A 55,115-nucleotide genomic window follows, 5' to 3' on the forward strand; every position below is an offset into this window, starting at 1 on the left:
CGATCCCAGGAATCCCGATGTCGATGCCGTCATTGCCCGTCTTGTCGACGATGTGGCGGAGTATCGCGTCGGCTATCAGGCCTATTATGACCGCTGCAAGCACGCGGATTCGCCACCGGTGCGCGATCCGAACGCCGTGGTCTATCTGATGCCCGGTGTCGGCATGTTCACCTTCGCCGGCGACAAGGCGACGGCGCGTATATCGGGCGAATTCTACGTCAACGCCATCAACGTCATGCGCGGCGCCTCGACGGTGTCGACCTATGTCGGGCTGCCCGACCAGGAAGCCTTCGATATCGAATACTGGCTGCTCGAAGAGGCAAAGCTGCAGCGCCTGCCGAAACCGAAAGCTCTTGCCGGCCAAATCGCGCTGGTCACCGGCGGCGCCGGCGGCATTGGCCGCGCCACCGCCAACCGGCTGCTGCGCGAAGGCGCCTGCGTCGTGCTGGCCGATATCGACGAGGCAGCCCTTGCCAGCGCCAATGACGAGCTTGCCAAGGCCTACGGCAAGGATTTCGTGCGGCCCGTCGTCATCAACGTCACGTCCGAGGATCAGGTGATCTCCGGCTTTGCCGAGACAGCGGTCGAGTTCGGCGGCATCGACATCCTGGTGTCCAACGCTGGCCTGGCCTCCTCGGCGCCGATCGAGGACACCACGCTGGCGCTGTGGAACAAGAACATGGACATCTTGTCGACGGGATATTTCCTGGTTTCGCGGGAGGCGTTCCGGCTGTTTCGGACGCAAAAGATCGGCGGCAACGTAGTCTTCGTCGCCTCTAAGAACGGCCTTGCCGCATCGCCAAACGCCGCCGCCTACTGCACGGCCAAGGCTGCCGAGATCCATCTGGCGCGCTGCCTGGCGCTGGAAGGCGCGGAAGCCCAGATCAGGGTCAATGTCGTCAATCCCGACGCCGTGCTGCGCGGCTCGAAGATCTGGACCGGCGAATGGAAGGAACAGCGCGCCGCCGCTTACAAGATGTCGACCGACGATCTCGAAGAGCATTACCGCTCGCGCTCGATGCTGAAGCGGTCGGTATTCCCCGAGGACATCGCCGAAGCGATCTATTTTTTCGCCTCCGACATGTCGGCAAAATCGACCGGCAACATCATCAACGTCGATGCCGGCAACGCGCAGAGTTTTACGCGATAAGCGACCGTCTTTGAGGATTGCGCTGCCCCTCATCCGCCTGCCGGCACCTTCTCCCCGTAATAGTGACGCCGAGAAGGGAAGCGCTCCAACGCCGGTGATACGCAAATTGGGAGGAAACCACCATGTCCGAAACCATCATCTCCGCCGACCTCGTCGACAGGCACAATGCCGCGCGCAATGCCGACCTCAAGCGCGACTACGAGTCCCTCGGCGAGCGCCTCGACCGCCGCGGCATCGCCATCGATGCCATCCGCGACAAGGTCGAGAAATTCGCCGTCGCCATCCCGTCCTGGGGCGTCGGCACCGGCGGCACCCGCTTTGCCCGCTTTCCCGGCGCTGGCGAGCCGCGCGACATTTTCGACAAGATCGAGGACTGCGCCGTCATCCGCCAGCTGACGCAGGCGACGCCGACCGTCTCGCTGCATATTCCGTGGGACAAGGCCGATCCGAACCGGCTGAAGCAGGCGGCATCCCGCTTCGGCCTCGGCTTCGACGCCATCAACTCCAATACCTTCTCCGACGCCAGGGACCAAAAACTTTCGTATAAGTTCGGCTCGTTGTCGCATGCCGATGCCGCAACACGCCGGCAGGCGGTCGAGCATAATCTCGAATGCATCGAGATCGGCAGGACGCTGGGCTCGAAAGCGCTGACGGTGTGGATCGGCGACGGCTCGAATTTTCCCGGCCAGGTTAATTTCGCCAAGGCGTTCGAGCGTTATCTCGACGCGATGAAGGAGATTTATGCCGGACTGCCGGACGACTGGAAGCTGTTCACCGAGCACAAGATGTACGAGCCGGCCTTTTATTCGACCGTCGTGCAGGATTGGGGCACCAACTACATCATCGCCAAAGAGCTTGGCGACAAGGCGTTCTGCCTGGTCGACCTCGGCCATCACGCCCCCAACGTCAACATCGAGATGATCGTGTCGCGGCTGATCCAGTTCAAGAAGCTCGGCGGCTTCCATTTCAACGATTCGAAATATGGCGACGACGACCTCGACGCCGGCTCGATCGATCCCTACCGGCTGTTCCTGGTCTTCAACGAACTGGTCGATGCCGAGCTTTCCGGTGCCGAAGGGTTCGATCCGGCCCACATGCTCGACCAGAGCCATAACGTCACCGATCCGATCGAAAGCCTGATGCTGTCGGCGGTCGAGGTGCAGCGCGCCTATGCCCAGGCGCTGCTGGTCGACCGCAAGGCGCTCGAAGCTTTCCAGCATGCCAATGACGCGCTGATGGCAACGCAGACGCTGAAGATAGCCTATCGCACCGATGTCGAGCCGATCCTCGCCATGGCACGACTGAAGACCGGCGGCGCCATCGATCCGGTCGCCGCCTACCGCGCAGCCGGGTATCGGGCGAAAGTCGCAGCGGAACGGCCGGCGGTGGCGAGCGTCGGCGGCGGGATTGTTTGATGTCGGGGTGAAAAATGAAAAACCCGCCAGAGGCGGGTCGCGGTGCGATTCAGCACTATAGATAGATTAGTAGCATAGCTGCCGGCACAAAGCAAGAACAAAGTTGCTCGCCAGCGTTGAATGTTGGCGAAAACCAAAGGCGAAATCCGATCTCCCCCCTTGCGGGGGAGATGTCCGGCAGGACAGAGGGGGGTGGGAAGGATCTCCAACGTCGAACCGTGCAACCTGCAAAATAGCCAGAGGATGTGCCCGCGCATTGCTGGAGAGGTCGGAGGGACAGCCCCCCTCCGGCCTGCCGGCCATCTCCCCCGCAAGGGGGGAGATCGGCAGCTCAACCGGAGGCGCGAAGCCTCGCCGTATCTTCCCATTATTGTCAGTAGACTCAACCGCTCCAAGCGCGTTTCCTAGGCTCACCCCAAGCCACGGAGAACGGCCATGCACCGCCGAACCCTAATCGCCGTCAGCCTTTCCCTCACCCTGACCTTCGTGCCGTTCCTCGCCTTCGCCGCTTCGCCGCAGCCGGCGAAGGGCGAGCACGGCATGGTGGTGACCGCCCAGCATCTTGCGTCTGAAGTCGGCGTCGAGGTGCTGAAGAAGGGCGGCAATGCCGTCGATGCCGCGGTCGCCGTCGGCTATGCGCTGGCCGTGGTCTATCCGACCGCCGGCAATATCGGCGGTGGCGGCTTCATGACCATCCGCTTCAAGGACGGCCGCTCGACCTTCCTCGATTTCCGCGAGCGCGCGCCGCTCGCCGCAACCAAAACCATGTATCTCGACAAGGACGGCAAGCCGGTAAAGGGCGCCAGTCTCGACGGCTATCTGGCCGTCGGCGTGCCGGGTTCGGTCGCCGGCTTCGAGATGGCGCGGGAGAAATACGGCACGCTGACGCGGCAGGACTTGCTGGCGCCGGCCATCCGCTTTGCCAGGAAAGGCTTCGTACTGGAGCAGGGCGATGCGGCCTCGCTCCAGGGCGGCGCGGAGCGGTTGGCGAGGGACCCGGCGGCGGCGGCCGTTTTCCTCAAGCCGGACGGCAAGCCTTACACCGTCGGCGAGCGCCTCGTTCAGCCCGATCTCGCGGCTTCGCTTGCCGCCATTTCCGAACGCGGTGCGGATGCCTTCTACAAAGGCGCGATCGCCGACGCCATCGTCAAGGCGAGCGGCGAGAAGGGCGGCATTCTGGCCAAGGCGGATTTCGAAAACTACGCGGTGCGCGAGCTCAAGCCGGCGACCTGCAATTATCGCGGCTACGAGATCACGTCCTCGCCGCCGCCGAGCTCCGGCGGCGTCATCATCTGCGAGATCCTCAACGTGCTTGAGTTCTATCCGCTGTCCTATCTCGGCTCTGGTTCGGCCGAGACGGTTCACGTCATGGTCGAGGCGATGCGCCACGCCTATGTCGACCGGAATTCGGCGCTCGGCGATCCCGGCTTCGTCGACAATCCGGTCGCAAAACTGCTCGACAAGAATTACGCCAGGGAAATCCGCGAAAAGATCGATCCGTTCCGGGCCGGCGTGTCGCAGGAATTGATGCCCAAGGGCTTTGGCGAGAGCAACGAGACGACGCATTATTCGATCATCGACAATGACGGCAACGCCGTCGCGGTAACCTACACGCTGAACGGCTCTTTCGGCGCCGGCGTCGTCGCCGACGGCACGGGCATCCTGCTCAACAACGAGATGGACGACTTCACCCAGAAACCCGGCGTGCCCAATCTCTACGGCCTCGTCCAGGGCGAGGCGAATGCGATCGCGCCGAAAAAGACGCCGCTGTCGTCGATGAGCCCGACCATCCTCGCCAAAGACGGCAAGCCGTTCATGGTCATCGGCAGCCCTGGCGGTTCACGCATCATCACCATCACGCTGGAGGCGATCGTCAACGTCATCGATCACGGCATGAACATCCAGGAAGCGATCGACGCGCCGCGCACCCACCACCAATGGTTACCCGACACGGTCTATATCGAACCCTTCGGCCTGTCGCCGGATACCGAAAAGCTGCTTACCGGCATGGGCTACCATCTCGATCTCGCCGAGGCGAATTGGGGCCAGGCGGCCGGCATCCTGGTCGGCGGCAAGAGCCTGGCGGAAATCGAGAAGGGCGGCGGCGCCCGCTACAACGGCGCCATCGACAGCCGCGCCGCATCCGGTGAGGCTATCGGGTATTAGACCATGGTCTCAAAAGGCGGAACCGGTTTTCGGATAAGGTCACGGTCAATAGGAAGATTCGCCTTGCTTCAGGTGACCAGCGCGATGGTCGACGCAATCAGCATCAACGCCGCGACGCCGACGAACAGGGCGTAGATGCGCGGCCGATCGAGCAGGAGCGCGTTGCCGGATATCCATGCCGCGGTGGCGCCGCCAAGCGCGAAAAAGAAGGTGCTGCGGCGCCCGAAGCTCAAGCCGGCGGCCATCAGGCCGCCGATGATCAGGGCGCCGAATACGATGATCACGGCTACCGCGTATTTTTCGAAATCGTTGCTGCCGGCGCTCGGGCCGATCGCGTTCAACCTCGACAGATCGTCCGGATCGAACGGGCTGGTCGACCCATATTCGTCTTGACCGACAGGCTCATGCATCATTCGTTCTCCGCAAACCGACAGCAAATCATCAAGCCTCGCCGAGCGCAACCGCTCGCCGAATGTGATCGGCACGGTGTTCAACACTTTCTGGCGGCGGCTTGCCAGAGATTTTTGGGTGCGTGCTTTGATCGCCCTGCTGCTCGGTCTGATCAAAGTGCTTTGCCCGAGCTTAATCTTCAAGCCGCCCTGGCCAAAGACTGCGTCGCCTGAACGGAAGCTCCAAGCACCGCCTGTGCGGTGTCGGCCTGTCTTTCATCGACATGCGCCAGCACCAGGATCACACCTTGTGCGGCATCCGGCTGGCCCGGCTGCTTGCCGATACGGGACAATGTCGCGCCGGCAACGCCGCCCAAGACTGCACCGACGAGGGCCGATGCCAGCCATCCCGCGCCGAGGGGATCGATGCCGGGCATATCAAAGGCGCCGAGGCCGGCCAACAAACCGGCTGCCGCGCCAAGGACGGCACCCGTACCTGGATCGCGCAAGACGGCGCCGATTTCATCATCGTAGGGTCCGATGACGCTGATCTCCTGGCGAGCAATTCCTGCTGCCTGAAGCGTTTCGACGGCACGGGCCGCCTGGTCATGGGAATCGAAAAGTCTGCTGATTGTTCGCATTGAAACTGCCTGTGAGGCCCCCCGGCCCTCGACGGTAAGGCGGGTCCCAGCTGAGCGCCGAGGAACCGCCTGACGCAAACGTCACCCGCCGCTCATTTCCGAGCGACGGGCGACGGCTGCCCGAGTTTTCACGTCACTCGATGACCTTGATGACCTTGCGCGTGCCTGGGTCGACGACAACGGTGCGGTTGTCAATGACGACATAACGATATTTGACGTTCGGGACCTCATGAAGCTCGACGGTGTCGGGGAGCGTCGAGCCGATGTTGAGCTCCACCCCAGGGATTTTCACCGAGGCCAGCGGCTGCTTTTTCACATACTCCCTGATGACGGTTTCCTGCTGCGGTTCGATGACAACGTCTTGCGCCGCAGCGGCGCCGACGCCTGCCAGCAGCAAAAGTCCCGCCGCCGCGGTGGAAAGATGCATTCTCATGGTCGTCTCCTTTGCGAACTCGGTCCGCTCTTCGCGCCAAGGCTCATTCGAACGGAAGCCAGCTGAAAACGTTCCGTCGACGGGGCTTCGGTCCCACCCGGCGGGGACCAATCGACGTGTTGCCGCAGGACCTAAGTCTGATCCTCGCGGGCAAAGGGTAGGTTTGTCGCGAAGCCCGGAACCGCCGCCGCTCAAACTCGTTGCTGGCTGCACGTTCCGGGAGGATTCTTTGGAAAATGTCGACGGTTGCTCGCACCGATCTTGGCTGTTTCCATTCCGATCGAACCCGGCATCTGCGCAGCCCTGTCCCTTCCTGCGCCGATAGGGTTCGCGCGTCACTTTTGTGGCGGGCGAACCCTCAATTGCAGCGTGCTTCTGACCAAAGTTGACCCTGAGGCGAGGAGAAGAGACGAGGAGAAGAGAAATGGCCGATGACAAGAGCAAGCGAGACTTCAGCGACCGCAACCGCGTGTCGGCGGATGAGTATTATGAAGTCGAATATTTCGCGCGGGAAAATGGTGTCTCGCCCAGCCAGGTGAGCAAGCTGATCAAAAGGACCGGTGGCGACCGGATGATCCTCTCGCAAGCGGTGAAAGCATTGCGCGAGCGCAAGTGAGACGGCGGCGGAGCCGGCGGTTGGAAAGGCACTGATCACGATCTGCCGAGAATTCCGGTCAGCTATCGACAACGTGCCCGGATGCCGCTGCTTCGGCCAAGCCAATGCCCCTTTATTTCTTCGATTCCGATGAAGACGGAATCGTCTATTCCGACGATTATGTGACGATTTCCCGCTGGTCAGGAAAGAAGCCCTTCGCACATTGGGCGAGATGGCCAGGGATGGCCTTCCTTACCGTAGGATCACAGTCAAGGTCCGGAACGACCATGACGGTCTGGTGCTTGAAGTGGCTTTGACCTTTGCCGTCGAAACGCGGCATTTCGACGAACGGATTTTCCAGATCAACATGCGCATGAGTTGACGGCCCGATCGTTGTCGTGCCGACCATGAGATTCTGGAGCAGCCGGCATCTTCCCCAAGGGAACATTAGAAGTCTCTAATTGTTATCTTAAGCAGCGGGAACCTCCCGGGTTTCTGCTGCAGATCGGGGTGCAACCCGGTCGGCCCGCGCCCTCCGCCAGAGGCGCGGGCTTCGTTTGTTTAGCCGATGCGCAACGCCATGCGGCGGCAGCATATTGGAAACCTGCGGGAGCATAAGCAGCAGAAGTCGCTACCGCGGCGCCCTGGCGCCCAGGCAACGGAGCCCGTCGTCCGACAGGGCGGCGGGCTTTTTGATGCGGGCCGGGTCATCGCGCAACCGGTGGAAATCCAATGCATGTCGCGCAAAAGTGTGAAGCGGTTTTGCGATAACGACATGCATCAAGACAAGAACCTTAAGCGCGTCGCATGAGGCCGGTCGAACGCGACGCGCTTTAGCTGGGAGAGATGGCCGGCGCTGCTTCGTGAGGCGTGGGGTAAGGTGCCTGATGCAGCGCCGGCCAAGCGGAAATCAGGTCCGCCGCAGCCAGATAGTAGCTGCGTTGGCGCGGCGGGTAATTGCGTGATCGCGGAAGCCACACCATTGCAGACCACTTGCCACGAGCCCGGCCTGTGCAGCGGCTGACCCGAAGCATTCATTCATTCTGACGATGCACCGGACGCCCGGACGGCGGAAATTGGACGCCGCGTTCGCTCTCGATTCAGCGGCCAGCGGTGTTCCCTGCAGATTTCGGACGAAAGGCCATTTCACCCTTGTTGCGCCTGGATTCTTATCAGATCGTGGCAAGGATTGCTTTTCCCGCCGCGTTTGCCGGCGTTCTGCTGTTTGCCCTTTTGCCGGAGCAGCTCCTGCAGGGTCTTGGCCTGGCTTTCACGTTTGGTCACGACAAGCTCAATCACGCCGCCGCCTTCGTCGTGCTGGCGGCTCTCGGAAGTCTCGGCTGGCCGGAACACAAGGCGAAGCTGATCGTCCTCCTCGTGCTCACGGGCGCGGCGATCGAGGGCCTTCAGGCCGTGCAGCTGATAGGGCGCCACCCGGATCTATTCGACTGGGTGGCCGACTGCGCCGGAATGGCCTTCGGGCTGACAATTGCAGGCTGGACAAAGCGGCTCGCCGGCGGATTGCCATAGCTCGAAAGCGCATAACGGAATCGGCGCGCCCGTGCTGCAATATGGGGAAAATGGCCGGCGTCACTTGGGGGGGCGCGTTGGGGTAAGTTGCCTGACGGACGCCGGCCAGGCGAAAAAATCAGGTCCGCCGCAAAGTAATGTAGCAGCAATGGCAAAGCGCGGCAGTAGCGTGATCGCGGAAGGTCCGCCTTCTCGCCTCCGATGCGGTGACCCGTTTTGGGTCAATAATTCTGGCACCTGAATTGCGCTGTAAGCAATGCCGGGGAACACTCCGGCGATCGTCCCCGAATATGGGGCCTCGCCGCTTCGCAAATGGAGCGGCGGGCCTTTTTGCCGGAAGTCGCCAAGCCTTCGCTGGCCCCATGGTTTCACGCCAGATAATTCTTGCAGATCATCGACAATCCGCTCGGCACGAGATCGTCATCCGGCCGACCGAGCAGCCGTAAACGCTGCCGAAGATTCGCCGACGGCCAAGCGGGAGATCTCGGCATGAGCCGTCACGGACCGGGCGCCATTCGAAGCTTGCTCAACGGTAGGAGCCGGGCCGGCCTCGATCATGAATCCCGAGGCTGATCTCGCCAATCATGCTCTTGCTGGAACCCTAGAAGCTCACGCAGCTTGCGATTTGAGATTGGCCCCTCAAATTGCTCTATCGAGCGTGTAATCGGCGTGCCTGGTGCATGCTTCTTGAGAAACTCTTCCGTTGGCGCATCGGCAACGATATTGTCGTTGACGGCATTGAAGATTTGGAACCCCAAACCGTCCTTCTCGATGCAAAGATGCACGATCTGGCCTAGATCGCGCGTGTCCATATAGGTCCAGCCATCGCGCCGCCGTTTTGAAGCGTCCGCCAAAAACTCCGGAAACCGTGCATAGTCTTGCGGCTCGACAACGCCACCTATTCGGAGCGCGTAAATGTCGTATCCGGTGCGGGAAGCGAAGGAGCGTGCGATCTTCTCGCCCAAGACCTTGGAAAGACCGTAGCTGTCGGTCGGATCGGTATCGTAGTCTTCTTCCACCGGAAACGATGTGAAATCGCGTTCGCCTTCGGCAAAACACACGCCATAGACCGTCTCGCTGGACGCGGTGATGATCTTGCGGATGCCGAGCTTGGTGGCGGCCTCGATTACATTGTAGGTCGACAGCACATTGGCGGCGAACATGGCGTTGTCCGGTCGCAGGAATATTCTCGGGATGGCCGCGAAATGGACCATGGCGTCGACTGGGCCACGGCCTTTCCCGCCAAAATATTCGCCGAAACCGAAATGCAGCGTCAGTGCATTGTAGGTCTCGCCGGCATCGGCAAGGTTGGTGATGATGGTGTCGACGCCTGGCACATCAAGTGGCGTCAGGTCGAGGTTCAGGACCTGATGCCCACGCTTGAGCAGGTAAGGTATGACGTGACGGCCGATCTTGCCGCTGCCACCGGTGAAAATGATCCGCTTGCCCATGATTCCTCCAACGGACTTCTATCGGCGAGCGGAAATCTGGCCAAAAGGCATTTCCGCCCGGTCAAGAGCTATTCAGTCGCGCGCTATTCAAAGATGCCGTAGCCGGGCACGGCGTATTTGTGGACGCCATCCATGTCGAGATCGACGCCGATGCCGGGCACGTCGGGCACCACGATGTGGCCGTCTTCAACGATCGACCTGGCGCCGTCTGGCAGGCGCACATAACTGTCCCACACTTCCCGTTCTTCCAGGGCATGCCACTCCAGCACCAGGAAGTTCGGAACGCTCGCGCAGACATGGCACGTCGCCATTGTGCCGAGCGGCGTCGACACGAGATGCGGCGCGAACGGCACATAATACATCTCGGCGAGATTCGCGATCTTGCGGCTTTCCGCGAGGCCGCCGCATTTCGGCACGTCGGGCATGATGACGTCGGCGCCATAATTCTGGAACAACTCACGAAAACCCCAGCGCAGGTAGAGATTCTCGCCGACACAGATCGGGGTCTTGGTCCGCATGCGGATCTGCTTCAGTGCCTCAACATTTTCTGCCGGAATAGGTTCTTCCAGCCACAGAAGGTTGAACCGCTCCATCTCCCCTGCAATGCGGCTGGCGCTGAGCACGTCGTAGCGCGCGTGCAGGTCGATACAGAGATCGATGTCAGGGCCGATCGCCTCGCGCACCGCGGCCACGCGTTCCACCATGAAGCGCAGCTCCGCGCCGTTGATGGTGTGGTTTGCCGCGTCGAACTTTGCCGGATGGCGCAAATTGTCGATGTCGAATTTTAGCGCCGTAAAGCCCTCGTCCACCATGCGGCGCGCGCGCGCCGCGCATCCTTCCGGCGAACCGGTTTCTTCATCGCCGTCGCCGCAATCGGCATAGAGCCTGATCCGGTCGCGGAACTTGCCGCCGAACATGCGATAGAGCGGCTGGCCAGCAGCCTTCGCCGCTACATCCCACAGCGCCATCTCGAGCCCGGTCAGGGCAATGAGAAAGACGCCGGCCTGGGCGCCGGAGAACACATGGTCGCGGCGGATCTTGTCCCAGCAATATTCGACGTTGCGTGGATCCTGACCGATGAGCTCCGACTTGAGCTCCGAAATTAGGCCGACGATCGCGGCCGCGCCCGCATCGGGGTTCGCCTCGCCGTAACCGGAGATGCCGGCGTCCGTGTCGATACGGATCAGAGTCGCCTTGCCATGATAGGCGACGACCGCCGTCTTGATGTCCACGATCTTCATCGAACCCATCCTCCAATGATGGCGCCGCGCTTCAAACGCACCGTACGGGCGAATTGAACTCGTCCGATGAGCATATAAGATGAGAAGATGTGGCGTAAACCCCCTTTGAGCGATTACGCAGAAATGCACTTTGAAAGCACTGGAACCGTAGATCGCCGGGAATTCAGCCAAGCTAAAACTACTTGTTAGACGAGCATATAAGCGTATAAATGAGTGGCAGCAAGGCGACAAGCACAGCCATGCATGCCGCAAACCGGAGGAACAGGATGCAACAGCGACAGCTAGGATCGTCGCCGGTCAAGGTGTCGGAGATCGGCCTGGGGACTTGGGGTATGTCCGGCGCGTTTTGGGGCGCGGCCGATGACGAGGAATCGATCCGGGTGATTCGCCGCGCCCTGGAGCTTGGCATTACGCTGATCGACACAGCCGAAGCCTATGGACATGGCCATGCCGAGGAGGTCGTCGGCAAGGCGCTGGCCGGCCGCCGGGACAAGGCGATCATCGCGACCAAGGTTGCGCCCAACCATCTCGAACCTGCAGCGATAGAGGCGGCGCTTGATGGCTCGCTGAAGCGGATGCAGACGGACTATGTCGACGTCTATTTTGTCCACTGGCCGAATTCGGATTTTCCCATCGGCCCTACCATGACGATGATGGAGAGGCTTCGGTCGTCAGGGCGGATCAAAGCGGTTGGCGTCTCGAATTTCAGCACAGCTGATATGGACAGCGCCCGCCAGCATGGCGTCATCGACGTGCTCCAGCCTCCTTACAACATGCTGTGGCGCGAGGTTGAGGGGCAAACTCTTCCCTATTGCCGCAAGCACAATATCGGCGTCATGCCTTACAGCGGTCTGGCCCAAGGGCTGCTCACGGGCTTGCTCTCGCCGGATACCAAATTCGTCGAGGGAGACGAGCGGCGCACCACCGTGCTGTTCCAACCGGGCACCTACGAGCGCGCCGTCGGAGCCGTCGATGCCCTCAAGCCGATAGCGGCCAAATACGGCAAGACGCTGCCGCAGCTTGCGATCCAATGGCTCACCAGCAGGCCGGGTGTGAGTTCGCCCCTTGTGGGCGCGCGGACGGTCAGGGAGCTTGAGGAAAACGTCGAGAGTGTCGGTTGGAAGATTTCCGACGTGGACGTCGCGGCCATCGACAAACTCACCGCCCCCATCTGGGCGGAAATCAAGGACAAAGGCGACATGTTCGGATATCGCGCGAGGCAGCGTCAGGAACAGGAAGCCAGAAGAGCTTAGTTCGGTCGTGTCCTCCCGACACGCAGGCGGCGCGGTCAGCCTCGACAGCTGGCCGCGCCTGAAGAACGTTGCTTAGCTCGCCATTTCCTTGTCGGGCATGGCGACGGCAGTGGTTGCCTTCAGGTGTCGGCGCATCGCCTCTTCGGCGCGCTTGGCGTCGCGTGCGACCAGCGCCTCGTAGATCGCTCTGTGCATTTCTGTGGCGGAAGGAAGAGCATGCGGCATCTGGTTGCTGATGCGTCTGCTCGCCGCTTGCCACCACCGTGACGAATACATGAAGCGGTCAAGGATTCTGTTCCGGGAAGCGCGGCAAATTTCCATATGGAAATCCAGGTCGAGCTTCAGATACGCGTCCGGATTGTCTTCGGTCGCGGACATCGCCGCGAGCAGCGTGCCAAGACGTTCGAGGTTTTCCTTGGTCATGTGTTTGGCCGCGATGGCGGCGATGGCGGGTTCGATGATTATTCGCGTCGCGTGCGCCTCCGCCAGCAGTTCGCGGACCTGTTCGGGCGGCAGCCAGTCGATCAGCAATGGACTGAGATAATCCCATTCTTCGGCAGGACGCAGCACCACGCGCCTTCCCTGTGCGATCTCGATCATGTCGAGAGAAGCTAGGATCTTGAGCGCTTCCCGCGCGACCGCGCGCGAAACCCCGAACTCCTGAAGGATCTGCTGTTCCGACGGCCCCTGGCTGCCGGCGACGCCGCCGGTGGCGATGCGACGCGCGAGCACGCCCGCCACCTGCTTGGGCAAAGTTTGAAGCTTGACCTCCATGGAATCGGCCATTAACATCCACTTGTCTGATAAGCTTATAGGCTGATGGTTGGATATGCGGTCAACTTATCTCATGAATGCTCACTAACCCATAACTCCGCCCGCGGGAAGGGACGTTGGACTCTCAACTTCAATATCCCAGCCCAAGACGTTCGAGATCAGGACCATTGCGCGTCGGCTGACCGCGCTCATCGCATTGTGTCCGGCCGTCTCGACGGCTCGCGACGCACCGATTGCGTGGTTTGCAGGTCGCAGAGCCCGCCGGAAGGAAGGCAGGATGAAAGCAAAGGCTACCGCCGAAAGTCTCTGAGGCCATCGGCCTCGGCAGGGCAAGGCAGCATGTGGACGGGCGTGATCCGGGCTGTGTCGCGGCGGGAGGAGCAAAGCCACACTGCGGCTCAAGGGAAAACCTGGCCGTCGTCGCTCGACCCCAAAAAAGGGGCCGACCAATTACAAACAAGGAGGAAATTGTGATGTCCGGAAACCTATCGAGACGCAAATTCCTGGCCGCGAGTGCCGCGGTGACGGCCGGCTCGCTTGCTACGCCGTGGATCGCCAGAGCAGAGGCGAACGAGATCACCGCGCTGCTGATCACCGGCGGCCCGCTCTATCCCAAATACTGGGAGAAAATCGTCCAGGATTTCACCGCCAAGACTGGCATCAAGGTTCGCTACGATCTGCTGGAATTCACTCCGCTGACATCGAAAGTCGTCACACTCAGCGCCGCGAAATCGAGCCAGTACGACGTCTACAGCACGCACACCGCCCAGATCGATTCCTATTTCAACCATTTTGCGCCGCTGAACAGCTATTTCAGCGACTCCGAACTGGCTGACTTCTATCCGGTTGCGGTCAAATACCTACGCGATCCCAAGACCGGCAATCTGGCCGCTATCCCGCGCAACATGGATGCGCGCGTTCAATATTACCGCAGCGACATCTACCAGGAGAAAGGCCTGAAGCCGGCCGAAACCTGGAATGATCTGGTGGACGTCGGCCTGAAACTTACCGGCAATGGCCACTATGGGCTGGTCGTGCCGGGGCAGGGCGACCCCGCGCAGCGCACCTTCAGCGATCTCCTGTGGCAAGCCGGCGGGGACTGGGTCGATCAGGCCAACAAGCCAGCTTTCAATTCCGAAGCCGGCATCAAAGCCCTCACCTTCTACCGCGACCTCATCCAGAAGCACAAAATCGTGCCGCCGGACGCGGTCGGCTATCAGTGGAATGAAAATTCGACCGAATTCTCGTCCGGTACGGTCTACGCCAATTTCGACTGGCCAGGTGCCTTCGCAACCTTATCCAATCCGGAAACTTCGCGGGTCGTCAGCAAGTGGTCGACTGCACCCTACATCAGGGACAAGGCAGCGATTTCGTGCGCCATCTCCCATGCCATGGCTCTCAATGGACAATCAGGACGCAAGGAACCTGCCGTCGAATTCATCAGATATACGGTCGGTCCGGAGGCGCAGCGGCTGCAGTTCGATCAGTTCACCAACTTCCCCAGCAGTCAGGCGATCGCCAAGGAAGTGATTGCAGCGGCAAAAGGTCCCCAGGCCGTGTGGCTGCAGCAACTCGAGACGACGATAGCGAACGGCAAGGAATGGCCGAAGCTGGCTGGATTCTCGAAAGTCTGCACCTTGATGTTTTCGGCTATCGAACAGGCCCTGACCGACCAGGTCTCGCCGAGCGACTCGCTCAACCAGGCGGCGACTGAGGCGGAGGAGATCATGCGTCGGGCCGGAGCATACGACTGAGGATGCCGCCCGTCGCGCAGCACCAGGTCCCGGGGCGTCGGCGACGTTCGCCGCTGCCCTACACCTGGCAGAGGGGGTACCTCCTGGCCAGCCCCGCGCTCCTCGTCATGCTCGCCATCCTTATCTATCCGCTCGGATATTCTTTCATAATGAGTTTCTTTCGCTGGGATCTGAGCGGCTCAGCGCCATTCGCCGGAACTGGGAATTACACCGACGAACTCTTCGGCCGCCAGTTCAATCAGGCTCTGCGAAATCAGATCATCTTCAGCGTCGTTTCCATCACGGTGGAAGTGGTGGCTGGAATGGCGATCGCTGTGCTCGTCAACGGCAAATTGCGCGGAATGCGGCTCGCGCGCACCTTGCTGCTGGTGCCGCCGATGATCGCGCCCGCCGTCGTGGGGCTGAATTTCCGTTGGCTTTTCAACACCCAGTACGGGCTCGTGGACGCGCTGCTGCGCATGTTCAACCTGCCCGACATCCCCTGGCTCAATCATCCGACCTGGGCTCTTGTCTCGGTGATTGTCGCCGATGTCTGGCAGAATACGCCGCTGATGGTGCTGCTATTTCTTGCCGGTCTGCAATCCTTGCCGCAGGAGCCGCTCGAGGCCGCCACGGTGGACGGCGCCACGCCATGGCAGCGCTTCTGGCACATCGTGCTGCCACTGATGCGTCCGGTCATCATGATAGCGCTGATGCTTCGCATCATCGACACGTTCCGGACCTTCGACGTCGTATGGCTGATGACGCAGGGCGGGCCGGGAGGCGCCACAAACCTACTCACCGTCTATTCCTATCTGCTGGCGTTTCAGGCGGTGGATTTCGGACACGCGGCGGCGGTTTCCTACATCGCGCTGGGAATGTCGCTGTTCGTGCTCGGCCTCCTCTACGGGGTGCCGTGGCTGATTGCGAAACGGAGAGCGATATGACCGAAGCCGCGATCGTCAGCGCGCGTCCCAAGCCACGGCGCCGTCGCCGCCGGTTCACGGCAGGCGCCGCCGGCCAATATCTAGCGCTGGTTCTGACCATCGCCCTCACCGTCTTTCCGCTGGCATGGCTGTTCCTGACCTCGATCCGCAGTTCAGCCGACATCTTCTCCGTCCCGGTGCACATCATCCCCGAGACCGCGACGATGACGCAGTACGTCTCCGTCTTCACCGAGTACGACACGATGGGTTATGTGTGGAACACCGTCATCGTCTCGGTCGCGACGGTCATCTTGGTCCATCTGCTGGCCATACCCTGCGCATACGCCCTGTCGCGCTTCAGGATGCCGGGCGTCATGCTGATTTTTGGCCTGCTTTTGATCATGCGCATGATTCCGGTCATCGCGCTCGCCATCCCGCTCTTCGCCGTGTTCGCCGCGCTCGGCCTGCTGGATACCATTTGGGCGCTGATCCTGAGCCATACGGCGGCTAAACTGCCCGTCGCCATCTGGCTGCTGCTGGGCTTCATCCAGGATGTGCCCAAAGAGATCGAGGAGGCTGCCCAGTCGGACGGCGCCGGCACGGTGCGCACCCTGGTCCAGATCGTGGCGCCGCTGATTGCGCCTGGCATCGGGGCCAGCGCGGTCATCACCTTCCTTTTCACCTGGAATGACCTGCTGCTCGCATTGACGCTGACTTCCAGCAAGGCCGCACAGACGCTGCCAGTCGGGCTGACCAACTTCGTCTCGCAGTTCGGCATCGACTGGGGAGCGATGTCGGCGGCGGGCGTCCTCATGGTCATCCCGACCTTGGCGTTTGTCTGGTTTGCTCAAGGCCTGTTGGTCAAGGGTCTCACGACCGGTGCAGTTCGCGGCTGAATTGAGATCATGAAAAACTTGATCGAAGGGAGGATGAAACGTGGAAGTAGGCCAGGCAGCGGCAATAAAGGACATTTCTCGGCCACCGAGGCAGCTGGTCGACGCACTTGCAGCGATCGGTTCAGCGACCTTGGCCAGCGAGCTTTATCACAAGATGGGTATTCGCGATCCGCACATCCGAGGGCCGCGGCCGCTAACGCCCGGCCGCACGGCGGTCGGGCCGGCTCTCACCCTCCAGTGCATGCCGAAGCGCGAGGATCTCTACAACGAGACTGAGTATGAGGAGCCCGAACGCCAACTTCACCGTCACGTCCTGTACCCCACGCAGCCGGGCGACATGGTGGTCGTCGATGCGCGCGGCGACCTTGGCAGCGGTATCTTCGGTGAGATGATGTTGACCTATTTCGCCGGGCGTGGCGGGGCCGGCGTGGTTGTCGACGGGTGTATCCGAGATTCTGCCCAGGCGGCTGCCTTGGACATCGGCATCTGGGTGAGGGATGTCACGCCGAATTTCCACGCCCAGACCAACATCGTACCCTTTGCCGTTAACGTCCCCATTGCCTGCTCGAACGTACTCGTCATACCGGGAGACATCATCGTCGCCGACGATGATGGCGTCGTCGTGGTACCGGTAGCCCTTGCCCCAAAACTGGTTGAGCTCGCCGGCGAACATATCGAGTGGGAGGAATTTTCCCGCACGCGCTTGGCCGAGGGAGGCGACCTACGAAAATACTACCCGTTGAGCCCCGAAGGCGAGGCCGAATACCGCGCCTGGCGGCATGCTCAACGAAAATGAGTAGTGCCTGGACGGGAGGAAAATAGGTGTCTGCAATCCAGATAGAACAGCTCGGCAAGAGCTTTGGCGCCGTGGAAGTTCTGCGCGATGTGACGATCGAGATCGCCAGTGGCGAGTTTGTCGTCCTTGTCGGTCCCTCAGGCTGCGGCAAGTCAACCCTTCTGCGCATGATCGCCGGCTTGGAAGAACAGACGACGGGCGAGATCCGTATCGGCGGGCGGGTCGTCGACGAGATGCCGGCCAAATCGCGCGACATTGCGATGGTGTTCCAGAGCTACGCGCTTTATCCGCACATGAGTGTCGCGGACAATATGAGCTTTGCGCTTCGATTGGCGAAGGTCCCCAGAGAAGAGATTGTCGCGAGGGTGAAAGCGGCCGCTGAGATCCTCGGCCTGCAGGATCTGCTTGGCCGCATGCCACGCCAGCTGTCCGGCGGCCAGCGCCAGCGCGTCGCCATGGGCCGCGCGATCGTGCGTGATCCAGCCGCCTTCCTGTTTGACGAGCCGCTGAGCAACCTCGATGCCAAGCTGCGTGTCAAGATGCGCGCCGAAATCAAAAAGCTTCACCAGCGGCTGGGCCGAACGAGCATCTACGTCACTCACGATCAGACCGAAGCGATGACCCTTGCTGACCGTATCGTGGTGCTGAACCGCGGCCGGGTCGAGCAGATCGGCACACCTTCAGAGCTCTATGAGCAACCCGCCAACCTGTTCGTCGCCGGCTTTATCGGATCCCCGGAAATGAACCTGATCCCGGGCCGGATCGACAACGGCGCATTCGTCGCCGAGCAGGGTCTCCGCTTACCCCTGCCGGAGGACGGCCGGATGGGAGACAGGGAAGCGGTAGTATACGGAATTCGTCCGCAGCACATTGCAATCGGCGGGAACCACGTTCGGGCGGGGGTTCAGGTGGTCGAGCCGACCGGCGAGGCCCAGGAACTTACCTTAAATGCAGGTGGCGTCGACCTCATGGCCGAGGTGCGGGATCAGCCTCCGTTCAGACCTGATCAGGAGATTGGCTTGGAGATCATGGTCTCCAAGCTGCATCTGTTCGATGCTCGAAGCGGCATCAGGATTGTTTAGGGCAGGCGCTGCCGGGCTTCCGGCGATTCTCGGCATCGACCTTGGCCGGCATTGTCGAAGAGGCGTCGAAGGCTTCCGACGCCAGGGCATCGAAAAGCGGCCGATCTCCCTTCCAAGTGGTTATTCTCACAACAGAAATTCTAAGCGTTCGATCGGCCTCATGCAACGCGCTTTAAGGCTCTTGTTTTTATGCATGTCGTTATCGCAAAACCGCTGCACACTTTTGCGCGACATGCATTAACGCGCACAAGCTTCGGTGCTTGACACAGGTTTCGACAACTGGATAAGTGGATACACAGATACGCTCTGATCGGACTAAGGACATGGCAGCAGACGCAATCGAGCCGCTAGGCATCACGACCGCCGAGGAGGAGGCTTATCGTCACATTCAGCGGGCCCTGAGGATGGGGCGTTACCGCGCTGGGGACCGGCTTATCCCGGAAGAGATCGCGACGGAAATCGGCATGAGCCGCATGCCGGTTCGCGAAGCGTTCCGCCAGCTGGCCGCGGAAGGTCTTGTGGTCATTCGCCCGAACCGTGGCTGCATCGTCGCCGGGCTTACCCTCGATGAGATTTACGAAACCTTTGAAATGCGCTCGGTGCTCGAAGGGCTGGCGGTGAGGCTTGCCATGCCGCACATCGATGTCGAAGTGCTTGAAGAACTGGAACGCCAGCTCGACCGCATGGAGCGCGCCAGCCAGACCGGCAGCAGCGACTGGGTCGTGCGCCATCAGGCCTTCCATTTGCAGATTTGCCAATTGAGCAACCGACCCAAGCTGGTCCGGCAGATTGCCAGCCTGCACGTCGTGATCGAACCCTACCTGCGCATCTGGTTCGACTATGTCGACAAGCCCGCCAGCGCGCGCGCCGAGCACGAGATCCTGATTGAGGTGTTGCGGTCAGGTGATGCCGGCAAGGCAGAGATCGTCATGCGGGATCATATCGTCGAGACAGCGCCCCTTCTGGCCAACTTCGCAAGTCCCGGCCGCCGCTAGAAAACGCCATCTAACTCGTTGAAGCCGGAAGATAATCCGGCACGACGAAAGGGAACTGCCATACCGGCAAAAAAGAGGAGAATGACATGAAAATTAGCCGCATCGCAGCCATTGCGTCGGTCCTGTTCGGCCTGGTCCAGGCCGCCGTTGCACAAGAAACACCAAAGGCAATTACCATTGCCACCGAAGGAGCCTACGCGCCCTGGAATTTCACAACAGCCGACGGCAAACTGGACGGCTTCGAAGTCGATCTCGCCAATGATCTGTGCGGGCGAATGAAGATCGAGTGCAAGATCGTCGCACAGGACTGGGACGGCATGATCCCCGCGCTGACCGTTGGCAAGTTCGACGTGATCATGGCGAGCATGTTCATCACTGAAAAACGTCTGAAGATCATTGACTTTACCCAGCCATATGCGGTGGATCCCTCAGGTTTCGCGGTCGCAAAGGATAGCGAACTGGGCAAGGTCGGCATTTCCAACGAGCGGTTCAAGCTGGAGAATGAAGCCTCTGCGCAGGCGGCAATCGACAAGCTCAAGCCATTGCTGAAGGGAAAGATCATTGGAGTTCAGGCCGCAACGGCGAACCTGGAATTTGTGAAAAAATACTTCTCGGACGTCGCTGAGATTCGCGAATACAAGACCACCGAGCAACACGATCTCGATCTTGCCGCGGGTCGCATCGACGCGCTCTTCGCACAGCAGACAGCGCTGGCCGCCACGCTGGGCAAACCGGAGTTCAGCGACTATACGCTTGCCGGGCCGGGATTTGTCGGGGGGCTCTTCGGTCTTGGCTCCGGTGCCGGTATCCGCAAAGAGGACATCAAGCTGAAAGATATGCTCAACGGGGCCATCGACGCCGCGATCGCCGATGGCACGATCAAAACCCTGTCGCTTAAATGGCTCAAGAGCGACGTCACTCCAGTCAAGTAGGCGCTTGTCGGCGAACGGCCATTCCTGACCCGTTCCGGAGCTGAGCCGTTCGCCCTGCCGGGGGTATCGATGGTTGACGCATTCCGGCTACTTGGTTTCCAGCACGGAGGTTGGGGGGCTGCTCTTCTCATGGCGGCCTCGGTTACAGTGCTTCTGTCTGTGCTGGGCTTTGCGCTTGGCGCTGTATTCGGTGGGCTGGCAGCGGCCGGCCGTCTCCGCAACTCCAAGGTATTGAGGTTCTTGGCCCTTGGCTATTGCACGGTTTTCCGAGGCGTGCCCGACCTTCTGACCATTTATCTGCTTTACTATGGAGGAAGTGTCGCCCTGACCTCGCTTGGTCATAGCCTGGGCGGGTCCGGATTCGTCGGCGTTCCGGCCTTTGCCACTGGAACCTTGGCCATCGCAATCATCTCGGGCGCCTATCAAGCCGAGGTCTATCGAGGGGCCTACCTCGCCATCGACCAAGGACAGCACGATGCCGCTTGCGCGCTTGGTCTCAACCGGCTGCAGCGGCTGCGACAGGTTATTTTTCCCCAGCTCCTGAGCTACGCGCTGCCAGGTCTCGGCAACGTGTGGCAGTTGGTTCTGAAGGACTCGTCGCTGATATCGGTAATCGGCCTCGTTGAACTGATGCGCCAGGCACAGATCGCTGCAGGTTCGACCCGTGAACCATTCATCTTCTACATTGCTGCAGCCTTGCTCTATCTGGCTATCGCTTCCGTCACGGGCCATGCCTTTTACCGTCTGGAACGAAAGGCGCCGTGGCGCGTCCGGTCGGCATGATAGATTTCAGTTTTTTCCTCGAAATCCTGCCGAAGCTCCTCGCCGGCCTGCCGCTTACGATAGAATTGGCCCTGACTTCCATTGTTGCCGGCTTCGTCCTTGCCGTCACATTGGCGCTTGCCCAGCAATCGGAATCGCCCTTCGTCGTTTTGCCGATCCGTGGCTTCGTTGCCGTGTTCAGGGGCACGCCCCTGCTGGTGCAGATTTTTCTGACATATTATGGCCTTGGTCAGTTCCGGCACCAACTGTCGGCAATTGGATTATGGGCCGTTTTCCGCGAACCCTACTGGTGCGCAATCATCGCGCTGACACTCAACACCACCGCCTATGGCAGTGAAATCCTCCGCGGCGCGATTCAATCGGTGCCGCGCGGCCTTGTCGAGGCGGCCCGGTCTGTCGGCCTGTCCACCTGTCTGACCTATCGGCATGTTATCCTGCCGCTGGCCTTTCGCCAGGCTCTGCCGAGTTACGGCAACGAAATCATCCTGATGATCAAGGGCACGTCTCTGGCCTCCATCGTGACCTTGATGGAGGTGACTGGAATTGCCCAGGGATTGATCTCCCAGACTTACCGCGCCTTTGAAGTCTTCATCTGCGCGGGCGCCATTTATCTCACTTTGAATTTCGCGATCATCCGTGCCTTGGCGGCACTCGAATACTGGATGTCGCGGCATCTGCGGCACCGCCCCTCGACGATGAGGGACGCCGCCTCTTGAGCACGATCAGAAGGGCATAGCATGCGAAATTTTGAGAAACCAACGCGCTCGGTCGTCGTTTCACGCGAGGCCATGGCCGCCACCTCTCATCCGTCGGCGACCCTGACGGCGGTGGAGATCATGGCGACCGGCGGCAACGCCATGGATGCCGCCATCGCAGCCTGCGCGGTGCAATGTGTCGTCGAACCAGCCTCGACAGGCATTGGAGGCGATTGCTTCGCTCTTCTGTCGCGAAACGGATCCGGCGAGGTCATCGCCTACAACGGATCGGGCAGGACACCCGCCGCCCTCACAATTGACTGGTTCCTCGAACGTGGCATGGCGGAGGTAGCTCGCAATTCTCCTGGCTCCGTCACCATCCCGGGAGCGATCGATGCCTGGACCAGATTGCACGCTGATCACGGGCACATGCCCTTCGATCAAATTCTGGCCCCTGCTATACGCTTCGCCGAGGAAGGCTGCGCCATTTCACCGCGGGTCCATCGTGACTGGGCGTTGGAGGAAGAACTTCTGGCCTCCGATGTTACTGCGAAACGGATTTTCCTGCCAAACGGTCGCGCGCCAAGCGTTGGCCAAGTGCATCGCCAGCCTGAGTTGGCTGCAACGCTGCGGCTGATCGCAAGAAAAGGACGAGAGGCTTTCTACGCTGGCCCTGTGGCCGAAGACATGGTCGCCTATCTTCGTGGGCTCGGCGGATTGCACACACTCGAAGATTTCGCCTCGGCAACAGGCGAGTACGTGACCCCGATCAGCACGGCGTTTCGAGGCTGCGATGTGTTCGAATGTCCGCCGAATGGCCAGGGTGTGATCGCGTTGCTGATTCTAAACATCCTCTCGCGCTTCGAAGCCAACGGCGACCCGCAATCCGCGGACCGGCTTCACCTGGAAATCGAAGCGACACGCCTCGCTTACGCCGCGCGTGACCTGCTCGTCGCCGATCCTGATGCGTCCGAGGTCCCGGTGGCCGACATGTTGTCGAATGCTTGGGCCGATCGTCTGGCCGGCATGATTGACCTAAAGCGCGCCCGCGCGGACCTGCCGGCGTTCGATATGCCGCTGCACAGCGACACGGTCTATATTTCCGTTGTCGACAAGGATCGCAATGCGGTCAGTTTCATCAACTCGGTCTTCGACAGCTTTGGCTCGGGCCTGGTCTCGCCACGCTCCGGTGTCGTCTTGCACAATCGCGGGCAAAGCTTTTCCCTTGACCCCAGGCACCCCAATGCAGTGGCGCCGAACAAGCGGCCTCTGCATACCATCATACCCGGGATGCTTGCGAGAGGCGACCGGGCAGAGATGCCTTTCGGCGTTATGGGTGGCTACTACCAGGCAATGGGCCACGCGCACCTGCTGACGAAGGTGCTCGACTTCGGGATGGACCTGCAGGAGGCGATCGATCTGCCGCGGGTCGCCCCCGTCAGCGGCACGATGAAGGTCCAGGCCGAACACGGGCTCGCTCGCGAAACCGTAGCTGAACTTAGCCGGCGCGGTTTCGAAATTATCCCTGCGACGGACCCGATCGGCGGTGCGCAGGCCATCCGCATCGATTGGGCAAACGGGACGCTGCTGGGTGGTTCTGAACCGCGCAAGGACGGCTGCGCCCTCGGTCTTTAGAGCGGTTGTGGCCGGAGCGGAATCCAAGATGCTGAAGGCGTTCTTCATCGCCATTTGGCCGGCGAGCAGGAGCCTCTGGCGCCATGGTCCAGATAATTCTTGCACGCCATCGACAATCCGCTCGGCGCGAGATTGTCACCCATGTCTAGGTATAAACTGTTACCTATGTCTCCGGGCCGTACAGGGAAAAAATGGTGCCCAGAGGCGGATTCGAACCACCGACACGCGGATTTTCAGTCCGCTGTCGGTGATTGATATTGTTCAGATTTTAGGCCGAATGTCGCGTTTGTGTCGCGTCAAGCCAAAACCGCCCGCTCGGCCTGAACTCGTTGCCCTGTTCAGCGCCCAAACGCGCGTGCCGTGGTGCCGACAGTCATTCAGATGGATGATGGTATGGTTCGGCACTCATAGTAAGCACTGATCCCCAGGCAATTTAGAGACTTTCTGAGGTCCATGTTCCCTATGGGCGCAAGCGGCGCGACGACGGAGGTGTTGGCGCAGGCGGCGGGGTCGGCGTCGTCGAGGCTCGCACGCCTGGAAGCCACGACGACCGACGTCGACCAACGGGCAACCGTGGGGCGCTCGATCGATCAGGAGATGGCACGGGCGACGAGCCAGTTCGACAGCGACAGGCGTGTCAACCAGCCGCAAGCGCAGGCGATCGAGAAGCAATTGCAAGTTCTCAAGTCAACCGGCAACGCTGTCGCGGCTCAACAGGCGGGACTGCACGCCATGGAAAGGCAGTCTTCCACCGCATCGCATCTCCTCCAAAGCTTTTTGCGGCGTCAGCAGGATGCCAGCGAGCGGGGTCAACTCGGCCAGGCGGATGCCAGAGTGTTTACGCTCGCCACACCGCCGGAGCGGGCGAGCTCGCTTCATCCGATCTTTCTGCTTCCTGTTCGGGAGATCCCTACATGATTATCGAGTTGTTCGGTCCGCCTGGTGCAGGCAAGACGACCCTTCTCCGCGCCCTTTGCCGTGAGCTGGCGAAACACGACATCCGTGTGAAGACAGTCAATGGCTATCGCCGGATTGATTTTGTGTCTGTCGGCAGCGAAGTCGATTCGGTCGAGGATGAAAGCCCGGAGACACGCCATGGTATCCAGCGTCTGGTGCACAAGCTCGCCACCGCGAGTCCGGTCTTGTTCTCGACCCCGCCGAGCGAGGGGGCCGCTGCGCGGCTTTTGGCATCGATCCCTCCAAAAAGCCGAATATGGGCGTTGCGTCTGAAGATCGACGTCGTTTTGCTCTTCGAAGCCTGGAATACGGCGAAGGCCTCAGAAGGGTACTTCATTTTCGAAGAGGGCATCGTTCAGGCGTTGTGTGCGCTCGTCCTGTTGGGACGAAATCCAAGTATCGACATGGTTCGTAATTGCCTGACGTTCCTGCCGCGACCGGATCTCCTCATTCAAGTCGACGCGCCCGGGGAAACGCTGCGCCACCGCCTCATTGAGCGGTATGCGCGGCAGCCGTACCTCGAGCGCCTTCTCGAAGTCGGAGTGGTCAGGGGCCTGAAGCAAGCGGATATCGCGAGGGAGATCGGCCAATGCCTGCAAGACAAATGGCCGCTGATGCGTGTCGACGGCCTCGACCCACGCAATTTCGAACAGGTCGTCGCGCGCATCGTGGGGCACGGATTGCCCGCGACGGCATGCGTCGGGCCAGACTAGAGGCGCGAGTTGCATGGTGTTCACGGTGAGATCGTTCGTTGGCATTCGCAGATTTCTGCGGGCGCAGCGGCGACCGTTCGGGAGCGTCCATGAGAACCCTGCACCCGCTCGTCGGGATTACCGAGCAAGCCACCAGACGGCTGGGTACGGTGCCCATTACTCCGACACGTACCGGTCCGGCTACTATGCAGCTCTGTGGTCGGGTATCGAAAAGCCTTTGGTCGAACGTATTCTCCTGCCTGTCGGCGGGCCGAACCGGAAATGCCTGGACTTCGCATGCGGCACAGGCCGCATAGCAAATATCGCAGCTCCATTTTTTGGTGAAGTCGTCGGCGTTGACATCTCCCAATCTATGTTGGCTAGCGCACGGGTTCCGAAGAACGTGAAATTGGTCCGCGCTGATCTTACGTTCTCTCCGCTTGCCGAAAGGTTCGACGTGGTCACGGCATTCAGATTCTTCCTCAATGCTGAAGATGAGCTCAGGAAGGATGCACTGTCGGCCATCAGCGCGCATTTGAACGAAGGTGGATTGCTAATCTCGAATATCCACATGAATGCGACCTCCCCAATAGGGCTGGTCTGCCGCATTCTGAACCGTTATGCAGGAGGGACAGTCCGCCACACTTTGAGCATTAAAGGATACGAGCAGACGCTCATTGCAAATGGCTTTATTGTCGAGCGGATAGTTGGGTACGGTTTTTTGCCGCGACCCGGGAAATTGCTGCCAAGACTGTGCGAAATATTGATGGTGCCGTTTGAAAGGATCTGCGCAAGTGCCAGGATTCCGGCGGAGCTTGCGCAGAATTTCCTGGTGGTTGCCAGAAAGCGGTAAAGCCGGCGGGCACATGAAATTTGAAACCGAGCATTTGCCATGAGGCTGGTCTTTGTTGAAGCTCATGTCGCGTTCATGTCGCGTGGAGTTGCCGACAGTCGCAGGAAACCCTTGAAAATCAACGGTAACAGTTCACAACACGGCGCGACATGAAATGCCGTACGTCGCCAAGTTGGCGACACCGCAAGCCATTGATTTTATATGAGGAAGTAGTGGTGCCCAGAGGCGGATTCGAACCACCGACACGCGGATTTTCAGTCCGCTGCTCTACCAACTGAGCTATCTGGGCCTGCTCCGGCGGGCGGCAATCTGCACACCGGGTTCATGAAAGCGCCGTCGGCACCCCTTGAAAGCGCGTGGGTTATAGCACGGGAATCCGGCCTGTCCAGCGCTTAGAGCATGATCCCGAAAAGTGGAATCCGGTTTTCGGAAAAGATCATGCTCAAACAAAAAGCATGATCCCGAAAAGTGGAATCCGGTTTTCGGAAAACATCATGCTCAGGCAAAACGCCAGAACCTGTTCCGTCCGACAGTGCCCGGATGGAACAAGTTCTGGACATTGAGTTCAGGCGGGAAGCGACAGGCAGTCGGCAAGGCCGATCATCGGTCACAATCGCGGCCGCGAAACCGTCCCGAGCTTGTGGAAAACCGCAGGCGGACGGCGCTATTTCTGGTCGTCGTCGTCGTCCTCGTCGTCGCGGCCCGGGATGACGTAGACGCCCTTCAGCCAGCGGTTGAGGTCGATGTCCTTGCAGCGCTTCGAGCAGAACGGGTAGGTTTCGCGCGCCGATGGCTTGCCGCATTCGGGGCAGGGCCGCTTGGGTCGCAGCGGCGTGACCTTGTCGTCCGGGCTCATATCCGCGCACCCGCCAGCCAGTTGACGTGCACCTTGAAGCCTTCGCCGCTCAGCAGCGCCACCGTCTCGTAGAGCGGCAGGCCGACGACGTTGGTGTAGGAGCCGACGAGCTTGACGACGAAGGCGCCGGCAAGCCCCTGGACGGCATAGCCGCCGGCCTTGCCGCGCCATTCTCCCGACGCGATATAGGCGTCGATCTCCTCGCGCGGCAGCCGCTTGAAGCGCACCCTGGTCTCGACCAGCCGCAAGCGCTGCTTGCCGCCCGGCGTGATCAGGCAGATGCCGGAATAGACCCGGTGCGAACGGCCGGACAGCAGCCCGAGGCAGTTGGCGGCATCGTCGAGCGTCTCGGCCTTGGGCAGGATGCGCCGCCCGACGGCAACCACCGTGTCGGCGGCCAGCACGAAGCTCGGCAGGTAGTCCGTCTCGGTTTTCAGCGAGACCAGCGCCTTCTCGGCCTTCTGCGTCGCTAGCCGCTTGGCCAGCGACCGCGGATGCTCCGCGCGCAGCGGTGTCTCGTCGACATCGGCCGGCAGCACGCGGTCCGGCTCGATGCCGGCCTGCTGCAACAGCTCGATCCGGCGCGGCGAACCCGAGGCAAGCACGAGCTTCTGCAAAATGCCCATCGCGATCCCGGCCGGGTCCTTGAACTTACTTGAAGCGGTAGGTGATGCGGCCCTTGGTCAGGTCGTAGGGCGTCATCTCGACCAGGACCTTGTCGCCGGTCAAAACGCGGATGCGGTTCTTGCGCATGCGGCCGGCCGTGTGGGCGATGATTTCATGTTCGTTTTCGAGCTTGACCCTGAACATCGCGTTGGGCAGCAATTCCGTCACGACACCCGGAAACTCGAGGACTTCTTCCTTCGGCATTCGATACCTTTGCTTGGATGGGTACTTCCAGCGCCCCGGCCGGAAAGTTGCGCGGAACCTATATGATAAACGTCCGCTTGTGAACACGCTTAATCCGCGGCGTTTTCAGCCTCGTTGCCGAGAAAACGGCGGCCGATCCGCGCCTTCAGCCGCTCGCGCACGTCGCGATAGGCAGCCATGATCTGTTCGCGCGTGCCGCTGACGCCGGTCGGGTCGGGCATCGGCCAATATTCGACTTCGACGGCCAGCGAGCGGGTGAGTTCGAGCGCGGTATGGTGGGCTTCCGGCGCCAGCGTCACGATCAGGTCGAAATAATCGTCTTCGAGGTCGTCCATCGTTCTCGGGTGCCGTTCGCCGAGCGACAGCCCCTCTTCGGCCAGCACGGCATCGACGAACGGATCGCGTTCGCCGCCGCGCACCCCGGCCGAGGCGACGAAAGTGGTAGGCGGGAGCACCTTGCGCGCCAGCAATTCGGCCATCGGCGAGCGCACGGCGTTCATGCCGCAAACAAACAGGATCGAGCGGGGCAGGATCGAGCGGGGCAGCGGGGCGGCCAGTTTAACCTCGCCAGTGCAGCACGCAAACCAGCGTGAACAGCCGGCGCGCCGTGTCGAAATCGATGTCGATCTTGCCGGCAAGCCGGTCCATCAGCGTCTGCGAGCCTTCATTGTGCAGGCCGCGCCGGCCCATGTCGATCGCCTCGATATGGCTGGGCGTCGCGGTGCGGATGGCGTCGTAATAGCTTTCACAGATCATGTAGTAATCCTTGACGATGCGCCTAAGCGGCGTCAGCGACAGGATATGGGTGACCACGGCTGCGCCGTCCTCGCGCGCCACCGCGAACACCAGCCGGGATTCGGCCAGCGACAGTTTCAGTCGGTATGGCCCGGCGCCGTCGTCATTGACCGGCTGGAAACGGTTCTCCTCGATCAGGTCGAAGATCGCCACCGCCCGCTCATGCTCGACATCGGGCGTCGAGCGGCCGATCGTCTCGTCGAGCTCGACATCGATCAGCCTGGCGCGGGTTTCGTCGTAGTCGGACATTTCTACATGTTCAGCCGGATGGCGACGGAGCGTCCATGCGCATCGAGCCCTTCCGCCTTGGCCAGCGTGATCGCCGCCGGCGCCAGCGCCCGCAACTGTTCCGGCCCGAGCTTCAGGATCGAAGTGCGCTTGACGAAATCGAGCACCGAAAGCCCGGACGAGAAGCGCGCCGAGCGTGCTGTCGGCAGCACGTGGTTGGAGCCGGCGACATAGTCGCCGATGGCCTCCGGCGTATGCCGGCCGAGAAACACCGCACCGGCATTGCGCATCCGCGCCAGGAAAGCCTCTGGGTCGTCGATGGCAAGCTCGACATGTTCGGCCGCGATGCGGTCGACCAGCGGCAGTGCTGCCTCGATCGTCGGCACCAGGACTATGGCGCCGAAATCGCGCCAGCTCGCCGCCGCCGTCGCGGCGCGCGGCAGGTTCTGCAATTGGCGTTCAACCGCCTGTTCGACCGCGTCGCCGAAGGCAGGGTCGTTGGTGATCAGGATCGATTGCGACGATACGTCATGCTCGGCCTGGGCCAGCAGGTCGGCTGCGATCCAGTCGGGGTCGTTGCTGCCGTCGGCGACGACCAGCACTTCCGAAGGCCCGGCGATCATGTCGATGCCGACCGTGCCGAACACCTGGCGTTTGGCCGCCGCGACATAGGCATTGCCGGGGCCGACGATCTTGGCGACGGGCTTTATCGTCTCGGTGCCATAGGCAAGGGCTGCGATCGCCTGGGCGCCGCCGACGCGGTAGATTTCGGAAACGCCGGCAAGGTCGGCCGCGACCAGCACCAGCGGCGGCACGTCGCCGCCGGAGGCTGGCACCACCATGGCAATGCGCTCGACGCCGGCGACCTTGGCCGGCACGGCGTTCATCAGCACCGAGCTCGGATAGCTCGCCGTGCCGCCCGGCACATAGAGCCCGACGGCCTCGATCGCCGTCCAGCGCGAGCCGAGCTCGACGCCGGCGGCGTCGGTATAGCGATCGTCTTTAGGCAGCTGCCGCTGGTGATGGGAGCGGATGCGCTCGCGGGCGAATTTCAGCGCCTCGACCGTCTGCGGATCGGCTGCATCGTAAGCCTTGGCAATGTCATCCTTGGACACCGCAATGCCGAGCCTTGTCAGGTCGCCGCCGCCGAATTTCTGCGTGTAGGCGACGAGCGCCGCGTCGCCGTCGGCGCGCACCTTGGCGATGATCTCGCGCACCACGGCGTCGACGTCGGCCGAGACTTCCCGCTTGGTCAGCAGGAACGCGGCAAAGCGCTGCTCGAAATCGGCGTCGGACTGGCGAAGCGTGATGGCCATCGGCTCAGACTCTGTGGACCGGGCGCGACGTCGCTTCCCAGGCACCGCCGACATCGGCAAGCCGCGCCTCGATGCATTCGACATCGAGCATGATGGCGCCGCCTCCCGCAAAGATCAGCTCGACGATGCCGGCCGGCTTGTCTAGCGCGAGAAAGCTGATCGCCAGCAGCGACAGCACCTCGTCCGGTTTGTCGCGGGCAATGCCGCTGGTCTTGGCGGCGAGCACCCGGTCGAAATGCAGCACCGCTTGCCGCCGCTCATTGTGCTGGCGCAAGAAGCCCGATTTCGCCTCCCAGACGAAGCGGTTCATGGTCAGCACGAATCGCTTGACCGAAGGCAGGTATTCGAGATCGCTGACCTTCATCACGGCATCCTGGACATGCGCCGAGATGATGCTCAGATCCTGATCGTCGAGCGCGACAAGCTTAAGGCCATTCATGCGGAATTCGCACCTGCGAGTTGACTATTCGACCTTCTGTTAGGCGGTCTTTCCGGCTCGTGCAACCGCACCGGAGGTCTTGGCCAGGCAATCGCCCCGGTCAGCGCCGCCCCTCGTCCGCCTGCCGGGACCTTCTCCCCGTATAGGGACGAGGAGAAGAGGCTGGCCGCAACCTCGGCACCCTCTCCGCAACGCTGGAGATTGGCGAAATCCTTCGCCAGGCGGTCCTTCTCCCGTCCCTATACGGGGAGAAGATGCCGGCAGGCAGATGAGGGGCGGCGCTGACCTGAGCCTGCTATCGTTACCCCGAAATGCGCTCGATCTCCGCGCCGCAGCCGGACAGCTTTTCTTCCAGCCGCTCGAAGCCGCGGTCGAGATGATAGACGCGGTTGACCGTGGTCTCGCCTTCTGCCGCAAGGCCGGCGATGACCAGCGACACCGAGGCGCGAAGGTCGGTTGCCATGACAGGCGCGCCCTTCAGCTTCGCCACGCCGTCGACGATCGCCGTCTGGCCGGACAGCGTGATGTGGGCGCCGAGCCGGGCGAGCTCCTGGACGTGCATGAAGCGGTTTTCGAAGATCGTCTCGGTGATGCGCGACTTACCCTTGGCCATCGTCATCAGGCCCATGAACTGCGCCTGCAGATCGGTCGGGAACGCCGGGAACGGCGCCGTCGTCACGTCGACCGGCGAAATGCCGGCGCCGTTGCGCCTGACGCGGATGCCGGAATTGGTCTGCGTGATCTCAGCACCGGTCTGCGAAATGATGTCCAGCGCCGTCTGCAACAAGTCGGGCCGCGCGCCTTCCAGCACGACGTCGCCGCCGGTCATCGCCACCGCCATCGCATAGGTGCCGGTCTCGATACGGTCGGGGATCACCCTGACGCGGGCGCCCGACAGCGCCTCGACGCCGTCGATGGTGATGGTCGCGGTGCCAGCGCCGGAGATCTTCGCACCCATGGCGTTGAGGCAGTCGGCAAGGTTGACGATCTCGGGCTCGCGGGCTGCGTTTTCGAGCACCGTTTCGCCCTTGGCCAGCGAGGCCGCCATCATCAGCACATGGGTGGCGCCGACCGAGACTTTCGGGAACACGTAGCGGTTGCCGACCAGCCGGCCGTTCCTGGTCTTGGCGATGACATAGCCGGTGTCGACGTCGATATCGGCGCCCAGCGCCTGCAGGCCTTCCAGGAAGAGGTCGACCGGCCGCGTGCCGATGGCGCAGCCGCCGGGCAGCGACACCTTGGCCTCGCCCATGCGGGCCAGCAGAGGGCCGATCACCCAGAACGACGCCCGCATCTTCGACACCAGCTCGTAAGGCGCCGTCGTGTCGACGATGTTGCGGGCGGAGAAATTGATGGTGCGCGAATAGCCCTCATGCTGCTTTTCGCGGCGGCCATTGACCGAATAGTCGACGCCGTGATTGCCGAGGATGCGGATCAGCTGCTCGACGTCGGCCAGATGCGGCACGTTTTCCAGCGTCAGCGTGTCGTCGGTCAAAAGCGCGGCGATCATCAGCGGCAGCGCGGCGTTTTTCGCGCCCGAGATCGGGATGCTTCCGGCAAGCTTGTTGCCGCCGACAATTCTGATGCGATCCATGAAGAGCGTCCCCTCGGCCGAAAAGCCGGTTTAAATCGGTTGAGTCAGTTGCGGCCCATCTAGACCATTGGCCGGCTTGGTTCAAGAAACAGGCTATTTCCCCGCGTTGGCCCACGATACCTTGGCCAAAATACCGGCGACCAACATAGCCGATTCGCGTTAATCCTTCTGCTTTGCCGCCTGCAGCCCGTCCGGCCGCTGGTCGGCCCCGCCGGTTCGCCGTGAGCGCAATTGCGCCTTGCGCTTCTGCAGATTGGCACGCAACTGCTCGGCCAGCCGGTCCTTCCGGCCAGCCTTTTTTGGTAGACCATCCTTGTTCGGAGAAATTGTCTTGTCGTTCATCGTCCCGTCCCCGGCCGGCGACCCGCCGGTGCGGATCAAGGGATAGCCAACATTGTGGCATGGCCATGTCCGGAACAATCGCCTGGTGCGGCCTTTCAACCCGTCTTTGTCTTGGCCTTGCGCTTGCCGGTTCGATATGGCAGAAGCCCCGCCATCGGCGGCTGCGGTAGCTCAGTGGTAGAGCACTCCCTTGGTAAGGGAGAGGTCGAGAGTTCAATCCTCTCTCGCAGCACCAGTCTATCCCGTTGAATGGGAACAACTATCTGACTTTGTTGGTCTTTTTGCCGCCTGTCTGGTACACAGAGGTGGTACACATGAGCTTGAGAATGCCCGGGCCTTGGCAGCATAAGAAGACTGGCGTCTATTACCTTCGGCAACGCGCGCCTTCCGATTTGAAGGATATTCCACTCGATGGAAGGGTGACGATTCCCGTTGGCGGCACCATGAGAACGGTGAAAGCGGGCGCAACCGTCAAGGTCAGCCTCGATACCAAAGATCCCGCAGAGGCCAAGAGGCGGCATCGCGAGGCCGACGCTGCACTCCATGAGTTCTGGCAGCGGTTCAGGCAAGGCCCTCAGCCGCTCACCAGCAAGCAAATCCAGGCTCTAGCGGGCATCCTCTACGCTCGCCTGGTCGACATGATGGACGGTGAGCCGGGGGAGGAAGGCATCTGGAAAGCGGTCCTGCGGCTGAACAAGGGCAAAGAGGAGGGCGGTGAGCTTGACCAATGGTTCGGCCCCACGGTCGACGAGTTGTTCGCCGAGCAGGGCGTCAACACCGACCTCTTCAGTCGGACCCGCGTCGTCCGTGCGGCCTCCAAGGCAATCCAGCTTGCGGCTGAAACCAATCTCAGGAAGGCCGGAGGCGACTATTCGCCCGACGAAGCGCGAAAGCGTTTCCCCAATTGGGAGGCCGAGCGCGGCGAGGCCAAGCCAGCGCCACGGACGGCGGGGGACTTGGACCTGTTCGCCTTACTGGACCACAAGTTCGCGACACAGAGCCTCAAGGAGAAGACCAAGAGTGACTACGCGCGGGACCTCGCCAAATTCGTCAAGAGCAGCGGGCACCGGAACGCTCAGGACGTGACGAATGAGGATGTTCGGAAGTGGCGTGACGAATTGATAGCCGAGGGGCTATCGCCGTCGAAGGTCAACGGCAAGGCTCTTGCGGCTTTGAGCGCGGTCCTCACCCATGCAGTCAGGGAGTTCGGCCTACCGACAAACGTTGCCAGTGACATTCGAGACCGGAGAGACGGCCCCGCACCGGGCAAGAAGGGCTACGACATGGAGGAGGCCAAGGCCATCCTCAGCGCCACATTCATCGGAAGCCCCAAGGACATCTCAGCACCCCACAAGCGCGCGCTCTTCTGGGTGCCATGGATTTGCGCTTACACAGGGTTGCGGGTGACGGAGATCGCTCAGCTTCGCGGCGTGGATGTCCAAGCGGATGGCGACACACCCTATTTGCTCATTACGCCTGAGGCCGGTTCCACAAAGAGCGGCAGGGCGTGGATGACTGCCGTTCATCCGCACCTTGTAGAGTTGGGCTTATTGGAGATGTTCAAGGAGGTGGGCGACGGTCCCGCCTTCTATGTCCCTTATCTCGATGGGATCGAACTCACCAAGCTGACAGGTAAGCCCCGGTCGCAAGAGGCGGGCGTTCGGGTTGGGAATTGGATCACCGAGGAATTGGGCATCCCTGCACCGGGCGGCAAACCCAACCACGCTTGGCGGCACCTGTTCACGTCGCTTTCGCGCAAACATGACATGGACAAGCAGCATCGTGACTTCATGCTTGGCAGCGGTCCTGAGGATGCCCGCGAGGGATACGGCGATTTCCCACCCAGCGCCCTCGCGAGGGAGATCACGAAGCTGCCGCGCTTCGATGTCAAGGCGACGACTTGGAGACCGTCGAACGAAGCCGTCCCGGCCCAAGCTCAGCGCACGGTTCGGATGGCAACCAAGAAGGGTCAGCGACAGGCACCCATTGCCTTGTCCTCCGAAGTCTGACCCCGTCGAGGGGGCTTGGGGAGGTCACCGACGTGAGAAAGCGCGCGCAGCGTCGCATCTTGGCGGCTTTGTTGCTGGTTATGGTCCGACGGCCATGGCCGCAATGCCGGCAGTTGACGCTTGATTAGGCAAAGAATGGCCGTCTCGGCGCAGGCCAGCCGCCGACCTCCATCTCGCTAGCCAGATCGCGCTGCGACAATCTCCTCACCGTCGATGCGGCGACGAACTGAACGGCGAGCGCCAGCCGGACGACCTTAAGGCGTGTCAGTCCCGCCGGCCGATAGCGGCTTTTCACATAGGGTGGAGCTCTGTAATGACCGCCTGTACCGACCGATCGTCTCGATGGGCATTTCGACTGACATCCGCTTTGCGAGTGCCACGAGATCGTGTCCTTTGGCGCCCTTGAACTCATCCGGGTCAGCCCCGTTGAAGACCAGCGCCGCCTTCAACGACAACTCGGCCAGCATACAGATTGACTGAATCAGCGAGTCAACGCTGAACGAGGTTGGCAACGCATTGGCGGCGTCTCCAAGGTTGGAACCCGCCATGTGCCAAAGCGTCGGCCCTTCCGGCTTGCTTCCCCTGAGGTCATCGACACCATAGGTGAAGTCGTAGAGATCGGCGAAGGCGAAATGCGACTCCGCCACGACGTTGCGATCCTCACGACACCAGAGCCGCCAGTCTTCCTGGCTTTGAAAGCCTAGCGACTTCCAAACCTCGATCGGTCCACCCGGGTTGCCGAAGATGACAGGCGCCACCATCTTGCGGACCTGATCTACCGAGACAGCTAGGCCTACGCCCATGCCAGGCCAGGTATCGCCGGCCTCAGGAATCATTACCCGGTAAGCATCCATAATCTTCTGGACCTCGGGATTTCCGCCTAGGCTGAAGGCAGAGCCCAGCAGGTCCTTCGCGGTGTGGAAGGGTCGCTGATGCATGTGCACGCCTTCCTTGGCGTACCTCAGATCGAGCATCCGTAGGTCTTCGACAGTCCAGGACACTACCCCTCCGCTACGGCCACGAACTCCTGGCTGCGCAGCAATGCAGCGTGCTGGGTGAGGCGTCAATGTCCTTTAGATCGATTGACATACGCCTAGCCTTTCAGGGTCGGTGTCAGCCTTCCTCAGGACTCGTCATTCCAGATCACGCGACGTACCGTGCGGATTTCGGCGAACCGACCACGCTCTTTGTTGGCGGTGCCGTGCCGGACATGGAATAGATGCCCGGTATCCTCGATGGAACAAGAGGGTTGGAACACGATTGTTCCTGTTTAGCCGCCGCGCTTGGGGCCTCTCAGAAACAGGTCGAGACACATGGATACCAAGGTTTCCTCTTCGTCCGACGGCTCTCTGCAAGGCTTTCGCGGCGATGGTATGTGGCTGATCGTCTGTTTGCTCATGGCGGGCGGTCTTGTCCTAGGCTTCGGCCTTCTGGCGGAAGAAGTTCTTGAGGGCGACACAGGCGGTTTCGATCGGGCCGTGCTTATGGCCTTCCGCAGCGCCGGTAACCCCACCAACCCGATTGGCCCACCTTGGCTGGAGAAGATGGGGCGCGACGTCACGTCTCTCGGCAGCTTCGCCTTCCTGGGCTTCGTGTCGGCGGGCGCAGTGGGCTATCTGTTGATAGCGGGAAAGCGGAGATACGCTGTGCTTGTCGCGGCCGCCGTGGCTGGCGGAGAGGCCATCAGCACTCTTCTGAAGGTCGCCTTCGATCGCCAAAGGCCCGATCTCATACACACCACAAGGGTCTTTACAGCGAGCTTTCCGAGCGGACACGCCATGCTTTCCGCCGTCACTTTCCTGACCCTTGGAGTATTGCTGGCCAAGGCGAACCCTGATCGCCGCGCCAAAGCGTATTTCGTTTCGCTCGCGGTGTTCCTCACGGTCATGGTCGGATTGAGCCGGGTCTATCTCGGCGTCCATTACCCCACCGACGTACTTGCGGGTTGGTGCGTCGGTTCCGCTTGGGCCATTCTGTGCTGGTCTGCGGTCCAGTGGATTGAACAAAGGCGAGGTCGATAACTCGGCCGTTATGCGGGCCTGTGCCGTCGCATTACACCCCATTCGTGCCAGATCAGCACCATGACGACCGCATCGAAGACGGTCAGTATGAGCAGGCCCGGAGAGTGGGTATAGGAATAGCGGTAGACTTGGTAGACCATGAATGCGCCCAGCGCGACGAGGGAGGCCGGGTATGACCAGAGCTTGCCTCGCAAAAGGCCGACGACCAAGAGCAGCTTTATCAGGCCGTGGCTGAGCAGGTAGAAGGCGTAGAACTCCTTGCTGGCGACGGAAAAATGGCCTGCCATCTGCGACAGATAGCCAGCTATGAAATCATTCGGATCTTCGATCAATTCCTCTTGGGTGAAGGCATTGACCCACGAGGCAATGGTGTCTGTGGTGACGAGATAAAGCAGGACACCGCCAAGGCATTCGATCAGGGCGTGCGCACCCTTAAGCCAGACGCTGACTTCAAAAATCTGATGGATGCGGTGTTCATCAAAAGCCTTCACAACCCACCTCGCGGTCAATAACGGAACCAAACAATGGATGCAGCTCTCACTCACTGGATCAACGCGGCAGCCGGGCTCAGCCCTTTCCTAGATAGAGCAATGATTGGCGTCTCACAGATCGGAGTTCCGCTGATGGTGCTGGCCGTGGCCCTACAATGGTGGGCGAAGGTCGACCGCTACCATGTCCGTCACGCGGCCTTGTCGGCCGGTCTGGCGTTCCTGCTCGGCCTTGCGATCAACCAGTTCATTCTTCTGTTCGTGCATCGGATGCGGCCCTACGATGCCGGTGTGACCCACTTGTTGATTGCGCCCAGCGCCGACTGGTCATTCCCGTCCGATCACGCGACAGCCGCCATTGCGATTGTTGCGGCCTTTGGGATGCAAGGCCTCCCGCGCCGGACGATTGCGCTCTTCATCATCGCATTTCTGATTTGCTGGTCGAGAATTTACATCGGCACTCACTACCTTACCGACGTTATCGGCGGTGCCATCACTGGCGTCTTAGGTGCCGGTGTGGTGCGATTGACTTACCGCAAGAACTCCCGGCTGGACAATCTGGTGACCAAAATTCTTTAGATTGATGCGTCTCGAGCCGCATCGATAGTGGCAAAGGTGACGCGGGAACAGGGCACGCTAAGCGCCCAGCATCCCCTCCTCCTCGGCAGCGGCCAGGAATGCCTTACGAGCCTCCTCAGGTTCCATCTCGTCGGCAATGCAGGCGATGCAAACGCGCACCGCTTGGTTCCATTTGGGGCCACGCTTGGTCCACTTCATCAGCTCCTGGCCGGCTGCCTCGACGTTGTTCACGTTCCGGGACAGACCGGCGCTCTCAGTCCTGACGGGGACCGGAGGGGAGAACCAATGGGTTGCCATGACACCTCCTCCTACGGGGAAAGATACATCTTGGCCTCCTTAGGCTTAGCGGCAGCCTCAAAAGCCTTTCGTATCACCTGGGGGTCAATCGGATCGCCCTCCAGAGCTGACAGGCAGAGAGTCACCGACTTGTGCCAGCAAGGTCCTCTCCGGGTCCACCTCTTGAGCTGCTCAAGGGCTGCCCTCGCATTGTTGCAGCCATGCCTGACACCGGTTTCAGTCTTCACGAACACCGGAGGGACGAACCAATGGGTTGCCATGATACCTCCTACTCAGGGGAGAGATACACGTTGGCCTCCTTGGCAGCCGCCTCGAAGGCTTCACGGACCTCTTGGGGGAGGATTTGCCCTCGAATGCATCGACGCAGGATTGGACAGCCTTGGTCCACTTCGGGCCCTTTGTGTCCCACGCCATGAGTTCCTCGGCGGCTCCCTCGACGTGGCTGACCCCATGGCGAATGCCTGGACGTTTCGTCTTCACGTAGACCGGTGGAGAGAACCAGAAGGGACCCATGAGGGGTAATTTAGGGGACGCTCAAATGTTTGGTAGAAAGCTCCAGGGTCTCCCCCATCACGCCAGACCACACTCACTCGGGGCAGCGAAAGCTCGGGGGCTCGCCGCAGGAAGTGCCGCAGGGCCAAAAGGGTACGGCGTGAGGTGGTGCCATAGGGCGAGACCAGAAGTCCGGTCAGCTCGTCGGGCGCTCCAGGTTGACCAGGAAATTGCCCTTAGCCTCCGCGCCGTAGTGCATCGCGGCAACCCCTGTCACCGTGAAGAGGATGCCCAGAGGAAACACTACCCCAAGCAACACGAAGGCGGTGCCGAATAGCAGCCAAGGGTAGCGCACAAGGAACGGCATGAGGCCGACCGCGATGAGCAGCTTCATCTGAAGATTCCAGATCGAGCACAGCGCACGGGCGGCCACTGGGACCATCTCATTTAAGGAGTCTTCCAGCCCCGCAAAATCGCTGCGTGGGGCTGCACTGCTTTCAACGGGGTCTCCTGCCGGTCGGGCCTCGGCCATGGGGGCGGCGGGCGAGACCAGTGGCGATTCCGGGGCGTTCCCTCTCCCAGGCATTATCCACCCGATGACGAAGCCAATGGGGCCGAAGACAAGCGCACCGCTCACAGCGCTGCCCAGAGCCGCAACACCCGTGCTGAGGCCGATGGCGTAGCCGATCCCGCCATAGATGAGGCCACGCGTGAGCCGACCTTGTGTGTAGCGTGGGGCGGGGCCACTCATCCGAACGAGAAGGTGAAGGGCTTGCCGCCAAGTGTACCCGAGCCAGTGCCGCGAGTGCCCGTCGAGACAAACGTGAAAGGGCCGCTCTGGCCGTCGCTGCAAGTAAACGTGCCGCTACCCTCACGCCTGGTTATGTAGACGAAGTCGCCTTTGCAAGTACGGCCCCGGCTGCTCACTATCGATAGCGTTCCGGCTCCGTCGATTTGGCCTGTTGCGGACCCTGTGAAGGTCTCCGAACCATCGCCCGACTGCCCCTTGACTGGAAGCGTCATGGCGCAACCGCTAATCGTCATCACCGCCGCCAGCGCTGCCCAGGCATTCCGCATAGGATTATCCCCCCCAACATGCTGGGTTCAGCTTACACGGAAACCCCACGTTCGCAATCGATCCACCGCCATACTCCTGCACATCTACTCAAGGCTTTAGACGCATCCTTCGAGGTTGCAACTGTTATGGTCCGCTGCTATGGGACTCGAAGGGTTGCCCCTGAAAATCCCTGTGTTTTCAACGCTGGGTGTGACGGTTGAGGGACTTCAATCCTCTCTCGCAGCACCAGATTTTCGGTCACCGAGGATTTGTGTTGCGCCTGAATTTCATCGCCCTTTGACTCGCCGTGTCTTTGCGGCCTTTAGGGCGCCGGCCCGGCATGCTCCTGGACCCGGCTTGCAGCCGTTCCCGCATCTCGCAATTTTTCGGACGCAGCGCGGCTCCCGGGTCACATGGCGTCGGGCGGTGCAAGAAAACAGTTCTCATGCTCTTCGGTCGGATGAAGGCAAATATGATAATTGCCATCCTGCGACGGAATCTCATCACCATACGGAATGAAGTATCGCTGCTGCCGCGTGATCTTCCGATGATCCCCAGGCCTCAAGATGACAACCCAGCCACTGGGACGAACATGAACCGCCCGCGCTGGGATTCGCTGACACTCACCGTGTTCCGCGTCGCCGTGACAGCAGGCCAGCGGATAGCTCCACCCTGACGGGGCATCATGCGCCCTCGAGGGAACCAAAAACGCTAACGACGAAAAGGCCGCAAGGACGACCGCGGCAGTGGCTCGGCGCCGCGCCATTCCCTTTTCCGGTTGCCGCTTCGGCCACATGTTGAAGTGACCATATGCCTGATAATTAGCACTAGCTAATAAAAAGATGCTGGAGCGTCCTCCTATGCAGCCGTTCTTGCGTTCCGCTCCGGCATGCTGACTACCCCGTGTCTCTCCCTCCATTTTGTTGACTTTTGAAATAGTCACAGCTAATATAGAGAAAGCTAATGTTAGGAGAGTAAGCCCCTTTATCTAAACACTTGAGTTCCCTTCAGAATTAATAGAAGTCAGCGATCAACCACCCCCCAAGAGTTTAATAAGCTCATGAGGATAGATGGGAGATGCAAGTCCTATCCTTTAGCGCACTGATCGCAGGATTGCTGAAAATTGTGCTGGTCTCTGTCCAGTATATTCACGCAAATCCTCACACGATCGGTCTTTCTCCTCGTGGAATTCGCGAGAAGGTTGCCCTTGAGAATCCGATCAACGAAGTCGATGTCGCAATCGTTCTCGCGGCCGACATGTCCGGCTCTATCAACCAGATAGAGGCAAACCTACAACGCGAGAGCTATGCGGCTGCTTTGGAATCAGCGACCGTGCTTAAGGTGATCAAAGAGGGTATGCACGGCAAGATCGCCGTCACCTTTGTCGAATGGTCGAGCCGCGGCTCCTCGGAAACCAGGGTGAGCTGGACCATTCTTTCTGACGCAAAGGATGCGGCCGTCATCGCTAAGGCACTCCGGAAGAAGTCTGGAAGGCCGCGTTCTGGTCCGCACGGATCGAATACGTCGATCTCATACGCCATCGACGCCTCCGTGGACGCCTTTGACAAACTGCCTGTCCCAACCTTGCGCAGGATCATCGACATTTCAGGTGACGGAGCGAACAACGACGGAACGTCTGTCGATGACAGCCGTCAGAGAGCACTTCGGAAAGCCATCGTGATCAATGGTCTTCCGATAGGCGCCGACGTTGAAAATGGTGAGACGACGACGGAATATTATTCGAGGCACGTGATCGGAGGACCCGGCTCGTTCGTCATTCCCGCCGACAGTGCCGCTTCCTTTCAATCGGCAATAATCAGGAAGTTAATTCGAGAAGTGAGTTCCGCCTCCGGCAAAGCACGTTCTTAGACGGATCCTGCGGTCTGCCCGACGAAGCTCTGAAAATAGTCCAACAGTTGACGGATTGTCGCTGATTGAACGTTACTTAAGAAAGGTTCGAGCGATTTTGGGGGGATCCAAAAATCGGCCAGGCTGATCTCGAAGCAAAACGGTAGCCGACGGCCCCGTTTAGGGTTCGAAGTAGTCTTGCGTGTGTCTGACGTGAGTCCAACGGTCCAGCCGTCCAAAATCGGCCCGCGCATGGCAGCCAGAGCCGTTCAAGCGGTCGCTCGAAAATCCCTTAGGTGCCAAGCATCTCGCCATGCTAGGAAAATGCCAAGGTCGGCGCACAGCTCCGCTCGCATGCGCCATGATGCGTGCGGGGAAAGGCTTCTGGTCTGCCCCTGCTGCAGGCGGCTTAGCAAAGCTTGCAGCCGGGAACAACCACTCAACGACTCGCGTTTCTTGCCAGGGCCCGCTTCTTTTGCAACAGGGCGGCGGGCGTCGAAGGCTCGCAAATGTCGCGCCGGCGTTTCAATAGCACTCGCCTCAGCCCTCACGATTTGGCTATTTGTGAACGCGTGTTTGATCAGGTTTGCGCAGATGAACACATTGACCTTTTAAGCCTGGATGCCGAAGCCTTAGCGGTGATGATTGTCGCAATCTTCCGAAACTTGACTACCAATGAGCGCGAACTGCTGGAGGAAGTTAGGTCTCTTCGTCGCTCAAAAGGCAGAGAGAAGGCGCACTAGCTTTGCGGCGTTCCGAGGTGAATTGGTCTAATCCCGCTTTGGCACAGCCGTTTGGCATCTGAATTGCCCATTGAGAATCGCCAGAGTGTAGCCACCGAGCTTGCGAAGGGGATGGAAATGGGCTTAGCCAAAGACTTATCGGATGTCGCGCTCACATTCGAATGTCCGGATTGCTCGCATCCGGCGGTAAGAAAGGGCTCTGCACTCAGAACAATCGCGCACTTCAAATGCGACGGGTGCAACGCAAAGGTGCGGATCACCTATCCGCAGAAGCTAGCGATTTTTGAAAAGCACAGGCTATTGGCCGCAGGCGACCGCCGCCAGCGAGGCCAGGAACACTACGGTGCCCGCAACATCGATCGGGCCGATGCGGCCGAAGTGGCTTCGCGACCTCTGCCGCGTGCAGCGACGCGTGCTTAAGCCTTCCTCATCCGCGCGGCCTTCGCCCTTTTTACGCATGTTGACCGTGAGAATGCCGTCCATCGGAATAATTCGGGCCAAGGGCTCGTTTGTTCCTTAGACGATGCTAAAATATAGCAAAGTGTCCGAATGTCACTTCATGAAGCCCGCCAGACAGGCTGCGGCTTGCTCTGGCCTAACCTCGAAGGGAACCAGGGATGAAAACGGCTGTTTCAACCTCTTTGACAAGACGAAGTGTTGTTGCCGCGCTGGCGCTGGCCGCCGCGTCGAAGGCGGTATTGCCCGCCGACAACGCACTCGCCCAGGCCAAGAAAACCACAGCTGAAAAAAGTCTGTATGAGCGGCTGGGGGGCGTGTTCGCCATCGCAGCGGTGATCGATCATTTTAGCGACGCCGTCGTGAAAAACCCGATCGTCGGCAAGAAGTCGAAGAACCCACAATTGCGCAAGTGGCACACCAAGAACCTTGAAAGGTTGCCCGGCCTCAAGTTCATGCGCACGCTGTGGGTCTGCGACGTTTCTGGTGGGCCCTTCAAGTTCGTCGCCACCAAGCCCGGCACGACGCCGCTCGGCCTCGAGGAGGCGCATCGCGACCTGCGGATTTCCCCTGCGGAATTCGATGAGGTCGCAGCGGAACTCGGGCGGACCCTGGATCATTTCAAGATTCCGAAGCCTGAGAAAACCGAAGTCTTGGAAGCTTTCGCCGCCCACAAAGACGAGGTCACCGCCGGCAACGTCAAGCGGGGCTGAAGCGCTTATATCGTGCGGGCGGATGCATTCGCATGCGCCAGCGTCGCCCTGAATGCAGCGCGGCCCTGACCTCGAGATCAGAGGGGCCTCGGGACATCGTCGACCCACCTCTACGAACCTTGCAGCTCAAGGTGAGAACGCGGAATTTTCGACAGACGCCAGGGAAGGTTCGGCCTGGACCTCCTCCGTCACGACTTCGAAGCGGGTAAGCCGCGAAAAACCGAAACTGGTTGAGATGGCGACGTCGGTCGCGTCGCGCCCGGTTGCCATCAATATCCGCCCGATGCGCGGGCGGTTGTGGCGAGGATCGAATGTGAACCAGGTGCCGGCGAGATAGGCCTGGAACCAGGCGCTGAAATCCATCGGATACGGCGCCGGCGGTACCCCGATGTCACCGAGATAGCCGGTGCAGTACCGCGCGGGAATATTCATGCAACGGCATAGCGCGATCGCCAAATGGGTAAAGTCACGACAAACGCCGGCCTGGTCGGTGAAGCTGTCGTGAGCCGTCCGCAGCGGGTCGGCTTTCTGGTAGTCGAAGACGATGTGATTGTGAACGAAATCGCAGATCGCCTGGACACGCGCGCATCCAGGCGCGGTATTGCCGAATTTCGCCCAGGCAAAATCTCCAAGACGATCGGTATCGCAGTAGCGGCTGCCGAGAAGAAAGACGAGCACTTCGTCCGGCAGGTCCTTGATCTTGTGCTGCACAGCCTGCTCGGCGACCGCATCGGGCTCGCCGCTATCGTAGATATCGAAGGTGGTTGAGATCGTCGTCAGGCCCGAGGGCGCCTCGATCCTCGTGCAGGCGTTGCCGAAACCGTCGACGTAGCCGCGTGCTTCGACGGGACGATCGAAATCGATGACCTGTTCCGTCAACAGATCGACCCGGCGCGATGGATGGATTTCGAGCGCCAACAGCATCGGCGTTGGCTGCGGACATTCGTAGGTGAGGGTGTAACCTGCGCGGATCCGCATCGACGCTCCGATTGTTGTCATTCAGCAACCGGGCAAACTCCGCGTCGGCCAAACAGTTCCGGGAAAACATCAGCGGATGCTAATTTTCCTACGCACCGATCTCCTTCGCCACATTCACCTCGACGGTCATTGCAAGAAAGCTCGACGCGCTTCCCGAATAACTCCCGGAAAGCGGAATGGCTTGACGAGGATGCCGGGCCACGGCCACCCTGATCAAATCCCGATTGCCGACAATGCCATTGGTGGGGTCGAACTCGACCCAGCCGGCACCCGGCAGGTAGACCTGGCACCAGGCATGCGTCGACCCGCCGCCAAGAACCGTCGCGCTGTCGCGGCTCGGCACATAGACGTAACCAGTCACAAAACGGGCGGCAAAGCCGAGCGAACGAACCGCCTCCATCATGAACAGCGCAAAGTCCCGGCATGTGCCGCGACGCAGGTGCAACGTCATCAGCGGCGGCTGCGTCCCTGGCTCGCTTCGACGGGAATACACAAAGCTCTCGTGGATGGCATAGCAAAGCGTCATCAACAGATTGCCGGTCCCGGTGTGCCCTGCGGCACTGAGGAACTGTCGTGCCCACTTGCCAACCTCGTCACTGTCATCCTCGTATTGACGTTCCATCGTCTGGGAGAGATCTGCGGCTTCGTCGGGATCGTAGGAAAACGGATAGTGAAGCGCAGCTTCGTCGATACGGAAATCGGGCGCATGCTGCGGCGTGTGGTCCAGCCGAATGTCTGTCGCAAAGCGCAGTTCTTTCGCGGGGTTCTCGAAATCGATCACCGCCACGCAGTTTCCGAAAACGTCATGGATCCAGCGAACCTCTTTCGGCTCGGGATCGACAGACAAGGCGTGGTCCAGGAGTCTTTGATCGAAGCTGTCGCGCGGTCTGAACATCAGCCGATGCTCGCCGAACCTCACCGGCCGGCTATAGCGATAGACCGTCGTATGCTGGACTGAGAAGATCGGCATCAGTTTTGGTCGACAAGTTTACCTGCGATGTTGGCGCAATCATATAATCTTTTCCACGCTCATTCGATGGTTCCTACTCGGAACCTGCGCGAACTGTTTCCGCTCTGAGCGACCCTTCCGGCAGCGGCCGCATGAGTTCAGCCTCGGACTTCGTCAGATGGATCCATGCCGCCCAGTTCGATGGCGGGAGCACAACCACTTGCCGGTTGTGATATGGCGCCACGTCCGGCCCCGGATCGGTCGTCAGCATCGTGAACGTCGGCGGCTTGTTGCCGACACCCTCGCGCCAAAGCCCGGCAATCGCCATGAACGGATGGCCATTCAGCGTGAACCTGTGCTTGGCTTTCGGATATTTCGTTCCCGTGAATTCGAAGAATGCCGACGCCGGGACAAGGCAGCGTTTGCTGTTACCGAACTGTCGACCCTCCGAGCGAAAGTTGAATACAGGTCCGCCTTTTGGTCCGGCCGGCGGAAAGCCGAACGTCATCGACGCCAGTTCGATTGTGTCGCCGGCCGCGCGCATCACAGGCCCGGGGTCGTTGATGTGAATGTCATCCGCCTGCGGCAGATCCAGCTCGGTTTGGTGGCTGGGGATCTTGAGCGCCAGCGAAGCCATCATCCGGCAATACTCGGCCCAGGCGATATGCTGCTCGTAGTCATTGCACATGGAAGGCCCCGCACGCTCGATCGAGATCAGTTCAATGTAGCGTTTATCGGTTCGCGCCGATTGCTGGCGGACTTGCCGTCGCCCTATTTGGGCCGGCGTGCGGCAGCGATGGCCTGCAAGAGATTGATGCTGTTCATGTCGGGTTCACTGGATGCGGCAACAGCAAGTGCTGCAGCTTCGGCTATTTTCGCGACGTCGTCGCTGCTGATCGTTCCACGCTTTTCCAGCAGATTTACAAGTTCGACAACGAGAAGAAAGGCGTTCACGCCATATCGTTCGGCTTTGAGCTCGAACTCGCCCCGAGCCAACCTCTCCGCGTCTCCTTCAGCCCGTTTGTCCATCTCGGCGTCCTCTCCTATGGCGACAAGCTGTGAACGCTTAGCACGAATGGTTTAATCCTTCGAACTGGCCGCACCTTTCGCCAGTTGCCGATTGCCGGAGCTTGGCACCGTGTCGCCGGTGGCAAGGGCACGGGTTCAGCTAAGGATGACACCCGCCAATAGAACCGTAAGGATAAGGGACAGCACGACGGCAAGCAGCCCGCATGCCTCCAAGGTGTTGGTTTGCCAAGGTTTCATCGGGCGCCTCCCGCCTGAATTCCTGTTTCGCGGAACAAACTTCATCTGGCACCAGATCGGACGCGGAGCCGGCTTGAATTTGTGTAAGCGCTCCTCTTCATCTGCCCGGAAGCGCAGATGAGCTGCGGCATCTCCACGGAACTCCGGAACACTGTCTGCGCGGCGCCGGCCTGCTTTTCATCGACGCGGGCCATCACCAGAACGACACCCTCTGCAATCTTCGGCTTGCCCGGCTTTTGGGCAAAATTGGCCAGCGTTCCGAGAAGCCCGCCGGCAAAGCCGCCCCACGCCGTACCGACCAGGGCCATGCCGGTCATCCCCGCAGGATCGATGCCCTGAGCTCCAAAAGCGCCAAAGCCGGCTAGCAGACCGGCCGCCGCGCCAACGACGGCACCGACCCCCGGACCCCGCCAGAGAGCGCTCATCTCATCCTTGTAAGATCCGACAATGCTAATCGGCTCATTGTTGTCATTGTAAGATCCGACGACACTGATCTGCCGGCGACGAATTCCGGCAGCCTGAAGCCTGGCAACGGCACGTGCTGCCTGGGCATGGGAATCGAACAGTCTGCTAATCGTTTGCATTTACACCCAAGCCCGCCGTTCGTTCGGAGCGTCGGGCCTCTCCTCCCTGACTTTGAGCTCTTCCGCCCGGACGCATCTTCATCGCGCCAAGCTCACCACAACGTGGGCCAGCCGGCTACGTTCCTCAGCCGGGGCTTCGGTCCATTCCTGGAGCGTCTTGCTTAGGACCTAAGTCTGATCTGTTGGGCGCAGCGGTCAGTGAGGCCACGCCGACCGGGGAGCGCTGTCGGGTCGAAGAGAATGCCCAGATGCTACCGCAGACCCAAAAAGCTCAAAATGGCTATTACGATCACGATGGCGCCGACCAGCCAGATAATGTTGTTCATGATTACGCTCCTTCGCCTCCGGGTCGGGCACACGCCAAGGCGAAGCCCGCCACGCAAGTAGAACATTAGATATAGCTAAAGGTTCCTCGCGGGCCTCGCTGTCGAAAGAGCCCGCCGCACCATTCGGCACGGCGGGTGACTCAGAGGTTAACCCGGTGGTGGGCAGCAGACAGCGTTACGTCCAAGGCTCAGCCGATGCTTCTGGACCAGTCATCTACCTGGCGCTCCGCCTCTTCCTTGGCGATCCCATATCGCTCCTGGATACGTCCCAAGAGCTGGTCTCGGTTACCCTCGATCCGATCAAGATCATCGTCGGTGAGGTCACCCCACTGTTCTTTCGCCTTGCCTTTGAACTGCTTCCATTTTCCCTTGATTTGATCCCAGTTCATATGTTCCTCCTTGCTTCCTGCGTGTTGTGGGCCCGCACTAAAGCGGAGCGCGGACCGATCGAGCATTTCGATGTCGGTGACGAATGAAGATTAGCGGCCGCTAAAAGTTCCGGAGCCGGCGCAAAAAAGCCCGCCGTGCCCGTGCCGGACTGCGAGCTGATGTTGATGATGTCCAGAGCTTGGTGCTCTCTCGCAGCGCCATCCTATCCCGTTGAAGGCGCTGAGCTTCTCGCTGGGTGGCCTTGGCTGGCAAGCCTCGAAAGGCTGCCCAGCAGCATTGTTCTGTCCTTGCCGATCATCAGCACGCCGCTGTCGGGCGCCAACAGTGCCGAGAACGGCAGCATCGCGGCGCCGATAGGCGAGGCCTCGGGGCCGAATTGTCCCGATACGATTTCCGGCGCCACGATGCCGATGGCGCTGATCGTGTTGAACTGGGTCTGCACCTTTGCCAGCAGCTCGAGATGGATCGGCCGCGGCAGGATGCTGTCGAGGACGATCGCCTCGATGTCGATGACCGAGGTGATGGCGATGATCGCCTCGACCAGCGCATTGGCACAATCGTCGATCCATTCGGACAGCGGCTCGCGCGCCCCCGGCGGCAAGGGATCCAGTTCGCGCACACGATTGATCTCGATGCCGCGCGATTTGAGATGATTGACCAGCACATAGATCGAGGCGCGATGCAGCAGACTTTGGTAACGCGCCGGCTTGGCCGCGACCGAATCGAGGCTTGAAGGCGAAACCGGCAAAGGACCGAGCGCGGCGCTGTTGCCGTGCGGACCGGTATGGACCTTGCCGCCTTGCACCAATCCGCCGCCGACAAAGGTGTCGATCGAAATATGCATGAAGTCGCGGAACCGCGCGCCGGTCCCCTGGATGAGTTCGGCGAGTGCGGCCGATGACGCGTCGTTTTCCACGAAGACCGGGGTCTTCGGTTTTGTGGCGAAGAATGTCGTCAGATCGATTGCTTCCCAGCGGCTACCGAGGTCATCGGGAAAGCCGAGTTCCTCGCTCCAGCCGCCGAGGAAATATGGCGAAGCGATGCCGACACCGACGATGCTGGCATCGCCAAGCCCCTCGACCAGCTTGTCGAAATTGGCCAGCGACATGTTGCCGGCCTTGAGCACCAGATCGGGGTCCGGAAAGCGATATTCGTGCGACTCGCGGGAGCGGACCTCGCCGGCGAAGTCGACGAGCACGGCTTCCAGCGCGCGCCGGCCGATCTTGATGCCGGCGCTGTAGATGCGCTCCGGTGTAAGCCGGTAGAGGGTGGACGGCGATCCGCGTTGCCCGAACCTTTTTCCCACTTGCTTTACGAATCCGGACGACTCCAGCCCGTCGACAATGGTGGCGACCGCGGCCGGCGTCAGATTTGCGGCGCGCGCCAGATCGGACTTGGATGCCTCTTTCAGGCGGCGGATGGCATCGAGCACGAAGCGCTCGTTATAATGCCGAACCTTGACCGAATTGCTGCCTTTTCCGGACAAAACCGGCGCCTCCCCATTTCATTGCCGCGGAGCTACTCTAACCGCCTGCAGCTTTGAGGCTGCCGCGGGGTCGAGCACTTCAACTGCACCCATGCGCGACGCGACAGTGCCCTTCGGGGTCATGGAAGTCAATTTTCCAGTTGCGGCATCCGGCCATTTAATATAGCAAATTGAAAAAACAGGACCAGGGAGGAAGGGTGCTGCACTTGGGCGCATTAGGCGAAGCCGATGCCATGGTGAAGAGTGACGTGGCTGTCCCCGTTGCCCTGGTTCAGGCGACAAAGGCCTTCGGCGGCACGATTGCCCTCAAGGACGCGTCCTTCGAATTGCGCCCAGGCGAGGTGCTGGCTCTGCTTGGCGAAAACGGCGCCGGCAAGAGCACCTGCGTGAAGCTGCTGGCCGGCGTGTATCTCCCGACCGGCGGCCATGTCGAAGTCGATGGCGAGCCTGTGGTCTTCCATTCGCCGCACGACGCCCAGGCTGCCGGCATCTCGGTCATGCACCAGCACCCCGGTCTTTTCCCGGATCTTTCGGTGGCGGAAAACATCTATCTCGGCCATATGCCGCGCGACCGCTTCGGCGGCATCGACAACGCCGCCATGCTTGCCGGTGCGCGTAAGGTCCTGGCGACAGTCGGCCTCGACGTGCCGGCCGAAACCCGGCTCGGGATGTTGCGCACCTCTGAACAGCAACTGGTCGAGATCGCCCGCGCCCTGTCGCTCGACGCGCGGGTGCTGATCATGGACGAGCCGACGGCCGCCCTGTCGCAGCGCGAGGTCGAGCGGCTGTTCACCGTCGTTGCCGACCTGCGGCTGCATGGCGTGGCGATGATGTTCGTCGGCCACCGCATGGACGAGATCTTCCGCATCGCCGACCGCATCGCGGTGTTGCGCGACGGGCGCCTCATTGGCGTCAAGCCGAAGGCCGAGCTTGGCCGCGCCGCCGCCATCGGCATGATGGTCGGCCGCGAGGTGACCGACCTCTATCCGCAACGAAACCACGCAACCGGTGCGCTGGTGCTGGAGACGAGGGGGCTTTCGCACGCCGGCGGCTTTTCCAACATCGACCTCAAGCTCCACGCCGGAGAGGTGCTCGGGCTCGGCGGCCTGGTCGGCAGCGGACGGACCGAGATCGCGCGCGTGCTGTTCGGCATCGACCAGCCCGATGCCGGCGAAATCCTGATCGACGGCGAGGCTGTGCGCTTCGCATCGGCACGCGACGCCATGGATGCGCGTGTCGCGTATGTCTCGGAAGACCGCATGGGCCAGAGCCTGGTGATGGATTTTTCCATCCTCGACAACGCGGTGCTGCCCGTCCTCGACAAGGCAGCCCGCTCCGGCTTCTACGGCACGGACCGCGCGATCGATCTGGTTTCGGACTGGCTGAAGCGGATGAAGCTTCGCTTTTCCGGCTACGCGCAGCCGGTGAAGGAACTATCCGGCGGCAACCAGCAGAAGGTGGTGCTGGCCAAATGGCTGCGCACCGAACCGCGTGTCCTCATCCTCGACGAGCCGACGCAAGGCATCGATGTCGGCACCAAGGCGGAAGTGCATGCGATGATCGCCGACCTTGCCGCGCAAGGCATGGCCATCATCCTGATCTCCTCCGAAATGCCCGAGCTCATCGGCATGTGCGACCGCATCATCGTTCTGCGCGAAGGCCATCGGACGGCCGAATTCAGCAGGGGCGAAGCTACTCAGGAAAAGGTGCTGGAAGCAGCGACCAAGGCCGGCGAAAGCGCCGATGCGGCGGCACAGGCCGCCGGCGAGGAGAAGAGAAAAGGACCGCTCGACATACTGAAACGGCGGGAGTTCGGTCTGCTCGCCGCGATGCTGGCGGTCGCCATCCCGGTCACCATCATCAACCCGCGCATGGTGAGCGCGGCAAACTTGACCGCAGTGTCGATGGATGCCGCCCTGCTCGTGGTTGCAGCGCTCGCTCAGATGCTGGTGCTGATCACCCGCAACATCGACCTTTCGATCGCCGCGGTGATCGGCTTGTCGGCTTACATGGCGGCGAGCATGGTCCAGGCCTATCCAGGGCTCGACATCGGCATCGGCCTGATGACCGCATGCGCGGTCGGTGGTGTCGCTGGCCTGATCAACGGCCTTGTCGTTACCAGGGGAAAGATCCCGGCGATCGTCGTCACGCTGGCCTCGATGTCGATCTTCCGCGGCTTCAACTCGATCTGGGCAGCCGGCGACCAGATCAGCGCCGACGAAGTCACGCAAGCCTGGCTCGACATGACCGGCCTGAAGATCGCCGGCGTGCCGCTGATCGTCATTATCGCGATCGTCATCCTGTGCCTGGGTTATGTGCTGCTCTATCGCACCGCCATCGGGCGCGAACTGTTTGCCGCCGGCTCCAATCCCGACGGCGCACGTCTTATCGGCATCCCCGTCGACCGGCGGATTCTGCTGGCCTTTGGCATGGCCGGCCTGCTCGGCGGCCTGTGCGGTGCGCTGTGGGCATCCCGCTATGCGACCATCGATGCCCGCGTCGCGCTCGGTTTCGAACTCACCGTGATCGCGTCGGCGGTGGTCGGCGGCGTCGCCATCCGCGGTGGTTCGGGCACGCTGCTCGGCATCATCCTCGGCGCGCTCACGCTGCTCGTCATCAAGAACGGGCTGACGCTGGTGCGCGTCGACCCGCTGTGGCTGCAGGGCGTCTACGGCCTGGTGATCCTGGTCGCCATCGGCATCGACACCTTCATCGTGCGGCGTGCCGAGCAGGCAAGACAGGCGAGGGCGCGGTGAGAAAGTTCCTCCGTTCGATCGACTTCTGGGATCTGCTGCTGGCGACCTCCTGCGTGGCCATCTTCCTCTACGCGGCGATCTTCGTGCCGAATTTCGTCTCCGGCTTCAATCTCTCGCAACTGGCCGCCAGCGCCTCGGAAAAGGCGCTGCTGATCCTGCCGATGACGCTGCTCATCATCACCCGCGAAATCGACCTGTCGATCGCCTCGGTGCTGGCGCTGACGTCCGTCGTCTTTGGCTTGCTGGTACAGGCCGGCGTGCCAACGCTTGCCGCAATCCCGCTGACGCTCGTCGCCGGCGGCCTGCTCGGCGCTTTCAACGGCTACCTGGTCTCGGGCCTTGGACTGCAGTCGCTGGTGGTGACGCTCGGCACGATGGCGCTCTATCGAGGTATTGGTTACATCCTGCTCGGCACCGGCTCGGTCAACATCCTGCCGCCCGCGGTCGTGGATTTCGGCATCAACAATCTGCCGGGCACCGAGATACCGTGGACCATCGTCCCCTTCCTGGCGCTGGCGCCGGTGTTTGCGGTCGTGCTGCAGAAGACGCCGACCGGCAAGCGCATCTACGCGCTCGGCGGCAGCCCCGAGGTGGCGCGCTATTCCGGCATAAACACGCGCCGGATGGTGCTGAACCTGTTCGTCGTCTCGGGCGTCGTCGCGGCGATAGCCGGCATCGTCTATACCGCGCGCCTTTCCAATGCCCGCGCCAACAATGCGCTCGGCATGGAGCTCGACGTCATCACCATCGTGCTGCTCGGCGGCGTCAGCGTCTTTGGCGGCAAGGGCCGCCTGACCGGCGTCATGCTGGCGTTGGTCCTGATCGCCATCATCCGTAACGTGCTGGCGCTGAACCAGATCGGCGGCGACGCGCAGGGCATGATCATTGGCCTGCTTCTGATCGGCTCGCTGCTGGTCGGCAATTACTGGCGCTCCACACAGGAGCTGCTCAGCAGATCCCGCGCAATGCGCGAGACAAAGGGGTGATCTCGGGCCCCTTCCTTTAAGCCCGAATTTTGACGGAGGAGTCACAATGAAAGCGTTTAGATTAGCCCTGCTCGCATCCGCGGTTCTGCTCGCGCCAACCTCGCTGGCCTTCAGCCAGGAATGCGCCAAGGAACCCGTAACGGTCGGTTTCCTGCCCAAGCTCGACACAGACCCCTACTTCAAAGTGGCTTTTGGAGGCGCACAAGAGGCAGCCAAGGAAATTGGCGGCACCGCTACCCAGGTCGCCCCATCGCAGGCGACCGCCGAGGCGCAAATCGAATTCATCAACAGCCTCGTGTCGCAGAAGGTCGGGGTCATCGCAATTGCCGGCAACGACGCCAATGCCGTCGCGCCGGCGCTGAAGCGCGCCGTTCAGCAGGGCGTCAGGGTGATTTCGTATGACTCCGATGTGGCCGCCGATGCCCGCGCGGCATTTGTCAATCAGGTCGAGGGCGACAGTCTCGCCGAGATGATGCTGGAAAGTGCATTCGCCCTCAGCGGCGGTGAAGGCGAATTCGCGATCCTGTCGTCGACGCCGACGGCGACCAACCAGAACGCCTGGATCGACTTCATGAAGGCGAAGATGGCTGCCGAGCCGAAGTTCTCCAAAATGAAGCTGGTGCAGGTGGCCTATGGCGAAGAAAGCGAACAAATCAACCAGCAGCAGGCGCTGGCGCTGGTCCAGGCGTTTCCCGATCTCAAGGTGATCATCGTCCCGGCAGGCATCGGCCTTCCGGCGGCCGCGCGTGCGCTCGAGGAGGCGGGCATGATCGGCAAGGTCAAGCTGACCGGCCTCGCGCCGGCTACTCTGATCTCGAAATACATCAAGGACGGGGCGGCCCAGGATATCTGGTGGAACGTCACCGATCTTGGCTATCTTACCTACCAGACGGCCCAGGCGCTTGCGCAGTGCAAGATCACCGGAAAGGAGGGTGAGAAGTTCACGGCAGGCAGGCTCGGCGAATACACGATTGGCGCCGGCGGCGAACTGATCCTTGGTCCAGCCAAGATCGTGACCCCCGAAAATCTGGCCGAGTTCAAGTTCTGATCCTTTGGAGTTCGAACTCCGCGGGGGGGCCGGTCCAACCGGCGCCCTTCCTAAACCTCTCGAATGAAAACAGTGCGGGGGCGGCAATGAAGATATTGCTTGCGGGCGAAACCTTTGCGGCGACGACGTCGGTCGCCGTCGGTAGCGATGTGCTTACAAGTGCGACCTCGACAAATGGCGCGACGGCCTTCAATGCCGCGCTGGCCACTGAGGGCATCGCCGTCACGCAGATCGGCGGTGAGCGTTGCAGCGCGGAGTTTCCCTATGACCTCGATGGGCTCGCCCAATATCAGGCGGTGGTGATCTCCGACGTCGGCGCCCTGACATTGCTGGTGACGCCGGATGCCCGCGCCGGGCGTGTCGGCGTCAACCGCCTCGATCTGCTCAAGGCCTATGTCGAAGGTGGCGGCGGGCTGATGGTAGCCGGCGGCTATATGGGCTTTCAGGGCATGTTCGGGACGGCGCGGTTCCACGACACCCCGGTCGAGGACGTTCTGCCGGTCCGTTGCCTACCCTACTGCGACGGCATGGAGGTGCCGCAAGGCCTGCAGGCCTCCATCCTGCAGCCGTCACATCCGATTTTTTCCGGGGTGGAGGGGCCTTTGCCGCCGATCCTCGGCATGAACAAGCTGGAATTCAGGCGCGACGGTTCATCCCGGCTTCTGGCGACCTGCCACCACCGCGGCACCGACTGGCCGCTCCTTGCCGTCGGCAGCCACGGCCGCGGCCGCACGATTGCCTGGGCAACCGATATCGGCCCGCATTGGCTCTCGCAGGATTTTCTCGCATGGCCGTTCTACGGAAAACTGACGGCGAACATGGTCCGTTGGCTCGCCGGCAATGAATGAGAAAGCCGGACACCAGGTTTGACCACTGCAGTCCGCCTGCCGCTGCCTCCGATGCCGCGCGAGGCGCCGGTGACCAGCACCACCTTGCCGGCCAGGTCGAATTTCGGCGTGAACTCATTTGTCATGCAATTCCACCTTGTTCTTCAAATCGGACCGGCTGCCGTGTCGAACCGAATAGGCTCGCGTGAATTCGGCGCCCAGCAGAAATATCTCGGCCGAATAATAGACCCACAACAGCACGACGAGCAGGGCGCCGGCCGCGCCGTACGACGATGCGAAAGCGCTGGTTCCGATATACCAGCCAATCAGCGACTTGCCGATGGTGAACAGAAACCCGGTGAC

The 55,115-nt window shown here is 61.0% G+C and carries 59 protein-coding genes and 2 tRNA genes (2 of these 61 only partly in view); 31 read left to right on the plus strand and 30 right to left on the minus strand.

The window, feature by feature from the left end; genetic code table 11:
* From NKH01_RS17865 to ggt (NKH01_RS17875), 3 genes are all read left to right on the plus strand, one after another.
* Positions 1-1,150, plus strand: partial view of a bifunctional rhamnulose-1-phosphate aldolase/short-chain dehydrogenase gene (locus tag NKH01_RS17865; RefSeq protein ID WP_023719464.1) — the 3' portion only. 953 nt of this gene lie to the left of the window's left edge; the window shows 1,150 of its 2,103 coding nt (coding positions 954-2,103); its start codon lies off the left edge, out of view; the stop codon is at positions 1,148-1,150.
* 122 nt (positions 1,151-1,272) lie between these two features.
* A complete protein-coding gene (gene rhaI / locus NKH01_RS17870) occupies positions 1,273-2,565 on the plus strand; it encodes an L-rhamnose catabolism isomerase (RefSeq protein ID WP_353021440.1) in 1,293 nt (430 codons plus the stop codon).
* Between the two features lie 435 nt (positions 2,566-3,000).
* Positions 3,001-4,731, plus strand: coding sequence for a gamma-glutamyltransferase (ggt, locus tag NKH01_RS17875; protein WP_353021441.1), 1,731 nt, complete (start codon positions 3,001-3,003; stop codon positions 4,729-4,731).
* A gap of 68 nt (positions 4,732-4,799) precedes the next feature.
* Here ggt (NKH01_RS17875) and NKH01_RS17880 read toward each other — a convergent pair whose 3' ends face one another.
* The 3 genes from NKH01_RS17880 to NKH01_RS17890 all read right to left on the minus strand — a co-directional run bounded on the left by NKH01_RS17880 (position 4,800) and on the right by NKH01_RS17890 (position 6,194).
* Positions 4,800-5,144, minus strand: a complete 345-nt coding sequence (locus NKH01_RS17880; RefSeq protein ID WP_198030499.1) for a hypothetical protein — start codon at positions 5,142-5,144, stop codon at positions 4,800-4,802.
* Positions 5,145-5,320: 176 nt separating this feature from the next.
* Positions 5,321-5,761, minus strand: a complete 441-nt coding sequence (locus tag NKH01_RS17885) for a hypothetical protein (RefSeq protein ID WP_023719461.1) — start codon at positions 5,759-5,761, stop codon at positions 5,321-5,323.
* A 133-nt stretch (positions 5,762-5,894) separates the two neighbouring features.
* Positions 5,895-6,194: a DUF1236 domain-containing protein gene (locus NKH01_RS17890; protein WP_023719460.1), complete on the minus strand. Its 300-nt coding sequence runs from the start codon at positions 6,192-6,194 to the stop codon at positions 5,895-5,897.
* A gap of 424 nt (positions 6,195-6,618) precedes the next feature.
* Between NKH01_RS17890 and NKH01_RS17895 the strand changes: the two genes are divergently transcribed.
* The 4 genes from NKH01_RS17895 (at position 6,619) to NKH01_RS17910 (ending at position 8,319) form a co-directional block, all read left to right on the plus strand.
* Positions 6,619-6,810, plus strand: coding sequence for a DUF3606 domain-containing protein (locus NKH01_RS17895; protein WP_023719459.1), 192 nt, complete (start codon positions 6,619-6,621; stop codon positions 6,808-6,810).
* A 211-nt stretch (positions 6,811-7,021) separates the two neighbouring features.
* Positions 7,022-7,171, plus strand: a complete 150-nt coding sequence (locus NKH01_RS35315; protein WP_502912644.1) for a hypothetical protein — start codon at positions 7,022-7,024, stop codon at positions 7,169-7,171.
* A gap of 186 nt (positions 7,172-7,357) precedes the next feature.
* Complete coding sequence (locus NKH01_RS17905) at positions 7,358-7,600, plus strand: hypothetical protein (RefSeq protein ID WP_353021443.1); 243 nt, start codon at positions 7,358-7,360, stop codon at positions 7,598-7,600.
* A 368-nt stretch (positions 7,601-7,968) separates the two neighbouring features.
* Positions 7,969-8,319, plus strand: a complete 351-nt coding sequence (locus NKH01_RS17910) for a VanZ family protein (RefSeq protein WP_031194161.1) — start codon at positions 7,969-7,971, stop codon at positions 8,317-8,319.
* A 554-nt stretch (positions 8,320-8,873) separates the two neighbouring features.
* Here the strand turns inward: NKH01_RS17910 and NKH01_RS17915 are convergent.
* The gene (locus NKH01_RS17915; protein WP_352493801.1) at positions 8,874-9,770 is read right to left on the minus strand and encodes an NAD-dependent epimerase/dehydratase family protein; all 897 of its coding nucleotides are present in this window, start codon (positions 9,768-9,770) and stop codon (positions 8,874-8,876) included.
* Positions 9,771-9,853: 83 nt separating this feature from the next.
* On the minus strand, positions 9,854-11,011 hold the full coding sequence (locus tag NKH01_RS17920; protein WP_352482446.1) for a mandelate racemase/muconate lactonizing enzyme family protein: 1,158 nt from the start codon (positions 11,009-11,011) through the stop codon (positions 9,854-9,856).
* Positions 11,012-11,277: 266 nt separating this feature from the next.
* Between NKH01_RS17920 and NKH01_RS17925 the strand changes: the two genes are divergently transcribed.
* Positions 11,278-12,264, plus strand: a complete 987-nt coding sequence (locus NKH01_RS17925) for an aldo/keto reductase (RefSeq protein WP_352493802.1) — start codon at positions 11,278-11,280, stop codon at positions 12,262-12,264.
* A 72-nt stretch (positions 12,265-12,336) separates the two neighbouring features.
* On the opposite strand, the gene NKH01_RS17930 is transcribed toward NKH01_RS17925, so the two are convergent.
* Entirely contained in the window at positions 12,337-13,038 is a 702-nt protein-coding gene (locus NKH01_RS17930) for a FadR/GntR family transcriptional regulator (RefSeq protein WP_353021445.1), read from the minus strand.
* A 473-nt stretch (positions 13,039-13,511) separates the two neighbouring features.
* Here NKH01_RS17930 and NKH01_RS17935 point away from each other — a divergent pair, with 473 nt between their 5' ends.
* The 13 genes from NKH01_RS17935 (at position 13,512) to NKH01_RS17995 (ending at position 26,013) form a co-directional block, all read left to right on the plus strand.
* Positions 13,512-14,792: an ABC transporter substrate-binding protein gene (locus NKH01_RS17935; protein WP_352790977.1), complete on the plus strand. Its 1,281-nt coding sequence runs from the start codon at positions 13,512-13,514 to the stop codon at positions 14,790-14,792.
* Between the two features lie 2 nt (positions 14,793-14,794).
* Entirely contained in the window at positions 14,795-15,718 is a 924-nt protein-coding gene (locus NKH01_RS17940; protein ID WP_352482440.1) for a carbohydrate ABC transporter permease, read from the plus strand.
* Entirely contained in the window at positions 15,715-16,593 is an 879-nt protein-coding gene (locus tag NKH01_RS17945) for a carbohydrate ABC transporter permease (protein ID WP_352790979.1), read from the plus strand. The genes NKH01_RS17940 and NKH01_RS17945 overlap by 4 nt, the downstream gene beginning before the upstream one ends.
* A gap of 40 nt (positions 16,594-16,633) precedes the next feature.
* Positions 16,634-17,389 carry an RraA family protein gene (locus tag NKH01_RS17950; RefSeq protein WP_353021447.1) on the plus strand — a complete coding sequence of 252 codons (756 nt, stop codon included), beginning with the start codon at positions 16,634-16,636 and terminating at the stop codon, positions 17,387-17,389.
* Between the two features lie 26 nt (positions 17,390-17,415).
* On the plus strand, positions 17,416-18,471 hold the full coding sequence (locus tag NKH01_RS17955) for an ABC transporter ATP-binding protein (RefSeq protein WP_353021448.1): 1,056 nt from the start codon (positions 17,416-17,418) through the stop codon (positions 18,469-18,471).
* Positions 18,472-18,794: 323 nt separating this feature from the next.
* Complete coding sequence (locus NKH01_RS17960; protein ID WP_023719455.1) at positions 18,795-19,466, plus strand: GntR family transcriptional regulator; 672 nt, start codon at positions 18,795-18,797, stop codon at positions 19,464-19,466.
* 86 nt (positions 19,467-19,552) lie between these two features.
* The gene (locus NKH01_RS17965) at positions 19,553-20,398 is read left to right on the plus strand and encodes a transporter substrate-binding domain-containing protein (RefSeq protein WP_023719454.1); all 846 of its coding nucleotides are present in this window, start codon (positions 19,553-19,555) and stop codon (positions 20,396-20,398) included.
* A 69-nt stretch (positions 20,399-20,467) separates the two neighbouring features.
* A complete protein-coding gene (locus tag NKH01_RS17970; protein ID WP_023719453.1) occupies positions 20,468-21,181 on the plus strand; it encodes an ABC transporter permease in 714 nt (237 codons plus the stop codon).
* Positions 21,178-21,897, plus strand: coding sequence for an ABC transporter permease (locus NKH01_RS17975; protein WP_352716986.1), 720 nt, complete (start codon positions 21,178-21,180; stop codon positions 21,895-21,897). Before NKH01_RS17970 ends, NKH01_RS17975 begins: the two co-directional genes overlap by 4 nt.
* A gap of 21 nt (positions 21,898-21,918) precedes the next feature.
* The gene (ggt, locus tag NKH01_RS17980; RefSeq protein WP_353021452.1) at positions 21,919-23,511 is read left to right on the plus strand and encodes a gamma-glutamyltransferase; all 1,593 of its coding nucleotides are present in this window, start codon (positions 21,919-21,921) and stop codon (positions 23,509-23,511) included.
* A 462-nt stretch (positions 23,512-23,973) separates the two neighbouring features.
* Entirely contained in the window at positions 23,974-24,429 is a 456-nt protein-coding gene (locus NKH01_RS17985) for a hypothetical protein (protein ID WP_352791676.1), read from the plus strand.
* Positions 24,426-25,181 carry an AAA family ATPase gene (locus tag NKH01_RS17990; protein ID WP_023719449.1) on the plus strand — a complete coding sequence of 252 codons (756 nt, stop codon included), beginning with the start codon at positions 24,426-24,428 and terminating at the stop codon, positions 25,179-25,181. The genes NKH01_RS17985 and NKH01_RS17990 overlap by 4 nt, the downstream gene beginning before the upstream one ends.
* Positions 25,182-25,398: 217 nt before the next feature.
* Positions 25,399-26,013 (plus strand): class I SAM-dependent DNA methyltransferase, encoded by a 615-nt coding sequence (locus NKH01_RS17995; RefSeq protein WP_352482429.1) that lies wholly within the window; start codon positions 25,399-25,401, stop codon positions 26,011-26,013.
* A gap of 213 nt (positions 26,014-26,226) precedes the next feature.
* On the opposite strand, the gene NKH01_RS18000 is transcribed toward NKH01_RS17995, so the two are convergent.
* The 10 genes from NKH01_RS18000 to NKH01_RS18045 all read right to left on the minus strand — a co-directional run bounded on the left by NKH01_RS18000 (position 26,227) and on the right by NKH01_RS18045 (position 32,453).
* Positions 26,227-26,302, minus strand: a tRNA-Phe gene (locus NKH01_RS18000).
* A 375-nt stretch (positions 26,303-26,677) separates the two neighbouring features.
* Complete coding sequence (gene yacG, locus NKH01_RS18005) at positions 26,678-26,869, minus strand: DNA gyrase inhibitor YacG (protein WP_352885297.1); 192 nt, start codon at positions 26,867-26,869, stop codon at positions 26,678-26,680.
* Positions 26,866-27,495 carry a Maf-like protein gene (locus NKH01_RS18010; protein ID WP_023719446.1) on the minus strand — a complete coding sequence of 210 codons (630 nt, stop codon included), beginning with the start codon at positions 27,493-27,495 and terminating at the stop codon, positions 26,866-26,868. Before NKH01_RS18010 ends, yacG begins: the two co-directional genes overlap by 4 nt.
* Positions 27,496-27,520: 25 nt before the next feature.
* The gene (infA, locus tag NKH01_RS18015; RefSeq protein WP_006200926.1) at positions 27,521-27,739 is read right to left on the minus strand and encodes a translation initiation factor IF-1; all 219 of its coding nucleotides are present in this window, start codon (positions 27,737-27,739) and stop codon (positions 27,521-27,523) included.
* 89 nt (positions 27,740-27,828) lie between these two features.
* A complete protein-coding gene (locus tag NKH01_RS18020; protein ID WP_023719445.1) occupies positions 27,829-28,239 on the minus strand; it encodes an arsenate-mycothiol transferase ArsC in 411 nt (136 codons plus the stop codon).
* 58 nt (positions 28,240-28,297) lie between these two features.
* Positions 28,298-28,783, minus strand: coding sequence for a UPF0262 family protein (locus NKH01_RS18025; RefSeq protein ID WP_023719444.1), 486 nt, complete (start codon positions 28,781-28,783; stop codon positions 28,298-28,300).
* 2 nt (positions 28,784-28,785) lie between these two features.
* Entirely contained in the window at positions 28,786-30,078 is a 1,293-nt protein-coding gene (gene hisD / locus NKH01_RS18030; protein WP_353021453.1) for a histidinol dehydrogenase, read from the minus strand.
* A gap of 4 nt (positions 30,079-30,082) precedes the next feature.
* Positions 30,083-30,517 carry a DUF2948 family protein gene (locus tag NKH01_RS18035; RefSeq protein WP_352482425.1) on the minus strand — a complete coding sequence of 145 codons (435 nt, stop codon included), beginning with the start codon at positions 30,515-30,517 and terminating at the stop codon, positions 30,083-30,085.
* 301 nt (positions 30,518-30,818) lie between these two features.
* Positions 30,819-32,111: a UDP-N-acetylglucosamine 1-carboxyvinyltransferase gene (gene murA, locus NKH01_RS18040; RefSeq protein WP_023719441.1), complete on the minus strand. Its 1,293-nt coding sequence runs from the start codon at positions 32,109-32,111 to the stop codon at positions 30,819-30,821.
* Positions 32,112-32,270: 159 nt separating this feature from the next.
* On the minus strand, positions 32,271-32,453 hold the full coding sequence (locus tag NKH01_RS18045; protein WP_352493808.1) for a hypothetical protein: 183 nt from the start codon (positions 32,451-32,453) through the stop codon (positions 32,271-32,273).
* Positions 32,454-32,613: 160 nt separating this feature from the next.
* Between NKH01_RS18045 and NKH01_RS18050 the strand changes: the two genes are divergently transcribed.
* Both NKH01_RS18050 and NKH01_RS18055 read left to right on the plus strand, forming a co-directional pair.
* A tRNA-Thr gene (locus NKH01_RS18050) sits at positions 32,614-32,688 on the plus strand.
* Between the two features lie 79 nt (positions 32,689-32,767).
* Positions 32,768-34,462 carry a DUF6538 domain-containing protein gene (locus NKH01_RS18055; protein ID WP_353021455.1) on the plus strand — a complete coding sequence of 565 codons (1,695 nt, stop codon included), beginning with the start codon at positions 32,768-32,770 and terminating at the stop codon, positions 34,460-34,462.
* Between the two features lie 254 nt (positions 34,463-34,716).
* On the opposite strand, the gene NKH01_RS18060 is transcribed toward NKH01_RS18055, so the two are convergent.
* Positions 34,717-35,436: a HEPN domain-containing protein gene (locus NKH01_RS18060; protein WP_353021457.1), complete on the minus strand. Its 720-nt coding sequence runs from the start codon at positions 35,434-35,436 to the stop codon at positions 34,717-34,719.
* Positions 35,437-35,775: 339 nt separating this feature from the next.
* On the opposite strand from NKH01_RS18060, the gene NKH01_RS18065 reads away from it, so the two are divergent.
* Positions 35,776-36,483 (plus strand): phosphatase PAP2 family protein, encoded by a 708-nt coding sequence (locus NKH01_RS18065; RefSeq protein ID WP_353021459.1) that lies wholly within the window; start codon positions 35,776-35,778, stop codon positions 36,481-36,483.
* 8 nt (positions 36,484-36,491) lie between these two features.
* Here NKH01_RS18065 and NKH01_RS18070 read toward each other — a convergent pair whose 3' ends face one another.
* Positions 36,492-36,974, minus strand: a complete 483-nt coding sequence (locus tag NKH01_RS18070) for a DUF2127 domain-containing protein (RefSeq protein WP_353021461.1) — start codon at positions 36,972-36,974, stop codon at positions 36,492-36,494.
* Between the two features lie 33 nt (positions 36,975-37,007).
* Between NKH01_RS18070 and NKH01_RS18075 the strand changes: the two genes are divergently transcribed.
* Positions 37,008-37,550, plus strand: a complete 543-nt coding sequence (locus NKH01_RS18075; protein ID WP_352846003.1) for a phosphatase PAP2 family protein — start codon at positions 37,008-37,010, stop codon at positions 37,548-37,550.
* A gap of 57 nt (positions 37,551-37,607) precedes the next feature.
* On the opposite strand, the gene NKH01_RS18080 is transcribed toward NKH01_RS18075, so the two are convergent.
* The 3 genes from NKH01_RS18080 to NKH01_RS18090 form a co-directional block, all read right to left on the minus strand.
* A complete protein-coding gene (locus NKH01_RS18080) occupies positions 37,608-37,847 on the minus strand; it encodes a DUF982 domain-containing protein (protein ID WP_353021463.1) in 240 nt (79 codons plus the stop codon).
* An 11-nt stretch (positions 37,848-37,858) separates the two neighbouring features.
* Positions 37,859-38,107: a DUF982 domain-containing protein gene (locus NKH01_RS18085; protein ID WP_353021465.1), complete on the minus strand. Its 249-nt coding sequence runs from the start codon at positions 38,105-38,107 to the stop codon at positions 37,859-37,861.
* Positions 38,108-38,535: 428 nt separating this feature from the next.
* Entirely contained in the window at positions 38,536-38,733 is a 198-nt protein-coding gene (locus NKH01_RS18090) for a hypothetical protein (protein WP_353021467.1), read from the minus strand.
* Between the two features lie 1,740 nt (positions 38,734-40,473).
* Between NKH01_RS18090 and NKH01_RS18095 the strand changes: the two genes are divergently transcribed.
* Positions 40,474-41,265, plus strand: coding sequence for a DUF1194 domain-containing protein (locus NKH01_RS18095; RefSeq protein WP_353021469.1), 792 nt, complete (start codon positions 40,474-40,476; stop codon positions 41,263-41,265).
* Between the two features lie 1,019 nt (positions 41,266-42,284).
* Here the strand turns inward: NKH01_RS18095 and NKH01_RS18100 are convergent.
* Complete coding sequence (locus NKH01_RS18100; RefSeq protein WP_352482421.1) at positions 42,285-42,470, minus strand: hypothetical protein; 186 nt, start codon at positions 42,468-42,470, stop codon at positions 42,285-42,287.
* Between the two features lie 134 nt (positions 42,471-42,604).
* Here NKH01_RS18100 and NKH01_RS18105 point away from each other — a divergent pair, with 134 nt between their 5' ends.
* On the plus strand, positions 42,605-43,156 hold the full coding sequence (locus NKH01_RS18105) for a group I truncated hemoglobin (RefSeq protein ID WP_353021471.1): 552 nt from the start codon (positions 42,605-42,607) through the stop codon (positions 43,154-43,156).
* Positions 43,157-43,282: 126 nt separating this feature from the next.
* Here the strand turns inward: NKH01_RS18105 and NKH01_RS18110 are convergent, their stop codons facing one another.
* The 7 genes from NKH01_RS18110 to NKH01_RS18140 form a co-directional block, all read right to left on the minus strand.
* Entirely contained in the window at positions 43,283-44,134 is an 852-nt protein-coding gene (locus NKH01_RS18110) for a transglutaminase-like domain-containing protein (protein ID WP_352547875.1), read from the minus strand.
* 88 nt (positions 44,135-44,222) lie between these two features.
* Positions 44,223-45,104 carry a transglutaminase family protein gene (locus NKH01_RS18115; protein ID WP_352493813.1) on the minus strand — a complete coding sequence of 294 codons (882 nt, stop codon included), beginning with the start codon at positions 45,102-45,104 and terminating at the stop codon, positions 44,223-44,225.
* 73 nt (positions 45,105-45,177) lie between these two features.
* Entirely contained in the window at positions 45,178-45,771 is a 594-nt protein-coding gene (locus tag NKH01_RS18120; protein WP_353021473.1) for an SOS response-associated peptidase, read from the minus strand.
* 83 nt (positions 45,772-45,854) lie between these two features.
* Entirely contained in the window at positions 45,855-46,112 is a 258-nt protein-coding gene (locus NKH01_RS18125; protein WP_352482413.1) for a hypothetical protein, read from the minus strand.
* Between the two features lie 278 nt (positions 46,113-46,390).
* On the minus strand, positions 46,391-46,774 hold the full coding sequence (locus tag NKH01_RS18130; RefSeq protein WP_353021476.1) for a hypothetical protein: 384 nt from the start codon (positions 46,772-46,774) through the stop codon (positions 46,391-46,393).
* A 673-nt stretch (positions 46,775-47,447) separates the two neighbouring features.
* A complete protein-coding gene (locus tag NKH01_RS18135) occupies positions 47,448-47,648 on the minus strand; it encodes a CsbD family protein (protein ID WP_352962436.1) in 201 nt (66 codons plus the stop codon).
* Positions 47,649-47,851: 203 nt separating this feature from the next.
* Positions 47,852-49,135 (minus strand): ROK family transcriptional regulator, encoded by a 1,284-nt coding sequence (locus NKH01_RS18140; RefSeq protein ID WP_353007139.1) that lies wholly within the window; start codon positions 49,133-49,135, stop codon positions 47,852-47,854.
* A 197-nt stretch (positions 49,136-49,332) separates the two neighbouring features.
* On the opposite strand from NKH01_RS18140, the gene NKH01_RS18145 reads away from it, so the two are divergent.
* From NKH01_RS18145 to NKH01_RS18160, 4 genes are all read left to right on the plus strand, one after another.
* Entirely contained in the window at positions 49,333-51,891 is a 2,559-nt protein-coding gene (locus tag NKH01_RS18145) for an ATP-binding cassette domain-containing protein (RefSeq protein ID WP_353021478.1), read from the plus strand.
* Positions 51,888-52,877 carry an ABC transporter permease gene (locus NKH01_RS18150; protein ID WP_023719426.1) on the plus strand — a complete coding sequence of 330 codons (990 nt, stop codon included), beginning with the start codon at positions 51,888-51,890 and terminating at the stop codon, positions 52,875-52,877. Before NKH01_RS18145 ends, NKH01_RS18150 begins: the two co-directional genes overlap by 4 nt.
* 46 nt (positions 52,878-52,923) lie before the next feature.
* Positions 52,924-53,925: a rhamnose ABC transporter substrate-binding protein gene (locus NKH01_RS18155; protein WP_353021480.1), complete on the plus strand. Its 1,002-nt coding sequence runs from the start codon at positions 52,924-52,926 to the stop codon at positions 53,923-53,925.
* 86 nt (positions 53,926-54,011) lie between these two features.
* Positions 54,012-54,773 (plus strand): glutamine amidotransferase, encoded by a 762-nt coding sequence (locus NKH01_RS18160; protein WP_353021483.1) that lies wholly within the window; start codon positions 54,012-54,014, stop codon positions 54,771-54,773.
* 114 nt (positions 54,774-54,887) lie between these two features.
* Here NKH01_RS18160 and NKH01_RS18165 read toward each other — a convergent pair whose 3' ends face one another.
* Positions 54,888-55,115, minus strand: partial view of a YihY/virulence factor BrkB family protein gene (locus NKH01_RS18165; protein ID WP_023719423.1) — the end only. It continues 654 nt past the right edge of the window; the window shows 228 of its 882 coding nt (coding positions 655-882); its start codon lies beyond the right edge, outside the window — the gene reads right to left on this strand; the stop codon is at positions 54,888-54,890.

Source organism: Mesorhizobium sp. M1403, assembly GCF_040317695.1.
GTDB lineage: Bacteria > Pseudomonadota > Alphaproteobacteria > Rhizobiales > Rhizobiaceae > Mesorhizobium.

What these genes read in the sequence shown, in the direction of transcription:
- rhaI (WP_353021440.1), top strand. Translation starts at nt 1,273, where the DNA reads ATGTCCGAAACCATCATCTCCGCCGACCTCGTCGACAGGCACAATGCC.
- ggt (WP_353021441.1), top strand. Translation starts at nt 3,001, where the DNA reads ATGCACCGCCGAACCCTAATCGCCGTCAGCCTTTCCCTCACCCTGACC.
- NKH01_RS17880 (WP_198030499.1), bottom strand. Translation starts at nt 5,144, where the DNA reads ATGATGCATGAGCCTGTCGGTCAAGACGAATATGGGTCGACCAGCCCG.
- NKH01_RS17885 (WP_023719461.1), bottom strand. Translation starts at nt 5,761, where the DNA reads ATGCGAACAATCAGCAGACTTTTCGATTCCCATGACCAGGCGGCCCGT.
- NKH01_RS17890 (WP_023719460.1), bottom strand. Translation starts at nt 6,194, where the DNA reads ATGAGAATGCATCTTTCCACCGCGGCGGCGGGACTTTTGCTGCTGGCA.
- NKH01_RS17895 (WP_023719459.1), top strand. Translation starts at nt 6,619, where the DNA reads ATGGCCGATGACAAGAGCAAGCGAGACTTCAGCGACCGCAACCGCGTG.
- NKH01_RS35315 (WP_502912644.1), top strand. Translation starts at nt 7,022, where the DNA reads ATGGCCAGGGATGGCCTTCCTTACCGTAGGATCACAGTCAAGGTCCGG.
- NKH01_RS17905 (WP_353021443.1), top strand. Translation starts at nt 7,358, where the DNA reads ATGCGCAACGCCATGCGGCGGCAGCATATTGGAAACCTGCGGGAGCAT.
- NKH01_RS17915 (WP_352493801.1), bottom strand. Translation starts at nt 9,770, where the DNA reads ATGGGCAAGCGGATCATTTTCACCGGTGGCAGCGGCAAGATCGGCCGT.
- NKH01_RS17920 (WP_352482446.1), bottom strand. Translation starts at nt 11,011, where the DNA reads ATGAAGATCGTGGACATCAAGACGGCGGTCGTCGCCTATCATGGCAAG.
- NKH01_RS17925 (WP_352493802.1), top strand. Translation starts at nt 11,278, where the DNA reads ATGCAACAGCGACAGCTAGGATCGTCGCCGGTCAAGGTGTCGGAGATC.
- NKH01_RS17930 (WP_353021445.1), bottom strand. Translation starts at nt 13,038, where the DNA reads ATGGAGGTCAAGCTTCAAACTTTGCCCAAGCAGGTGGCGGGCGTGCTC.
- NKH01_RS17935 (WP_352790977.1), top strand. Translation starts at nt 13,512, where the DNA reads ATGTCCGGAAACCTATCGAGACGCAAATTCCTGGCCGCGAGTGCCGCG.
- NKH01_RS17940 (WP_352482440.1), top strand. Translation starts at nt 14,795, where the DNA reads ATGCCGCCCGTCGCGCAGCACCAGGTCCCGGGGCGTCGGCGACGTTCG.
- NKH01_RS17945 (WP_352790979.1), top strand. Translation starts at nt 15,715, where the DNA reads ATGACCGAAGCCGCGATCGTCAGCGCGCGTCCCAAGCCACGGCGCCGT.
- NKH01_RS17960 (WP_023719455.1), top strand. Translation starts at nt 18,795, where the DNA reads ATGGCAGCAGACGCAATCGAGCCGCTAGGCATCACGACCGCCGAGGAG.
- NKH01_RS17965 (WP_023719454.1), top strand. Translation starts at nt 19,553, where the DNA reads ATGAAAATTAGCCGCATCGCAGCCATTGCGTCGGTCCTGTTCGGCCTG.
- NKH01_RS17970 (WP_023719453.1), top strand. Translation starts at nt 20,468, where the DNA reads ATGGTTGACGCATTCCGGCTACTTGGTTTCCAGCACGGAGGTTGGGGG.
- NKH01_RS17975 (WP_352716986.1), top strand. Translation starts at nt 21,178, where the DNA reads ATGATAGATTTCAGTTTTTTCCTCGAAATCCTGCCGAAGCTCCTCGCC.
- ggt (WP_353021452.1), top strand. Translation starts at nt 21,919, where the DNA reads ATGCGAAATTTTGAGAAACCAACGCGCTCGGTCGTCGTTTCACGCGAG.
- NKH01_RS17985 (WP_352791676.1), top strand. Translation starts at nt 23,974, where the DNA reads ATGGGCGCAAGCGGCGCGACGACGGAGGTGTTGGCGCAGGCGGCGGGG.
- NKH01_RS17990 (WP_023719449.1), top strand. Translation starts at nt 24,426, where the DNA reads ATGATTATCGAGTTGTTCGGTCCGCCTGGTGCAGGCAAGACGACCCTT.
- yacG (WP_352885297.1), bottom strand. Translation starts at nt 26,869, where the DNA reads ATGAGCCCGGACGACAAGGTCACGCCGCTGCGACCCAAGCGGCCCTGC.
- NKH01_RS18010 (WP_023719446.1), bottom strand. Translation starts at nt 27,495, where the DNA reads ATGGGCATTTTGCAGAAGCTCGTGCTTGCCTCGGGTTCGCCGCGCCGG.
- infA (WP_006200926.1), bottom strand. Translation starts at nt 27,739, where the DNA reads ATGCCGAAGGAAGAAGTCCTCGAGTTTCCGGGTGTCGTGACGGAATTG.
- NKH01_RS18020 (WP_023719445.1), bottom strand. Translation starts at nt 28,239, where the DNA reads ATGAACGCCGTGCGCTCGCCGATGGCCGAATTGCTGGCGCGCAAGGTG.
- NKH01_RS18025 (WP_023719444.1), bottom strand. Translation starts at nt 28,783, where the DNA reads ATGTCCGACTACGACGAAACCCGCGCCAGGCTGATCGATGTCGAGCTC.
- hisD (WP_353021453.1), bottom strand. Translation starts at nt 30,078, where the DNA reads ATGGCCATCACGCTTCGCCAGTCCGACGCCGATTTCGAGCAGCGCTTT.
- NKH01_RS18035 (WP_352482425.1), bottom strand. Translation starts at nt 30,517, where the DNA reads ATGAATGGCCTTAAGCTTGTCGCGCTCGACGATCAGGATCTGAGCATC.
- murA (WP_023719441.1), bottom strand. Translation starts at nt 32,111, where the DNA reads ATGGATCGCATCAGAATTGTCGGCGGCAACAAGCTTGCCGGAAGCATC.
- NKH01_RS18045 (WP_352493808.1), bottom strand. Translation starts at nt 32,453, where the DNA reads ATGAACGACAAGACAATTTCTCCGAACAAGGATGGTCTACCAAAAAAG.
- NKH01_RS18055 (WP_353021455.1), top strand. Translation starts at nt 32,768, where the DNA reads ATGAGCTTGAGAATGCCCGGGCCTTGGCAGCATAAGAAGACTGGCGTC.
- NKH01_RS18060 (WP_353021457.1), bottom strand. Translation starts at nt 35,436, where the DNA reads ATGCTCGATCTGAGGTACGCCAAGGAAGGCGTGCACATGCATCAGCGA.
- NKH01_RS18065 (WP_353021459.1), top strand. Translation starts at nt 35,776, where the DNA reads ATGGATACCAAGGTTTCCTCTTCGTCCGACGGCTCTCTGCAAGGCTTT.
- NKH01_RS18075 (WP_352846003.1), top strand. Translation starts at nt 37,008, where the DNA reads ATGGATGCAGCTCTCACTCACTGGATCAACGCGGCAGCCGGGCTCAGC.
- NKH01_RS18080 (WP_353021463.1), bottom strand. Translation starts at nt 37,847, where the DNA reads ATGGCAACCCATTGGTTCTCCCCTCCGGTCCCCGTCAGGACTGAGAGC.
- NKH01_RS18085 (WP_353021465.1), bottom strand. Translation starts at nt 38,107, where the DNA reads ATGGCAACCCATTGGTTCGTCCCTCCGGTGTTCGTGAAGACTGAAACC.
- NKH01_RS18090 (WP_353021467.1), bottom strand. Translation starts at nt 38,733, where the DNA reads ATGAAGCTGCTCATCGCGGTCGGCCTCATGCCGTTCCTTGTGCGCTAC.
- NKH01_RS18095 (WP_353021469.1), top strand. Translation starts at nt 40,474, where the DNA reads ATGCAAGTCCTATCCTTTAGCGCACTGATCGCAGGATTGCTGAAAATT.
- NKH01_RS18100 (WP_352482421.1), bottom strand. Translation starts at nt 42,470, where the DNA reads ATGGACGGCATTCTCACGGTCAACATGCGTAAAAAGGGCGAAGGCCGC.
- NKH01_RS18105 (WP_353021471.1), top strand. Translation starts at nt 42,605, where the DNA reads ATGAAAACGGCTGTTTCAACCTCTTTGACAAGACGAAGTGTTGTTGCC.
- NKH01_RS18110 (WP_352547875.1), bottom strand. Translation starts at nt 44,134, where the DNA reads ATGCGGATCCGCGCAGGTTACACCCTCACCTACGAATGTCCGCAGCCA.
- NKH01_RS18115 (WP_352493813.1), bottom strand. Translation starts at nt 45,104, where the DNA reads ATGCCGATCTTCTCAGTCCAGCATACGACGGTCTATCGCTATAGCCGG.
- NKH01_RS18120 (WP_353021473.1), bottom strand. Translation starts at nt 45,771, where the DNA reads ATGTGCAATGACTACGAGCAGCATATCGCCTGGGCCGAGTATTGCCGG.
- NKH01_RS18125 (WP_352482413.1), bottom strand. Translation starts at nt 46,112, where the DNA reads ATGGACAAACGGGCTGAAGGAGACGCGGAGAGGTTGGCTCGGGGCGAG.
- NKH01_RS18130 (WP_353021476.1), bottom strand. Translation starts at nt 46,774, where the DNA reads ATGAGCGCTCTCTGGCGGGGTCCGGGGGTCGGTGCCGTCGTTGGCGCG.
- NKH01_RS18135 (WP_352962436.1), bottom strand. Translation starts at nt 47,648, where the DNA reads ATGAACTGGGATCAAATCAAGGGAAAATGGAAGCAGTTCAAAGGCAAG.
- NKH01_RS18155 (WP_353021480.1), top strand. Translation starts at nt 52,924, where the DNA reads ATGAAAGCGTTTAGATTAGCCCTGCTCGCATCCGCGGTTCTGCTCGCG.
- NKH01_RS18160 (WP_353021483.1), top strand. Translation starts at nt 54,012, where the DNA reads ATGAAGATATTGCTTGCGGGCGAAACCTTTGCGGCGACGACGTCGGTC.